The 56,542-nt window shown below is 73.6% G+C and carries 48 protein-coding genes, 1 tRNA gene and 1 pseudogene (2 of these 50 only partly in view); 25 read left to right on the top strand and 25 right to left on the bottom strand.

Translation table 11 applies throughout. The features are described from left to right. From cydB to AB0M28_RS01070, 3 genes are all read left to right on the top strand, one after another. Nucleotides 1-792, top strand: partial view of a cytochrome d ubiquinol oxidase subunit II gene (gene cydB, locus AB0M28_RS01080; protein ID WP_365395590.1) — the 3' portion only. Its footprint begins 228 nt before the window's first position; 792 of the gene's 1,020 nt are visible here — the last part of the coding sequence; its start codon lies off the left edge, out of view; the stop codon is at nucleotides 790-792. A gap of 2 nt (nucleotides 793-794) precedes the next feature. Beyond that, entirely contained in the window at nucleotides 795-4,817 is a 4,023-nt protein-coding gene (gene cydD / locus AB0M28_RS01075) for a thiol reductant ABC exporter subunit CydD (RefSeq protein ID WP_365395587.1), read from the top strand. Between the two features lie 70 nt (nucleotides 4,818-4,887). Next, nucleotides 4,888-6,504 carry a GAF domain-containing protein gene (locus AB0M28_RS01070; RefSeq protein WP_365395584.1) on the top strand — a complete coding sequence of 539 codons (1,617 nt, stop codon included), beginning with the start codon at nucleotides 4,888-4,890 and terminating at the stop codon, nucleotides 6,502-6,504. A 30-nt stretch (nucleotides 6,505-6,534) separates the two neighbouring features. Here AB0M28_RS01070 and AB0M28_RS01065 read toward each other — a convergent pair whose 3' ends face one another. Further along, complete coding sequence (locus tag AB0M28_RS01065) at nucleotides 6,535-7,416, bottom strand: Cof-type HAD-IIB family hydrolase (protein ID WP_365395581.1); 882 nt, start codon at nucleotides 7,414-7,416, stop codon at nucleotides 6,535-6,537. 186 nt (nucleotides 7,417-7,602) lie between these two features. Here AB0M28_RS01065 and AB0M28_RS01060 point away from each other — a divergent pair, with 186 nt between their 5' ends. Beyond that, entirely contained in the window at nucleotides 7,603-9,324 is a 1,722-nt protein-coding gene (locus AB0M28_RS01060) for an Ig-like domain repeat protein (protein ID WP_365395579.1), read from the top strand. A gap of 92 nt (nucleotides 9,325-9,416) precedes the next feature. Beyond that, nucleotides 9,417-10,310, top strand: coding sequence for an LLM class flavin-dependent oxidoreductase (locus AB0M28_RS01055; protein WP_365395576.1), 894 nt, complete (start codon nucleotides 9,417-9,419; stop codon nucleotides 10,308-10,310). 56 nt (nucleotides 10,311-10,366) lie between these two features. Here the strand turns inward: AB0M28_RS01055 and AB0M28_RS01050 are convergent, their stop codons facing one another. The 3 genes and pseudogenes from AB0M28_RS01050 to AB0M28_RS01040 all read right to left on the bottom strand — a co-directional run. Beyond that, entirely contained in the window at nucleotides 10,367-10,816 is a 450-nt protein-coding gene (locus AB0M28_RS01050) for a hypothetical protein (RefSeq protein ID WP_365395574.1), read from the bottom strand. A 208-nt stretch (nucleotides 10,817-11,024) separates the two neighbouring features. Next, a complete protein-coding gene (locus AB0M28_RS01045) occupies nucleotides 11,025-11,963 on the bottom strand; it encodes a MerR family transcriptional regulator (RefSeq protein ID WP_365395571.1) in 939 nt (312 codons plus the stop codon). 36 nt (nucleotides 11,964-11,999) lie between these two features. Next, nucleotides 12,000-12,890 (bottom strand): annotated as a pseudogene (locus AB0M28_RS01040) (alpha/beta fold hydrolase); the annotation flags it as partial. Between the two features lie 228 nt (nucleotides 12,891-13,118). Here AB0M28_RS01040 and AB0M28_RS01035 point away from each other — a divergent pair. The 4 genes from AB0M28_RS01035 to AB0M28_RS01020 are packed head-to-tail and all read left to right on the top strand — an operon-like array spanning nucleotide 13,119 to nucleotide 16,643. Beyond that, on the top strand, nucleotides 13,119-14,069 hold the full coding sequence (locus tag AB0M28_RS01035; protein ID WP_365395568.1) for an ABC transporter ATP-binding protein: 951 nt from the start codon (nucleotides 13,119-13,121) through the stop codon (nucleotides 14,067-14,069). A 16-nt stretch (nucleotides 14,070-14,085) separates the two neighbouring features. After that, entirely contained in the window at nucleotides 14,086-14,991 is a 906-nt protein-coding gene (locus AB0M28_RS01030) for an ABC transporter permease (protein WP_365395662.1), read from the top strand. Between the two features lie 5 nt (nucleotides 14,992-14,996). Then, nucleotides 14,997-15,914 carry an ABC transporter ATP-binding protein gene (locus AB0M28_RS01025; protein ID WP_365395565.1) on the top strand — a complete coding sequence of 306 codons (918 nt, stop codon included), beginning with the start codon at nucleotides 14,997-14,999 and terminating at the stop codon, nucleotides 15,912-15,914. A 9-nt stretch (nucleotides 15,915-15,923) separates the two neighbouring features. Continuing rightward, a complete protein-coding gene (locus AB0M28_RS01020; RefSeq protein WP_365395562.1) occupies nucleotides 15,924-16,643 on the top strand; it encodes an ABC transporter permease subunit in 720 nt (239 codons plus the stop codon). 49 nt (nucleotides 16,644-16,692) lie between these two features. Here the strand turns inward: AB0M28_RS01020 and AB0M28_RS01015 are convergent, their stop codons facing one another. The 10 genes from AB0M28_RS01015 to AB0M28_RS00970 form a co-directional block, all read right to left on the bottom strand. After that, nucleotides 16,693-17,421, bottom strand: coding sequence for a hypothetical protein (locus AB0M28_RS01015; RefSeq protein ID WP_365395559.1), 729 nt, complete (start codon nucleotides 17,419-17,421; stop codon nucleotides 16,693-16,695). Nucleotides 17,422-17,694: 273 nt separating this feature from the next. Further along, nucleotides 17,695-18,513, bottom strand: a complete 819-nt coding sequence (locus tag AB0M28_RS01010; protein ID WP_365395557.1) for an HAD family hydrolase — start codon at nucleotides 18,511-18,513, stop codon at nucleotides 17,695-17,697. Next, nucleotides 18,510-19,787, bottom strand: coding sequence for a serine--tRNA ligase (serS, locus tag AB0M28_RS01005; RefSeq protein ID WP_365395554.1), 1,278 nt, complete (start codon nucleotides 19,785-19,787; stop codon nucleotides 18,510-18,512). Before serS ends, AB0M28_RS01010 begins: the two co-directional genes overlap by 4 nt. A 585-nt stretch (nucleotides 19,788-20,372) precedes the next feature. Beyond that, nucleotides 20,373-21,308, bottom strand: coding sequence for a prephenate dehydratase (gene pheA, locus AB0M28_RS01000; RefSeq protein ID WP_365395551.1), 936 nt, complete (start codon nucleotides 21,306-21,308; stop codon nucleotides 20,373-20,375). Nucleotides 21,309-21,564: 256 nt separating this feature from the next. After that, on the bottom strand, nucleotides 21,565-22,866 hold the full coding sequence (gene efeB, locus AB0M28_RS00995; protein ID WP_365395549.1) for an iron uptake transporter deferrochelatase/peroxidase subunit: 1,302 nt from the start codon (nucleotides 22,864-22,866) through the stop codon (nucleotides 21,565-21,567). A gap of 12 nt (nucleotides 22,867-22,878) precedes the next feature. Beyond that, nucleotides 22,879-24,759 (bottom strand): copper resistance protein CopC, encoded by a 1,881-nt coding sequence (locus tag AB0M28_RS00990; protein ID WP_365395546.1) that lies wholly within the window; start codon nucleotides 24,757-24,759, stop codon nucleotides 22,879-22,881. Between the two features lie 5 nt (nucleotides 24,760-24,764). After that, on the bottom strand, nucleotides 24,765-25,202 hold the full coding sequence (locus AB0M28_RS00985) for a copper chaperone PCu(A)C (protein ID WP_365395543.1): 438 nt from the start codon (nucleotides 25,200-25,202) through the stop codon (nucleotides 24,765-24,767). Further along, the gene (locus AB0M28_RS00980) at nucleotides 25,199-25,849 is read right to left on the bottom strand and encodes an SCO family protein (protein ID WP_365395541.1); all 651 of its coding nucleotides are present in this window, start codon (nucleotides 25,847-25,849) and stop codon (nucleotides 25,199-25,201) included. The genes AB0M28_RS00985 and AB0M28_RS00980 overlap by 4 nt, the downstream gene beginning before the upstream one ends. Before the next feature lie 89 nt (nucleotides 25,850-25,938). Then, nucleotides 25,939-26,691: a YcnI family protein gene (locus AB0M28_RS00975; protein WP_365395538.1), complete on the bottom strand. Its 753-nt coding sequence runs from the start codon at nucleotides 26,689-26,691 to the stop codon at nucleotides 25,939-25,941. An 87-nt stretch (nucleotides 26,692-26,778) separates the two neighbouring features. Next, nucleotides 26,779-27,537, bottom strand: coding sequence for a hypothetical protein (locus AB0M28_RS00970; RefSeq protein WP_365395535.1), 759 nt, complete (start codon nucleotides 27,535-27,537; stop codon nucleotides 26,779-26,781). A gap of 271 nt (nucleotides 27,538-27,808) precedes the next feature. On the opposite strand from AB0M28_RS00970, the gene AB0M28_RS00965 reads away from it, so the two are divergent. The 3 genes from AB0M28_RS00965 to AB0M28_RS00955 all read left to right on the top strand — a co-directional run bounded on the left by AB0M28_RS00965 (nucleotide 27,809) and on the right by AB0M28_RS00955 (nucleotide 30,807). After that, a complete protein-coding gene (locus tag AB0M28_RS00965; protein WP_365395532.1) occupies nucleotides 27,809-28,252 on the top strand; it encodes an ATP-binding protein in 444 nt (147 codons plus the stop codon). A gap of 153 nt (nucleotides 28,253-28,405) precedes the next feature. Next, the gene (locus AB0M28_RS00960) at nucleotides 28,406-29,521 is read left to right on the top strand and encodes a MerR family transcriptional regulator (protein ID WP_365395529.1); all 1,116 of its coding nucleotides are present in this window, start codon (nucleotides 28,406-28,408) and stop codon (nucleotides 29,519-29,521) included. A 35-nt stretch (nucleotides 29,522-29,556) separates the two neighbouring features. After that, complete coding sequence (locus tag AB0M28_RS00955) at nucleotides 29,557-30,807, top strand: MFS transporter (RefSeq protein WP_365395527.1); 1,251 nt, start codon at nucleotides 29,557-29,559, stop codon at nucleotides 30,805-30,807. Here AB0M28_RS00955 and AB0M28_RS00950 read toward each other — a convergent pair. Then, nucleotides 30,792-31,394 carry a TetR/AcrR family transcriptional regulator gene (locus tag AB0M28_RS00950; RefSeq protein WP_365395524.1) on the bottom strand — a complete coding sequence of 201 codons (603 nt, stop codon included), beginning with the start codon at nucleotides 31,392-31,394 and terminating at the stop codon, nucleotides 30,792-30,794. The two genes, AB0M28_RS00955 and AB0M28_RS00950, sit on opposite strands and share 16 nt — an antisense overlap. 74 nt (nucleotides 31,395-31,468) lie before the next feature. On the opposite strand from AB0M28_RS00950, the gene AB0M28_RS00945 reads away from it, so the two are divergent. Continuing rightward, nucleotides 31,469-32,002 (top strand): SRPBCC family protein, encoded by a 534-nt coding sequence (locus AB0M28_RS00945; RefSeq protein ID WP_365395522.1) that lies wholly within the window; start codon nucleotides 31,469-31,471, stop codon nucleotides 32,000-32,002. A gap of 110 nt (nucleotides 32,003-32,112) precedes the next feature. Then, entirely contained in the window at nucleotides 32,113-32,739 is a 627-nt protein-coding gene (locus tag AB0M28_RS00940; protein ID WP_365395519.1) for a M23 family metallopeptidase, read from the top strand. 693 nt (nucleotides 32,740-33,432) lie between these two features. Here AB0M28_RS00940 and AB0M28_RS00935 read toward each other — a convergent pair. The 3 genes from AB0M28_RS00935 to AB0M28_RS00925 all read right to left on the bottom strand — a co-directional run bounded on the left by AB0M28_RS00935 (nucleotide 33,433) and on the right by AB0M28_RS00925 (nucleotide 36,599). Further along, nucleotides 33,433-34,335, bottom strand: a complete 903-nt coding sequence (locus tag AB0M28_RS00935) for an aminoglycoside phosphotransferase family protein (RefSeq protein ID WP_365395659.1) — start codon at nucleotides 34,333-34,335, stop codon at nucleotides 33,433-33,435. A gap of 122 nt (nucleotides 34,336-34,457) precedes the next feature. After that, nucleotides 34,458-35,771: an FtsX-like permease family protein gene (locus AB0M28_RS00930; RefSeq protein WP_365395516.1), complete on the bottom strand. Its 1,314-nt coding sequence runs from the start codon at nucleotides 35,769-35,771 to the stop codon at nucleotides 34,458-34,460. Between the two features lie 3 nt (nucleotides 35,772-35,774). Further along, nucleotides 35,775-36,599 carry an ABC transporter ATP-binding protein gene (locus tag AB0M28_RS00925; protein ID WP_365395513.1) on the bottom strand — a complete coding sequence of 275 codons (825 nt, stop codon included), beginning with the start codon at nucleotides 36,597-36,599 and terminating at the stop codon, nucleotides 35,775-35,777. 193 nt (nucleotides 36,600-36,792) lie between these two features. On the opposite strand from AB0M28_RS00925, the gene AB0M28_RS00920 reads away from it, so the two are divergent. Further along, nucleotides 36,793-38,031 (top strand): calcium:proton antiporter, encoded by a 1,239-nt coding sequence (locus AB0M28_RS00920; protein WP_365395511.1) that lies wholly within the window; start codon nucleotides 36,793-36,795, stop codon nucleotides 38,029-38,031. Here AB0M28_RS00920 and AB0M28_RS00915 read toward each other — a convergent pair. Then, nucleotides 38,021-41,137 (bottom strand): tetratricopeptide repeat protein, encoded by a 3,117-nt coding sequence (locus tag AB0M28_RS00915; protein WP_365395508.1) that lies wholly within the window; start codon nucleotides 41,135-41,137, stop codon nucleotides 38,021-38,023. The genes AB0M28_RS00920 and AB0M28_RS00915 overlap by 11 nt on opposite strands. Before the next feature lie 242 nt (nucleotides 41,138-41,379). Between AB0M28_RS00915 and AB0M28_RS00910 the strand changes: the two genes are divergently transcribed. Together AB0M28_RS00910 and AB0M28_RS00905 are read left to right on the top strand one after the other, a co-directional pair. Further along, the gene (locus AB0M28_RS00910; RefSeq protein WP_365395505.1) at nucleotides 41,380-42,207 is read left to right on the top strand and encodes a methyltransferase domain-containing protein; all 828 of its coding nucleotides are present in this window, start codon (nucleotides 41,380-41,382) and stop codon (nucleotides 42,205-42,207) included. 304 nt (nucleotides 42,208-42,511) lie between these two features. Further along, nucleotides 42,512-43,384 carry an MFS transporter gene (locus AB0M28_RS00905; RefSeq protein WP_365395656.1) on the top strand — a complete coding sequence of 291 codons (873 nt, stop codon included), beginning with the start codon at nucleotides 42,512-42,514 and terminating at the stop codon, nucleotides 43,382-43,384. 74 nt (nucleotides 43,385-43,458) lie between these two features. Here the strand turns inward: AB0M28_RS00905 and AB0M28_RS00900 are convergent, their stop codons facing one another. Beyond that, the gene (locus AB0M28_RS00900; RefSeq protein ID WP_365395653.1) at nucleotides 43,459-44,940 is read right to left on the bottom strand and encodes an aminopeptidase P family protein; all 1,482 of its coding nucleotides are present in this window, start codon (nucleotides 44,938-44,940) and stop codon (nucleotides 43,459-43,461) included. 174 nt (nucleotides 44,941-45,114) lie between these two features. Further along, nucleotides 45,115-46,491 (bottom strand): PP2C family protein-serine/threonine phosphatase, encoded by a 1,377-nt coding sequence (locus AB0M28_RS00895; protein ID WP_365395503.1) that lies wholly within the window; start codon nucleotides 46,489-46,491, stop codon nucleotides 45,115-45,117. Between the two features lie 585 nt (nucleotides 46,492-47,076). On the opposite strand from AB0M28_RS00895, the gene AB0M28_RS00890 reads away from it, so the two are divergent. Then, nucleotides 47,077-47,805: a bifunctional DNA primase/polymerase gene (locus AB0M28_RS00890; RefSeq protein ID WP_365395500.1), complete on the top strand. Its 729-nt coding sequence runs from the start codon at nucleotides 47,077-47,079 to the stop codon at nucleotides 47,803-47,805. Between the two features lie 196 nt (nucleotides 47,806-48,001). Here the strand turns inward: AB0M28_RS00890 and AB0M28_RS00885 are convergent, their stop codons facing one another. The 3 genes from AB0M28_RS00885 to AB0M28_RS00875 form a co-directional block, all read right to left on the bottom strand. Beyond that, nucleotides 48,002-48,976, bottom strand: coding sequence for a DUF5926 family protein (locus AB0M28_RS00885; RefSeq protein WP_365395497.1), 975 nt, complete (start codon nucleotides 48,974-48,976; stop codon nucleotides 48,002-48,004). A gap of 151 nt (nucleotides 48,977-49,127) precedes the next feature. Continuing rightward, nucleotides 49,128-49,529 carry an ATP-binding protein gene (locus AB0M28_RS00880; protein WP_365395494.1) on the bottom strand — a complete coding sequence of 134 codons (402 nt, stop codon included), beginning with the start codon at nucleotides 49,527-49,529 and terminating at the stop codon, nucleotides 49,128-49,130. A 292-nt stretch (nucleotides 49,530-49,821) separates the two neighbouring features. After that, on the bottom strand, nucleotides 49,822-50,619 hold the full coding sequence (locus AB0M28_RS00875; protein ID WP_365395491.1) for a glycerophosphodiester phosphodiesterase: 798 nt from the start codon (nucleotides 50,617-50,619) through the stop codon (nucleotides 49,822-49,824). Nucleotides 50,620-50,910: 291 nt separating this feature from the next. Between AB0M28_RS00875 and AB0M28_RS00870 the strand changes: the two genes are divergently transcribed. The 4 genes from AB0M28_RS00870 to AB0M28_RS00855 all read left to right on the top strand — a co-directional run bounded on the left by AB0M28_RS00870 (nucleotide 50,911) and on the right by AB0M28_RS00855 (nucleotide 54,402). Next, nucleotides 50,911-52,572 (top strand): trypsin-like peptidase domain-containing protein, encoded by a 1,662-nt coding sequence (locus AB0M28_RS00870; RefSeq protein ID WP_365395488.1) that lies wholly within the window; start codon nucleotides 50,911-50,913, stop codon nucleotides 52,570-52,572. 164 nt (nucleotides 52,573-52,736) lie between these two features. Continuing rightward, nucleotides 52,737-53,243 (top strand): pyridoxamine 5'-phosphate oxidase family protein, encoded by a 507-nt coding sequence (locus tag AB0M28_RS00865; RefSeq protein WP_365395485.1) that lies wholly within the window; start codon nucleotides 52,737-52,739, stop codon nucleotides 53,241-53,243. Between the two features lie 111 nt (nucleotides 53,244-53,354). After that, on the top strand, nucleotides 53,355-54,284 hold the full coding sequence (locus AB0M28_RS00860; RefSeq protein ID WP_365395483.1) for a YhjD/YihY/BrkB family envelope integrity protein: 930 nt from the start codon (nucleotides 53,355-53,357) through the stop codon (nucleotides 54,282-54,284). A gap of 31 nt (nucleotides 54,285-54,315) precedes the next feature. Beyond that, nucleotides 54,316-54,402: transfer RNA gene (locus AB0M28_RS00855), tRNA-Ser, on the top strand. 50 nt (nucleotides 54,403-54,452) lie between these two features. Here the strand turns inward: AB0M28_RS00855 and AB0M28_RS00850 are convergent. Beyond that, a complete protein-coding gene (locus AB0M28_RS00850) occupies nucleotides 54,453-54,743 on the bottom strand; it encodes a hypothetical protein (protein ID WP_365395480.1) in 291 nt (96 codons plus the stop codon). Between the two features lie 502 nt (nucleotides 54,744-55,245). Here AB0M28_RS00850 and AB0M28_RS00845 point away from each other — a divergent pair. The 3 genes from AB0M28_RS00845 to AB0M28_RS00835 all read left to right on the top strand — a co-directional run. Next, nucleotides 55,246-55,716 (top strand): DUF3883 domain-containing protein, encoded by a 471-nt coding sequence (locus tag AB0M28_RS00845; protein ID WP_365395477.1) that lies wholly within the window; start codon nucleotides 55,246-55,248, stop codon nucleotides 55,714-55,716. A 424-nt stretch (nucleotides 55,717-56,140) separates the two neighbouring features. Then, nucleotides 56,141-56,356: a hypothetical protein gene (locus AB0M28_RS00840; RefSeq protein WP_365395474.1), complete on the top strand. Its 216-nt coding sequence runs from the start codon at nucleotides 56,141-56,143 to the stop codon at nucleotides 56,354-56,356. A gap of 166 nt (nucleotides 56,357-56,522) precedes the next feature. Continuing rightward, nucleotides 56,523-56,542 carry the start of an FG-GAP repeat protein gene (locus tag AB0M28_RS00835; RefSeq protein ID WP_365395471.1) on the top strand. It continues 1,351 nt past the right edge of the window, so 20 of the gene's 1,371 nt are visible here — the first part of the coding sequence; it begins with the start codon at nucleotides 56,523-56,525; its stop codon lies off the right edge, out of view.

Genomic DNA, 56,542 nt, shown 5'->3' with positions numbered 1-56,542 from the left:
ACGCTGTTCTCCGGCTTCTACCTGCCGCTGCTGCTCATCCTGGTCTGCCTGATCATCCGGGGCGTCGCCTTCGAGTACCGGCACAAGCGCGACGAGGAGCGCTGGCAGGCCAACTGGGAGCACGCGATCTTCTGGACCTCGCTGCTGCCGGCCTTCCTGTGGGGCGTGGCCTTCGCGAACATCGTGCGCGGGGTGAAGATCGGGCCCGACAAGGAGTACGTCGGGAACTTCCTCGACCTGCTGAACCCCTACGCCCTGCTCGGCGGGTTCGTCACGCTGTTCCTCTTCACCTTCCACGGCGCGGTGTTCGTCTCGCTGAAGACCCTCGGGCCGGTGAAGGAGCGGGCGACGCTGCAGGCGACGTTCCTCGGGCTGGGTGCGGCGGTGCTGGCACTCGTGTTCCTGATCTGGACCCAGGCCGAATCCGGTGACGGCAAGTCGCTGGTCGCGCTGGTCGTCGCCGTGGTGGCGCTGCTCGGGGCGCTCGCGGCCAACTACGCGGGCCGCGACGGCTGGGCGTTCGCCCTGTCGGGGGTGACCATCGCGGCGGCCGTCGCGATGCTGTTCCTCTCGCTCTTCCCGGACGTCATGCCGTCCTCGCTCGACCCCGACTGGAGCCTGACGGTCGAGAACGCGTCGTCCACGCCGTACACCCTGCGGATCATGAGCTGGTGCGCGCTGCTGGCCACGCCCGTCGTGCTGATCTACCAGGGCTGGACGTACTGGGTGTTCCGCAAGCGCATCGGCACCCAGCACATCGCGGCCGACGAGGCGCCGGCGGCGGTGCGCTGACCATGAGGCCCGTCGACCCCCGGCTGCTGCGGTACGCCCGTGCCACCCGCGTCTTCCTCGCGGCGTCCGTGGCGCTGGGGCTGGCCGGGGCGGTGCTCGTCATCGCCCAGGCCGTCCTCATCGCGACGGTGGTCGTACGGGCCTTCGAGGACGGTGACCCGCTCGAGGCGCTGCGCACCCCGCTCCTCCTGCTGGCCCTCGTCGCCTGCGGCCGGGCGGCGGTGGCCTGGCTGACCGAGCTGGCCGCGCACCGGTGTGCGGCGGCGGTCAAGTCGGAGCTGCGGATACGGATGGTGGAGCAGGCCGCCGCGCTGGGCCCGGGTTGGCTGGCGGGGCAGCGGACGGGGGAGCTGGCGACGCTCGTCACGCGGGGCGTGGACGCGCTCGACGACTACTTCGCCAAGTATCTGCCGCAGTTGGGGCTGGCGGTCGTGGTCCCGGTGGCCGTGCTGGGCCGGATCGTCACGGACGACTGGGTCTCGGCGGCGGTCATCGCGGGGACCCTGCCCCTGATCCCCCTGTTCATGGTGCTCATCGGGTGGGCCACGGAGGCCGCGACGGGGCGTCAGTTCGCGCTGCTGTCACGGCTGTCGGGGCACTTTCTGGACGTGGTGGCGGGGCTGCCGACGCTGAAGGTGTTCGGGCGGGCGAAGGCGCAGGCGGACTCCATCCGCCGGATCACGGGGGAGTACCGGCGGGCCACGCTGCGCACCCTGCGGGTGGCGTTCCTGTCGTCCTTCGCCCTGGAGCTGCTGTCGACCATCTCCGTGGCGCTGGTCGCGGTCAGCATCGGCATGCGGCTGGTGCACGGGGAGCTGTCGCTCTACACCGGGCTGGTGGTGCTCATCCTCGCGCCCGAGGCGTATCTGCCGCTGCGGCAGGTGGGGGCGCACTATCACGCTGCCGCGGAGGGGGTGGCGGCCGCGTCGCGGGTGTTCGAGGTGCTGGAGGCGCCGGCCGCGCCGTCGTCCCTCGGGGCGCCGGCGGCCGGGGGCGCGCTGATCTCGGTCGACGGGGCCTCGGTCGCCTACCCCGGCCGGCCGTCGCTGCCGCTGCCGTCGTTCACGGTCGGGCCGGGGGAGATCGTGGCCCTCGCGGGGCCGTCGGGCGGGGGGAAGTCGACGGTGCTGGCGGCGGTGCTCGGGTTCGTGCCGGTGGCGTCGGGGTCGGTACGGGTGGCCGCGCCGGACCTCGCGGCGTGGCACCGGCAGGTGGCGTGGGTGCCGCAGCGACCGCATCTGTACGCGGGGACGGTGGCGGACAACGTCCGGCTCGCGGTGCCGGGGGCGTCGCCGTCCGCCGTACGGTCGGCGCTTGACGCCGCGGGGGCGGCGGACCTCGACCCGGCGCGGGTCGTCGGCGAGGGCGGTGCGGGGCTGTCCGCGGGCCAGCGGCAACGGGTCGCGCTGGCACGGGCGTTCCTGGCGGACCGGCCGGTGCTGCTGCTCGATGAGCCGACCGCCTCGCTCGACGGTGCGACGGAGGCGTCCGTCGTGGACGCCATGCGGCGCCTGGCGGCGGGCCGGTCCGTGCTCGTGGTGGCCCACCGGCCGTCGCTGCTGTCCCTCGCGACGCGGGTGGTCCCTTGCGGCGCCGCACCTTCGGCGCGGGGGGTTGCTCCCGTGGTGGCGCCTGGTCCGGTGGTTGCGCCTCGCGGGGCGGTGTCCCCTGCGGGGGGCTTGCCCGCGGCGGCGGGTGCGGCGCTCGGGTGCGGTCCCGCTGTCGGCTCCGCGCCTTCGGCGCGGGGGTTCGCCCCCACCCACCCACCCGTGCGGGGTGAGGACGTGTCCGGTGCGTTGGTCGCCTCTGGCGAGGGTGGGGGTGCGGAGCCCCAGGCCTGCGAGGAGGCGGTGACCGGGTCGGACGTGGCAGAGGCGGCGAGCTCGCAGCGTTCGACTCCGTGCGCTGCACCGACGCCGTCCACCCGCGCCCGGACAACGCTCCCCACGCCCACCACCGCCCACGACGAAACCGCACCCGCCGACGGAACGCCACCCGCTGCGGAGAGGGCCGAGCCCACGCAGACCAGCACCGGGCGGGCGGGCGGGGACACCCCCTCGCGCCGAAGGCGCGAGGACCACAGCGCGACCGCAGCCGCCGGCGCGGCGTCACCCGCTGCGGAGAGGGCCGAGCCCGTGCAGACCGGCGCCGGGCGGGCGGGTGGGGGCACCCCCTCGCGCCGGAGGCGCGAGGACCACAGCGTGACCGCAGCCGCCGGCGCGGCGTCACCCGCTGTGGAGGGGGCCGAGCCCGCGCGGACCGGTGGGGGCACCCCCTCTCGCCGGAGGCGCGCCAGCCTGACCGCAGACGTCGGCGCGGGTCCGACCGGGAGGTTCAGCGCGCGGCTCGGGCTCGCCGCCCTTCTGGGCGGCCTCGCGCTCGCGAGCGCGGTGGGGCTCATGGCCACCAGCGGGTGGCTCATCTCGCGCGCCTCCGAACAGCCTCCCGTCCTCTATCTGATGGTCGCCGTGACGGCGACAAGGGCGTTCGGCATCAGCAGGGCCGCCCTGAGGTACGCCGAGCGCCTCGTATCGCACGACGCCGTGCTGCGCCTGCTGGCGGACCTCCGCGCCGACGTCTACCGGCAGCTCGAACGCATCGCCCCCGCGGGGCTGAGGCAGACCCACCGCGGCGACCTCCTCGCCCGCCTCGTCGCCGACGTCGACGAACAGCAGGACCGCTACCTCCGCTGGCGGCTCCCCGCGATCCAGGCGGCGGCCGTCGCCACCGCGGCCACGGGGTTCACCGCCTGGCTCGACCCCGCCGCGGGCGCCGCCCTGGGCACCGGTCTCCTCGTGGCCGGAGTCGCCGCCCCGGCGATCAGCACCCGCGTCGCCCGCAGGGCCGCCGACCGCGTCGCCCCGCTGCGCGGCAGGCTCGCCGAGCAGACCGTCGACGTCCTCACCGGCACCGCCGAGCTCACCGTCGCCGGCGCCCTCCCGCGCCGTACCGCCGAACTCCGCGCCACCGACGCGGAGCTGCGCGCCACCGACGCCCGCAGCGCCGCCGCGCACGGTGTGGGGTCCGCGCTCACCGCCCTGGCCTGCGGGCTCACCGTGACGGCCGCCGCCGCGGCCGGCGTGGCCGCCGTGCACGCGGGCCGCATGGACGGCGTATGGCTCGCGGCCGTCGTCCTCGTACCGCTCGCCGCCTTCGAGGCCGTCGCCGGGATGCCGCAGGCACTGACGCACCGCGCCCGCGCCCGCCGCTCGGCGGCCCGGATCGCCGAGGTCGTCGAGGCACCGACGCCCGCCGCGCAGGGCAGCGGCCGGCCGCCGGCCGACCCGTTCCCGCTCACCCTGCGGGGGCTGAGCGCCCGCTACCCGGACAGCACCGCCCCTGCCCTCAAGGACGTGGACCTCACGCTCCCCCGCGGCCACCGGCTGGCCGTCGTCGGCCCCAGCGGCTCCGGGAAGACGACCCTCGCGAACGTCCTGCTGCGGTTCCTCGATGGGGACGGCGAAGGCGGCGACCCGACGCCGTACAGCCTCGCCCCCTACGACGCCGACGAAGTCCGCCGGATCGTCGGCCTCTGCGCCCAGGACGCCCACCTCTTCGACAGCAACCTCCGCGAGAACCTCCGCCTCGCCCGCCCCGACGCCACCGACGACGACCTGTGGCAGGCCCTCGCCGCCGCCCGGCTGGCGGACTGGGCCCGCGAGCTGCCCGACGGTCTCGACACCACGGTCGGCGAGGGCGCCGTACGCCTGAGCGGCGGGCAGCGGCAGCGCCTCGCGCTGGCCCGTGCGCTGCTCGCGGACTTCGGCGTGCTGGTGCTCGACGAGCCCGCCGAGCACCTCGACATGCCGACCGCCGACGCCCTGACCGCCGATCTGCTGGCCGCCACCGAGGGCCGTACGACCGTGCTGATCACGCACCGGCTGACCGGGCTGGACCAGGTGGACGAGATCGTCGTACTCGACGAGGGCCGGATCGTGCAGCGCGGCGACTGGGCGCGGCTGACCGCCGAGGACGGCCCCTTCCGCCGCACGCTGGAACGGGAGCGCGCGCTGCAGCCCGTATAGACCGCCGGGCCCCGCATCGTAAAGCCCGCTAATCCGGCTTTACGGACAAAACTCGCCCTAGGGTGGGGCCGTGACGCCCTCAAACGCGCCGGACGCCGCCATCGCCGCCTCCACCGCCACCCGCGGCCTGCAGGGCCTGCCCGCCGAGTTCGCCGAGCGGGTCTCCCAGCTGCTGCAGGCGATGCGCTCCATCGGCACCGGTCTCGACCTGCACAGCACCCTGGACAAGATCGCCGAGACCGCCGCCGAGCTGGCCGGCGCCCGTTACGCCTCGATCGTCGTCATCGACTCCTCGAGCGGCGACCTCTTCGACTTCGCGTCCTTCGGCGTGGACGAGGTGGACCGGGAGCTGATCGACGAGATCCCGGACGGCGAGGACGCCACGCTCACCGTCCCGATCGAGGTCGAGGGCGAGAACTTCGGCGACATCGTGCTGGCGCAGAAGGCGGGCGGCGGCCCGTTCACCGAGCAGGACCTGCAACTGGTGCGGGTCATCGCCACCGAGGCCGGGATCGCGATCGGCAACGCCCGGCTGTACGAGGAGAGCCGCCAGCGCGCCGACTGGATCGACGGCTCGAACGCGGTGACCACCGCCCTGCTGTCCATGGCCGACGCCAAGGACGCCCTGGAGGTCGTCGCCGAACAGGCCCGCACCCTGGCGAAGGCCGCCGCCGCGGTGGTGCTGCTGCCGCAGCGCGACGGCGACGGGCTGGAGATCGCCGCCGCGTCGGCGGCCGGGGACACCGAGGGCGTGGTGGGCACGGTGATCCCCTGGTACAGCCCGGTGGTGGCGAAACTGCAGGCCGGGGAAGCGGTGTTCGTCGAGGAGGCCGGGACCGACCCGCGGATGATCACCAACCTGGTGAAGGGGTTCGGTCCCAGCATGATGCTGCCGCTGCGCAGCGGGGGCCGGGTGCTGGGCAGCCTCGCCATCCCGCGCCGGGTCGGGGACCCGTCGTACACGGAGGCCGAGAAGACGCTGGCCACGCAGTTCGCCCGGCAGGCCGCGCTGGCGCTGGTGCTCTCCGAGGCGCAGCACGACCGCGAGCGCCTCGCGGTGTACGAGGACCGCGACCGGATCGCCCGCGATCTGCACGATCTGGTGATCCAGCGGCTGTTCGCCACCGGGATGATGCTGCAGGGCGCGCTGCAGATCGACGACATGGGCGAGGTGCGGGTGCGGATCGAGTCGACGGTGGAGCAGCTGGACCTGACGATCCAGGAGATCCGCTCCGCCATCTACTCCCTCCAGCAGCAGCCGCCCGACGCCCCGACCGCGCTGCGCGGACTGGTGCTGCGCGAGGTCGCCACGGCCGCCGCGACGCTCGGCTTCGAGCCGTCGGTGAGCTTCGTGGGCCGGGTGGACGCCGCCGCGGACGAGCTGACCTCCCGGCATCTGCTGGCCGCCCTGCGCGAGGCGCTGTCCAACGCCCAACGGCACGCCGAGGCCAGTCAGATCGGGGTGGTGGTCGACGCCACGGCCGAGCTGGCGGACGGCGCCCCGGCGCTGCGGCTGACGGTCGCGGACGACGGGGTGGGGCTGCCGGAGGAGTCGCGGCGCCGGGCTTCGGGCCTGCGCAACATCGCGGCGCGGGCGGAGGCGCTGGGCGGCTCCGCGTGGACGGAGGGCGGGCTGGGCGACGAGGGCTCGGGGACGTCGGTGGTGTGGCAGGTGCCGTCGCGGTGACCGAAGCCCGCGGCCCGCGCGGGGCCGTCCTCAGAGCCCGTGCAGCAGCTGCTCGATGACGACGGCCACGCCGTCCGCCTCGTTGGAGGCGGTACGCCCGGTGGTCGCGGCCAGCACCTCGGGATGCGCGTTGGCCATGGCGTACGACGTGCCGGCCCAGGCCAGCATCTCCATGTCGTTCGGCATATCGCCGAAGGCCACCACCTCCTCCGGGGAGATCTCCCGCGCCGCGCACCAGCGGGCCAGCGTGCTGGCCTTGCTGACGCCGAGCGCCGAGATCTCCAGCAGCGCGGACGGCGAGGAGCGGGTGAACTCCGCGCGCCGAGCCGCCCCGCGCCGGGCCAGGTCCAGGAACTCGTCGGGCGCCAGCCGGGTGTGGTGGGCGAGGAGCTTCAGCACGGGCTGGTCGGCGTGCTCCGCGTCCTCGGCGAGCAGCTTCTCGACGGGCGCCACGGTGGCCGCCGGGTCGAGGTGGAAGGGTGGGTAGTGCGGCTCGTAGTGGATGCCGCCGCTGCGCTCCACCGCGAACGACACCCCGGGCGCCAGCGCCCGCAGCGACTCCACGACCGCCAGCGCGTCCTCGTCCAGCAGCGGCCGTACCTCGACGATCGCGCCGCCGCGGCGCAGGTCGACGACGGAGGCGCCGTTGGCGCAGATGGCGAGGCCGTGGCCGTGGACGTGCTCGCTGACGACGTCCATCCAGCGGGCGGGACGCCCGGTGACGAAGCAGACCTGGATCCCGGCCTCCTCCGCCGCGGCGAGGGCGGCGACGGTGCGGTCGGAGACCGTCTTGTCGTTCCGCAGCAGGGTGCCGTCGAGATCGGTGGCGATGAGGCGGGGCCTCGGCAGCGCTGCTGGTGCTGGTGTGGTGGCTGTCAGTGCTTCGTCGCTCACCGGAGCATCATCCCCCATGCAGGCGCACGGTTGTGCAATGGGGCGCGCATTTGAGTGGTTCGCGCCCCCCAGGGGCCCTCCTACGGAACGGTGGCATGTCCGTCATCCCCACCAACTTGCGCATCTGACCGCACACCTGTTTCATATGCCCGCATTGCGCGCCCGAACGGAACGGGGCGCCAACTACGCCCATGGGGGGCAGACTTGAAGAGCAGGTATCGCCTGAGGCGGACCGTCTCGGCCGCCGCGGCGCTCGTCCTGGGGGGCGCGGGCCTCACCCTGGCGGCGGCGCCGGCCGCGCACGCGGCGACCGACGAGGTCGTGAAGCTGCCGATCGGCACCTTCTCCGCGATGGCCGTCGACTCGGCGCACCGCAAGGTGTTCATCGCGGACAGCACGCAGTACGACACCCCCGGCACCGTCGTCGTGTACGACTTCGACGGCCAGCGCCTGGCCACGCTGGCCGGGGCGTCGGCGGTCAACTCGCTGGCGCTCGGCGACGACGGCACCACGCTGTACGTCGCGGAGGCCCGGCGGATCGTCCGCTACGACACCGAGACCCTCGCCGAACTCGGCACCACGGCCACCAGCGAGGGCGTCTGCGGCGGTTCCATGGCGGCCTCGGGCGGACGCGTCTGGCACACCATGGCGTACAACTACGGCTGCGCCGCGGACGCCGTCTTCCGGCTGAACGGCGTGAGCGCCGACGGCTCGGCGTACACCACGACCGGATGGAGCGACACCGGGCTGCTGCGGCTCGCCGGGGGACCGGCCGGATCGGGCCGGCTCTATCTGGGGCAGTCGCCCAGCTACGGGATCGACGACCCCTATGTGACCGTGTTCGACACCAGCGGCGAGACCGTCGTACGCGGCCCGGTGCGGCGCTTCGCGAGCCCGACGTCGTACCGGCTGGACCTGCAGGACCTGGCCGCCTCCCCCGACGGGCGCTATGTCGCCGCCGCGGACTGGACGTCGCGCACCACCCGGCTCATGAACGCCGCCGACCTGTCGGACGCGGCGACCGGCTACCAGCCCTTCCCGGGCGAGTCGTACGGCACGGCGGTCGCCTTCAGTCCCGACGGCCGGTTCGTCGCGCGCGGCGCGTACGGCGTGGGCAGCAGCCCCGACCTGCTGGTGCAGGGCGCCGATCCGGAGAGCAGCCAGGAAGCGATCCAGTTCGCCTTCGCCGGCGCGCTCGACGGCGACTGGGTGGTCCCCGGGGGGCTGAGCTGGTCCGCCGACGGCACCCGGCTCTTCGCCGTCACCCGGGGCAACGGCCAGTACCTGCACATCCTGCAGCCCCCCGCCGCACAGTACGACTCCCGCTTCGCCGCCCCGCTCACCACCAGCCCCGGGCAGCCCGTGGCGTACGAGCCGCTCGCCCTGCGCGGCCGGCTGGAGCTGGACGGGCCCGCGCCCGTCGACCCGGCGAAGGTGCGGGCGGTGCGCACCGACGCCTCCGGCACGCACGAGCTGGCGGCGGCGACGGTCGCCGCGGACGGCACGTTCACCGTGCTCGACCAGCCGGTGCTCGTCGGCGAGGCGACGTACACCGTGTCCTACCTCGGCGACCTCACCCACCGCCCGGCGGCGGACGCGAGCCTGACGGTGCAGGTGGGCAAGGCCCCGACGGCGGTCGCGCTCACCGCCCCCGCCACGGGCACCCTGGACGGCGGCGTGGAGATCACCGGGAAGCTCACCGCGCAGGGCAAGTCGCTTCCCGCCGGGGTGACGCTGCGCGTGGAGCGCGCCGACCGGCTCGGCACGGGGACGCTGAGCTCCGTGGCGGTCGCGGCCGACGGCACGTTCCGGATCAACGACCTGCCGCGCACCCGCGGGGACGTCACGTACACCGTGACCTACCCGGGCGACGACCTGCACGAGGCGTCCACCGCCGCGGCGACGGTCTACGTCAGCAGGCACTGACCGGCCCGTCCGGCCCCCGCGTCGTACCGGACGGGGGCCGGACGGTCGTCCGTCAGGAGGGTCCGGGGATCGTCACCCCGTAGGGTTGTGCCATGCGACTGAGCACCGTGATCCTCCCGATCAAGCGCTGGCACGAGGGCGGGCGGGAGGACTGGCAGCGGGCCGAGGAGCTGGGCTTCCACACCGCCTACACCTACGACCACCTGTCGTGGCGGACCTTCCGCGACGGTCCGTGGTTCGGTGCCGTGCCGACGCTGACGGCCGCCGCCGCGGCCACCTCGCGGCTGCGCCTGGGCACCCTCGTCACCTCGCCGAACTTCCGGCACCCGGTGACGCTGGCGAAGGAACTCATCACGCTCGACGACGTGTCGAACGGCCGGATCACGCTCGGCATCGGCGCGGGCGGCTCCGGGTTCGACGCGACCGCGCTGGGGCAGACGCCGTGGACGCCGCGCGAGCGGGCGGACCGCTTCGGGGAGTTCGTACCGCTGCTGGACCGGCTGCTCACCCAGGACGTCGTGTCGTACCAGGGCGTGCACTACTCCGCCGACGAGGTGCGCAACATCCCCGGCTGCATGCAGCGCCCCCGGCTGCCGTTCGCGGTGGCGGCGACGGGCCCGCGCGGCATGCGCCTCGCGGTCATGCACGGCCAGGCGTGGGTCACCACGGGGGATCCGGCGCTGTACGAGACGGGCACCCCGCAGGAGTCGCTGGCCGCGGTGTACGGGCAGATCGGGCGGCTGACGGAGCTCGGGCACGCGGCGGGCCGCGACGTCCGGCCGATGGAGAAGATCATGCTCACCGGCTTCACCCCGGACCGCCCGCTGGAGTCCTTCGAAGCCTTCGTCGACTTCGCGGGCAGCCACGCGGAGGCGGGCATCACGGAGATCGTGATCCACTGGCCGGTCCCCGACACGTACTTCCACGCGGACCGGAAGATCTTCGAACGGATCGCCACGGAGGGCCTGGCCCAGCTGGGCGGCTGACGTCCGGGCCGGCCGTCCAGCCGGTGTTCCGAGGCAGCACCGGCTGCCTCCCGCGCTCAGTCATGGGGCTCACCCATCCGGTACGCCGTCGTCTCGCCCCGTTCCGCGACCGGTTCGAGGCAGCCCGCGCGGACCAGTGAGCGCAGGGCGGTCTCCGTCGCCTCCACGGTCAGGCCCGTGCGGCGGGCGATCAGCTCAGGCGGGGCGATGAGCGCGCCCTGTTCCAGCAGGCGGGGCAGGACGTACGAGGCGACCGTGCACGCCGCGTCGTCCAGGCGGTGCTCGCGGCGCCAGCGGTCGAGGACGCGCATGGTGGCGGGCAGCAGGGTGGGCCGGGGCGGGAGGCCCGGCAGCGGGGCGAGTCTGCGCAGGAGTTCGGTCATCCGTGCGGAGGTCTGGGCCAGCTCCGCGAGCGTCTCGGTCTGCCGCTCCTGGATGGCGGCGAGCATCGCCTGCGTCTCCACGGCCAGCAGCCCGTACGGATCGTGGTGGGGGATATCGGACATGGGGGAATGAAGACGCAGCCGGTGATCGCCGCGCAACCCGGCCAAGGCCGGTGCATGAACGTTTAGTTGGCTCCCGGAGCGGGTCCGCCCCGCCACCCGTCCCGCGAGCTTCCTTGCTGGTGGCGGTCCTGTTTTCGATTCCGTGCCGGGCCCGGGCGCCCGCGCGCCGCACACCCCGCGGCGGGCCTCAGGGGATCACCGGAACGAGCTACCGCCGGTCGTCAAAGCTTGACGCCGAATCCCCTCCAACCGGTGGCCGTGCGGCCGCCATCGCGTCCATCCGCCGCGCCTGAACCTCCCGTTCCGCCGCCGCCGCGACGAATCCGGCCACCCCGGACGCGCCCACCAACTCCTCCACCGCGCGCACCGTCTGCGCAGGCAGCACCACCCGGACGGGTTCCCGGGAGGGGCCCTCCGCGTGGCTGCCCGCGAGGTGCCGCCGCAACTGCCTGCCTGCCAAGGTACGCATGGCGCGGGCCAGTTCCGCGTCCACCGCCTGCCGCGCGAGCGGCCGCAGCCGCCGTACGAGCGCCGCCGCCCGAGCCGCCTCCGCGTCCGTCGGCGGACGGCCCAGCTGGAAGACGTGCCGGCTGGTGAAGTCGAGGAACCGGGCCGCGATCTCCTCCACCCGCCCGCGCAGCTCCAGCAGATGAGCGGATATCGCCGCCAGCGGCACCCCCGCCGCGTACAGCTCGGCCGCCACCCGCAGCTGCTGCGGGCTCGGCACCCGGAACAGGTCGTCGCGCTCCCCGACCCGCTCCAGCACCCCCAGCTCCAGGGCCTGCGCCACCGCCGCCTCGTCCCGCACCCCGCCGAACAGCTCCGCCAGCCCGTCCCGGGTGATCTGCCCCGACTCCTCGTCGGACCACGGCCCGTCCACCTCGGCGACCAGGCCCAGCACCCCGCCCAGGCCCCGCCCCGCGTCCCACGCCTCCAGCAGCTCCTTGATCGAGGCCAGCGTGTAGCCGCGGTCCAGCAGGTCCGCTATCTGCCGCAGCCGCGCCAGATGCGGGTCGCCGTACACGTTGGTGCGCCCGCGCCGCTCCGGCCGCGGCAGCAGGCCCCGGTCCTGATAGGCCCTTATCGTGCGCACCGTGGCGCCGCTGACCTGCGCCAGATCCTCTATCCGGTACTCGACGGCGGCCATCGCCCCTCCTTCGCCCAACCAGCCCTAACGCGGCGCCCCGTCCTCCCGCGCCCGTACGAACTCCCGTACCCATCCCGCCACCTGCTCCGGTCGCGTTCGCTGCACCCAGTGCCGGGCGTCCACCGTGCGGCGCACCAGCTCCGGCACCCACCGCTCCAGCCCGTCGTACAGGCCGGGGGCGATGAACGCGTCCCCGCTCGGCACGATCAGCTGCACCGGCACATGCGCGTGGGCGTCCGGGCGCGGACGCCGCAGCCGCGGGCGCACGTTGTCCCGGTACAGCCACACCCCGCGCGCGGCGTCCCCGGGAAGCGAGGCCGTCGGATAGTCCGTGGACGGGGTCCGCTCCAGCCGCTCGAGGATCCGCGGCCACCGCTTCCCCAGCGGCCCCCGCCACGCCAGCTCCGGCAGCCGCGGTACGAGCAGCGCGTACACGTGCAGGGCCCGCGCGGTCTGCCCCAGCAGCTGCGCCAGCCCCCGCGGCGTGGGCCGCCGCGTCCGCCCCGCAATCCAGTGGCCGAAGTGGTCGAGCGACGGCCCGGACATCGAGGTGAACGAGGCGATCCGCCCCCGCGTACGGTCCGCCGTGGCGAACTCCCAGCCCTGCACGGACCCCCAGTCGTGCCCCACGACGTGCACCGGCCGGTCCGGGCTCACCGCGTCCGCGACCGCCAGGAAGTCCGCCGTCAGCTTCTCCAGCGTGAAGCCGCCCTTCAGCGGCTCCGGGGCCGAGGAACCGCCGTGGCCGCGCACGTCGTACGCCACCACGTGCAGCTCGGGTGCCAGCCGGGCCGCGACCCCGTCCCACACCTCCTTGGTGTCGGGATAGCCGTGGATCAGGACGACCGTCGGCCCTGTGGCATCCCCCTGCGATGTCACACAGACAACGACCCCGTCCGCACCCCCGACCCGGAACTCCCGCACCACGACACCCCCTCCCGCGCCTCGCCGGGCCCCCGCCCGTCCGCGAAACTGACACCGACGACTGTGACAACACCGGATGACTCAGTCAATAGCCGCGCACACAGCCTGTGGATACCGCCGGTAACAGCGACTGAAGTAGCCCTCCCCGTCCACCTCAGGTACCGAAATCAGGGGCATCTCAGGGACTCCCGGCTGACGCGCGAAACCGCAGGCCCCGATAGCGTCGTCTCCGTGACTGTGATCGCCACCGAAAGCCTCAGCAAACGGTTCCCCCGGGTGACCGCACTCGACAGCCTGACCATGGGCATCGAGCCGGGCGTGACGGGGCTGGTCGGCGCGAACGGGGCGGGGAAGTCCACCCTGATCAAGATCCTTCTGGGCCTCTCCCCGGCCACCGAAGGCAACGCCGCCGTCCTCGGCCTCGACGTACGCACCAAGGGCCCCGCCATCCGCGAACGCGTCGGCTACATGCCCGAACACGACTGCCTGCCCCCCGACGTCTCGGCCACCGAGTTCGTCGTCCACATGGCACGCATGTCGGGCCTGCCGCCCACCGCCGCCCGCGAACGCACCGCGGACACCCTGCGCCACGTCGGCCTGTACGAGGAGCGCTACCGCCCCATCGGCGGCTACTCCACGGGCATGAAGCAGCGCGTCAAACTCGCCCAGGCGCTCGTCCACGACCCCCAGCTGGTCTTCCTCGACGAGCCCACCAACGGCCTCGACCCCGTCGGCCGCGACGACATGCTCGGCCTGATCCGCCGCGTGTGGACCGAGTTCGGCATCTCGGTGCTGGTCACCTCCCACCTCCTCGGCGAACTCGAGCGCACCTCCGACCACGTCGTCGTCATCGACGGCGGCCGCCTCCTGCGCTCCAGCTCCACCCAGGACTTCACCCAGTCCACGACCACCGTCGCGGTCGAGGTCACCGACTCGGAGACCCACCCCGACGGCACGGCCGCCCTGCACACCGCGCTCACCGAGTCCGGCCTCACCCTGCACACCGAGGGCCATCTGCTGTACGTCGAGGCCGCCGACACCGACGACTGGAAGGCGTACGACACCATCCGCGACGCCGTCGCCGGCCTCGGACTCGGCCTCGTACGCATGGAGCAGCGCCGTCACCGCATCGCCGAGATCTTCAGCACCGACACCCCCGGGGGCAGCAGTGACGCAGCCTGACACGACCGCGGCCGGCATCCCGCCGCGCCCCGGCCCGCAGACCAACGGCACCGACGTCATCCACGACATCGGCTACCGCCACTACGACGGCCCCCGCCTCGGCCGCGGCTACGCCCGCCGCTCCCTGTACGTGCAGTCCCTGCGCGGCGCCTACGGACTCGGCCGCTCCGCCAAGTCCAAGGTCCTGCCGATGATCCTGTACGGGCTGATGTGCCTGGTCGCACTGATCATCGCGGCCGTGGCGATCTACTCGGGGACGATGAAGAAGCTCCCCATCGAGTACACCGACTACGCGCAGATCATGACCCTGGTGGTCTACCTCTACCTCGGCTCCCAGGCGCCCCAGTCCGTCTCCCGGGACCTGCGCTTCAAGTCCGTACCGCTGTACTTCTCGCGCCCCATCGAGCGCGTCGACTACGTGTCGGCGAAGTACGCGGCCCTGTCCACGGCCATGTTCATCTTCACCGCCAGCCCGCTGCTGCTGCTCTACCTCGGCTCGCTGCTCGCCAAGTTCGACTTCGCCGACAACACCAAGTGGTTCCTGCAGGCCCTCGTCGGCGCCGCCCTGATGTCGCTGCTGTTCTCCGCCCTCGCCCTGCTCATCGCCGCGCTCACCCCGCGGCGCGGCTTCGGCGTCGCCGCCGTCATCGCCGTCTTCTTCGTCACCTACGGCGCCGCCGGCGCGATCATGGGCATCAGCTACGACCAGGGCGAGTACGACGTGATCGGCTGGGCCGCACTCGGCTCCCCGACCTGGCTCGTCGACAGCATCCAGGCCACCTTCCTGGGCGCCCAGGCCAACACGCCCGAGAACATCGAACCCTCCACGGCCGCCGGCATCGCCGCGCTCGCCGTCTGCTTCGCCGTCATCGCCGGCTGCTTCGCCCTGCTGCTGCGCCGCTACCGAAAGGCAGGGCTGTAACAGACATGACCACCATCAGCATCGACCGCGTCTCCCGCTGGTTCGGCAACGTCGTCGCCGTCAACGACGTCACCATGACCATCGGCCCCGGCATCACCGGCCTCCTCGGCCCCAACGGCGCCGGGAAGTCCACCCTGATCAACATGATGGCGGGTTTCCTCGCCCCCTCGGGCGGCGCCGTCACCCTCGACGGCACCACCATCTGGCGCAACCAGGACGTCTACCGCGCCATCGGCCTCGTCCCCGAGCGCGAGGCAATGTACGACTACCTCACCGGCTGGGAGTTCGTGCTCGCCAACGCCGAGCTGCACGGCCTGCCGAACCCGCGCGAGGCCGCCAAGAAGGCCCTGGCCACGGTGGAGATGGAGTACGCGCAGAACCGCAAGATCTCGACGTACAGCAAGGGCATGCGCCAGCGGGTCAAGATGGCCTCCGCCCTCGTCCACGAGCCGTCCGTGCTGCTCCTCGACGAGCCGTTCAACGGCATGGACCCGCGCCAGCGCATGCATCTGATGGACCTGCTGCGGCAGATGGGCGCCGAGGGCCGCACCGTCCTGTTCTCCTCCCACATCCTGGAGGAGGTCGAACAGCTCGCCGCCCATATCGAGGTCATCGTCGCCGGCCGGCACGCCGCGTCCGGCGACTTCCGCAAGATCCGCCGGCTGATGACCGACCGGCCGCACCGCTACCTCGTACGCTCCAGCGACGACCGGGCCCTGGCGTCCGCCCTCATCGCCGACGCCTCCACGGCCGGCATCCAGCTCGACTACACCGAGCGGGCGCTGGCCGTCCAGGCCATCGACTTCAACCGCTTCACCGAGCTGCTCCCCCGCGTCGCCCGCGACGCCGGCATCCGGCTCTACACGGTCTCGCCCTCCGACGAGTCCCTGGAATCGGTCTTCTCCTACCTCGTCGCCAGTTAAGGAGCCGTTGTGTATCACCCCACGGTCGCCCGGCTCACCTACCGGGCGCTGCTCGGCCGCAAGCGCGCGCTCATCATGTTCGCGCTGCCGGCCCTGCTCCTCGTCATCGCGATCCTCGTACGGGCCCTCGTCGGCGCCGACGACGAGGTCGCCAACAGCATCCTCGGCGGCTTCGCCGTCGCCACGATGGTGCCGCTCATCGGCGTCATCGCCGGCACGGGCGCCATCGGCCCGGAGATCGACGACTCGTCGATCGTCTACCTCCTTGCCAAGCCCGTGCCCCGGCACACGATCATCCTCACCAAGCTGGTCGTCGCCATCGGCGTCACGATGGCCTTCTCCGCCATCCCCACCCTGCTCGCCGGCTACATCCTCAACGCCAACAGCCAGCAGCTCGCGGTGGCGTACGCCCTCTCCGCGGCGATCGCCTCCGTCGCCTACGCCGCGCTGTTCCTCTTCCTCGGCACGATCACCAAGCACGCCGTGCTCATCGGCCTCATCTACGCCCTCATCTGGGAGTCCCTCTTCGGCTCCCTCGTCGAGGGCGCCCGCACCCTGTCCATCCAGCAGTGGGCCCTGGCCATCGGCGAACGCCTCGGCGAGGGCGGCTACCTCCTGTCGGACGTGGCCCTCCCCACGGCGATCGTCCTGCTGGTCGTCGTCACCGCCGCGGCGACGTGGTCCGCGGGACAGCGACTGCGGTCGCTGACGCTGGCGGGGGAGGACTGAGGGGGTGCCGGTGGAGGGACGTCCTGCCCCTCCACCGGCACCCTTCGGCCTACTGCCGCCGCTTACGCCGCCTGGCCGGCGGCAGGTGCGGCCGCTGGACGCCGGGCAGCGGCGTCGGCCACGCGTCTTCCAGCAGCTCCATCCGCGCGTCGAGGCGCAGCACGTCCTGCCGTGTGGCACACAGCTCGACGTTGATCGCGTTCACGACGTGCTGCGTCTGTGTCACCTTCCGGTCGACGGAATCGAGCCGGGTCGACATACCGTGCAGCACGGTGCCGATGTGGTGCAGGGCGTCGCCGATGTCCGTCCCACCGGGCTCGTACTCCCGCTCCCACGGCTCGGGCTCCGGCTCGGGGCGGGTCGCCCTGCGGGACGCCTCCTCGACGTCGAGGAGATACGTCCGCACGCGCCGGGCGACGGCGCTGTCGCGCAGCAGCATCGCGACGTTGAGGATGGCGCGGCGGGGCCACAGAGCCAGGCTGTTGCGGCGCTGTGGATAACTTTCCGATGAGACCGACATGCTGTCGGTCTCATATTCCCGCAGCTCAGCGCCACGCATGATGTGGAAGCCACTCTCATCGAGCTCGTTCCGGTGTCGCTCCAGGAGCTTCTGGAGCGTCTTCAGGTCGACCTCGAAGTAGTCGGCGACCATCCTGGTGGTGACATGCAGCCCATCCGGCAGCATCACCAACGCCTTCACCTTGTCCAGGACGTGCGTACGCCCCGCGAAGCTGTCCCGCATCGCGCGGGACTCCAGTAGTGCGTTTTCGGGCAGCATCAAGCAGCCCCTCCCTTGGGGGGATTGATCGAGTCGGTTGAGGGGACGCCCGTACCCAGGGCCCACAGGGGTGGAGGCTGCAGGGTTTCGTAGCTACTCGCGTTATCACCGGCTGCTCGTCGAGAGCTTCGACAGCGCCGGCACCCACAGCGTCATGCGTTACGTATCAACTCGCGTCAGGTAGTTGCCTCCACGCACAAGAGACAACGACCGGAAAATCGTAAGGTTACGCACCGAGGTGCCTCGGTACCACTAGGTACACAGCCGCGGCGGTCAGCCCGCCGGCAGCAGTCGCTCCAGCACCAGCGCGATTCCGTCGTCCTCGTTCGACGACGTGACCTCGTCCGCCACCGCCAGTACCTCCGCGTGGGCGTTGCCCATGGCGACGCCGTGGCCCGACCAGTGGAACATCGGGATGTCGTTCGGCATGTCGCCGAAGGCGATCGCCGACGAGCCCGGGAGTCCGAGGCGGCGGGCCGCCAGGCGCAGGCCTGTGGCCTTCGACAGGCCCTGGGGGAGGAGTTCGATCGTGTCGTGGCCCGCCAGGACCACCGACAGCAGCGAGCCGACCGCCTGGGTCGCGACCGCCGTCAGCTCGTCGTCCGACAGCGTCGGGTGCTGGATGTACAGACGGCCCAGCGGGGCCGACCAGAGCTCCGCGCGGTTGTCGATGTACTCGACGCCCAGACCGTCCGCCGGCGTGCGGAACGCGCGCTCGAAGAGGACCGCGCCCTGCAGACCGTCCAGGCTCGCGGCCACCGCGAGCGGGCCCGTCTCCGCCTCGATCTTCTCCAGCGCCGTCCGCGCCACCATCCGGTCCAGCGTCACGGAGGTCAGCAGCCGGTGCGTGCCCGCGTCGTACAGCTGCGCCCCCTGGCCGCACACGGCCAGCCCCTCGTAGCCGAGGTCGTCCAGGATCGGGCGCACCCACGGCACCGCGCGCCCCGTGACGACGATGTGCGCCGCCCCCGCCGCGCAGGCGTCCACCAGCGCGGCGCGCGTACGCGGCGAGATCGTGCCGTCCCGGCGCAGCAGCGTCCCGTCGAGGTCCGTGGCGATCAGGTCGTACGGGAACGCGGGCGCGGGACTCATCGGGCGATGGGCTCCAGCACCTCACGGCCGCCGAGATAGGGACGCAGCACCTCGGGCACCCGCACGGAGCCGTCGGCCTGCTGGTGGTTCTCCAGGATCGCCACGATCGTCCGCGGTACGGCGCACAGCGTGCCGTTCAGCGTGGCCAGCGGGCGCACCTTGCCCTCCTCGCGCATCCGGACCGACAGGCGCCGCGCCTGGAACTCGTCGCAGTTGGAGGTGGACGTCAGCTCGCGGTACTTGCCCTGCGTGGGGATCCACGCCTCGCAGTCGTACTTGCGGGACGCCGACAGACCGAGGTCGCCGCTCGCCACGTCGATCACCTGGAACGGCAGCTCCAGCGACGTCAGCCACTGCTTCTCCCAGTCCAGCAGCCGCTTGTGCTCCGCCGCGGCGTCCTCCGGGGCGACGAACGAGAACATCTCCACCTTGTCGAACTGGTGGACCCGGATGATCCCCCGGGTGTCCTTGCCGTGCGAGCCGGCCTCGCGCCGGAAGCAGGGCGAGAAGCCCGCGTACCGCAGCGGCAGCTGGGCGGCGTCGAGGATCTCGTCCATGTGGTACGCCGCGAGCGTGACCTCCGACGTACCGACCAGATAGCGGTCGTCCTTGTCGAGGTAGTACACGTCCTCGGCCGCCTGGCCGAGGAAGCCCGTGCCCTCCATCGCGCGCGGCTTGACCAGCGCCGGGGTGAGCATCGGGGTGAAGCCGGCCGCGGTGGCCTGGGCGATGGCCGCGTTGACCAGCGCCAGCTCCAGCAGGGCGCCGACGCCCGTCAGGTAGTAGAAGCGCGAGCCGGAGACCTTCGCCGCCCGCTCGGTGTCGATGGCGCCGAGCAGGGCGCCCAGCTCCAGATGGTCCTTCGGCTCGAAGCCCTCCGCGGCGAAGTCGCGGGGCGAGCCGACGGTCTCCAGCACGGCGAAGTCGTCCTCGCCGCCGACCGGGACCTCGGGGTTGACGAGGTTGGCGATGCGCAGCAGCAGGGCCTGGGCCTCCTCGGCCGCCGCGTCCTGCTCCGCGTTCGCGGCCTTGACCGCGTCCGAGAGCTCCTTCGTCTTCTTCAGCAGCTCGGTCTTGTCGTCGCCCTTGGCCTGGGCGACCTGCTTGCCCAGCTGCTTCTGCTGGGCGCGGAGCTCGTCGAAGCGGACGCCGGAGGACCGACGGCGCTCGTCGGCGGAGAGCAGTTCGTCGACGAGGGCGACGTCCTCTCCACGGGCGCGCTGGGAGGCGCGGACTCGGTCGGGGTCCTCACGGAGCAGACGAAGGTCAATCACGGGCCCAAGGCTACCGGGGCGGGGGGCGGGCGCTCGACCCACAATTCCAGTGTGTTGGTTTTTGTCCGTTTTGAGAGTTAAATTGTGTCTTGTCGTTCGGCTGGAAATGAACGGGTCAAGGCTGATTCCCGGGAATGCCCGACAGGTGACAAAACGGGCGGAGCGTTGACGTCCGCCGGGTCCCCCCAAGGGGACCGGGTGCTTCCTTTTCCACAAGGGATCAGGCGGCCCACGGAATTATCCACAGGTTACCGGGGCGTCCTGTGGATGTCGGAGATGATCCTTCCGTTCCCGGCCCGAGCAGCGCAGGATTCCCGGTTTAAACATCAACTACACCCCCTTTAGGGCGGGAATGCGTACCCCCAAAGAGTGGATCAGGGGAATTCTGCTGACGGATCCCTATCCGTCCCCCTGTGGATCAATCTGGGGTCAGTAGACAGACTTGTCGACAATGTCCGATGCGTGTGTCGACTTGTTCACAGGTCGAGTCGGCAGCCTGTGGATAACTTTCGCTTCCTGTGCACAACGCCGACCGGTCAGACGAAACGCCTGCTCACCCAGGCCCCGCGGACCGGTGGGGCGCGCCTAGGCCCGACCGTCAAGGCAGCGGTTCAGCCAGTCCGACGCCGTCACGAAGTCGGGGTCCGACGTCCCGGGCCGCAGCGGCTTCACCTGGGCGGGGCCCACCCCGGCCCGCGGATACGAACCGAGGAAGCGGACCTGCGGGCAGATCCGCTTCAGGCCCATCAGCGCCTCGCCGACCCGGCGGTCGGTGATGTGGCCCTCGGCGTCCACCGAGAAGCAGTAGCGCCCGATGCCCTCGCCGGTCGGCCGCGACTCGATGCGCAGCAGGTTCACGCCGCGTACGGCGTACTCCTGGAGCAGCTCCATCAGCGCGCCCGGGTGGTCGTCGCCCAGCCAGATGACGACGGACGTCTTGTCCGCGCCGGTGGGCGCGGCGGGGCGGGCGGGGCGGCCGACCAGGACGAAGCGGGTCTCGGCGTTCTGGGCGTCGTGGATGTCGGTGAACAGCGGCTCCAGCCCGTACACGGAGGCCGCGAACTCGCCGGCGAAGGCGCCGTCCACATGGCCCTCCTGCACCCGGCGGGCGCCGTCGGCGTTGGAGGCGGAGGACTCCCACTCGGCGTCGGGGAGGTTGGCCGCCAGCCACTTGCGCACCTGCGGCTGGGCGACGGGGTGGCCGGTGACGGTCTTGATGTCGGCGAGCGTCGTGCCGGGGCGTACCAGCAGCGCGAAGGCGATGGGCAGCAGCACCTCGCGGTAGATCATCAGCGGTGCGCCGAGGGCGAGTTCGTCGAGCGTCGCCGTCACGCCGCCCTCGACGGAGTTCTCGATCGGGACGAACGCGCCGGCCGCCTCACCGGTGCGGACCGCGTCGAGGACGGCCGGTACGGAGACCATCGGCACCAGCTCGCGCGTGGCGGCCTCGGGCAGGGTGCGCAGTGCGGCCTCGGTGAAGGTCCCTTCGGGGCCGAGGTAGGTGTAGCGGCTCGAGCTCATGCGGCAGGCTCCCGGTCCGGTCGGCGAGAACGTCACGATACCCACCGGCGTGCGCCGGTTTCCCCGCTGTCCGCCGACTGGACGGGGCGGACGGGCCCCCGCTGTCCGCCGACTGCACGGGGCGACCGGCCCCCGACGTCCGCCGACTGGACGGGCCGACCGGCCCCCCGCTGTCCGCCGACTGCACGGGGCGACCGGCCCCCGACGTCCGCCGACTGGACGGGGCGGCGGGGGTCCGCCTGGCGTGACCCCGACCTCACCCCTCCAGCAGCCGCTGCCCCACGTACTCCCCCTCCGCCGCCCCGCCCGGGACCGCCCACAGGGCGCTGGCCTCGTGGCTGAGGAAGCGGGAGAGGCCGTCGCCGCGGTCCAGCTTGCGCTGGACGGGGACGAAGCCCTTCAGCGGATCCGCCTGCCAGGCGACGAACAGCAGCCCCGCGTCCGGGGCGCCGTCGTCACGCAGCCCGTCGTCGTACGAGAAGGGGCGGCGGAGCATCGCGGCGCCGCCGTTGGACTCGGGGGCGGCGACGCGGACATGGGCGTCGCCGGCGATGGCGAGCGCGCCGTCCGCGCCCATCTTCGCCAGGTCGACGGGTGTGCGCTCGCCGCCGCCGGACAGGGGCGCGCCGTCGGACTTGCGGCGGCCGATGACCTTCTCCTGGCGGGCGAGGCCGAGCTGCTCCCAGCGGTCGAGGAGCATGCGGATCCGGCGGAAGACGGCGTAGGAGCCGTCCGCCATCCACTCGGGCGACCCGGACGCGGGGACGAAGACGCGGGCGGCGAAGTCGTCGTCGGAGGGCCGGGGGTTGTTGGTGCCGTCGACCTGGCCCATGAGGTTGCGGGCGGTCATCGGGGAGGCCGTGGCGCCGGGGGTGCGGTTGAAGCCGCGCGCCTGCCAGCGTACGGAGGCGGTGTCCGCGGCGTCGCGGACCAGGGCGCGCAGGGCGTGGTAGGCGACGAGGGCGTCGTCGGCGCCGATCTGGATCCACAGGTCGCCGTCGCCGCGCCGCGGGTCGAGGGCGTCGGCGGAGAACGCCGGCAGGGGCGCGAGCGCTTCGGGCCGCCGGGTGGTGAGGCCGGTGCGGTCGAAGAACGTGCGCCCGAAGCCGAAGGTGACCGTCAGGGACGACGGGCCCGCGTCCAGGGCGATGCCGGTGTCGCCGTCGGTGGCCGGTTCGCCCGCGGTGAGCCGGGCGGCGGTGCGCGACCAGCGCCGCATGAGGGCGGCGGCCTCCGCGCGCCCGGCACCGGCCGCGAGGTCGAAGGCGGCGAGGTGGCCGGCTGCCTGCAGCGGGGTGGTGATGCCGGCCTGGTGCGTGCCGTGGAACGGCACCCGGGTGGCGCCGACGGTGGTGAGCGCGGCGGGTTCGTCCCGCAGCGCCGCGCCCGTGGCGGCGCCCCCGGCCGCGCCGGCGACGAGGCCCGCCGCCCCCGCGGCGCCCGCGGTGCCGAGGAGCCGGCGCCGGGAGAGGCCGCCGTCGGGTGTCTCGGGCGCCCGGGTGGCGGGGACGGCGGCCGCGGGCCGCTTCGTACGACTGCTGTTGCCCTGTGCTGTCATCGCGGTGTTCCGTCAGCCGATCTTGATCTTGGTTTCTTCGGTGACCTGGTCGACGTCCGAGGTCCGTACGGTGAGGGCCACCGTCCAGTCCCCCGCCGCGGGCAGCTGGACGCCGGTGGCGGACCAGTGGCCGGTGTCGACCTTCTCCGGCACGGTCCGCAGCGGGCCGATCTTCTTGTCCGCCAGGGTGAACGCCAGCCGCAGCTCGGGGACGTCCAGGAGTTCGCCGTTGGCGTTGGTGACGTACACGTGCAGGGTGTTGTCGCCGGTACGGGCCGGGTCGAGGGTGAGTTCGGCGGTGCCGCTGCCGCCGCGCCCGCCGGTGTCGAAGGGGATCTCGACGGAGACGGGGCCGGCGTTCTGCACGGCGCCTGACGCGGCGGTGCTCTGCTCGGCCTCCGCGCGGCCCGGCTGGGTGCCGGTGAGGACGGTGGTGACGGAGAGCAGGACCATCGCGATCGCCGTCTCCGCGAGGACGGTCCGGCGCAGTCCGAAGCGCGCCGGGTCGGCGGTCAGCGCCCGCCGGTCGCGGGTGCGGTCGCGGGCGGCCTGCTGCAGCGCGAGCTGGCGCGCGCGGTCGGGGTCGGCGGGGACCGCCTCCGACGGGACCGCTCCCTCCGCCCCTGCCGTTACGGCGACGGGCTGGACCTCCTCGACGGCCGCCGGAGCGGTATCGCCGAGCCGCGCCACCCACCGCCGCGATATCCACGCCGTACCGACGAGGACGGCGACCAGCCCGAGCTTCACCAGCAGCAGCTGGCCGTACCCGGTCGAGGTGAGCGCGTCCCAGGAGCCGACCCCGCGCCACGCCTGGTAGGTCCCGGTGACGACGAGCACCGTGACGGAGCCCAGCGCCAGCGTGGAGAAGCGCCGTACGACGGCCCGCTCCACCGGCGGCCCGCCGCGCAGCGACACCGCCAGCGCGACGAGCCCGCCGAGCCAGACGGCGACGGCGAGCAGGTGCAGGGCGGTGACGGGCATCGCGAGCCACGGCTGGATGCCGGCCGAGGCGTGCTCGGCCATCGCCCAGGTCGCGGCGAGCCCGGCGGCGACGACGGTGCCGCCTATGCCCAGCCCGACGGCGAGGTCCCGGCGCTCCTTCTCCGTACGGCCGTCGGGGGAGTCTTCGTCGGAGCCGGGAGAACCGGAGCCTCCGTCCGCCCGGAACGTACCGAACAGCACCGCCAGGAACACCGCCGCCGCCCCGAGCAGCAGCAGCCGCGACAGCAGCGCCGCGCCCGGCTTGGTGGCGAGCACCTCCCGTACGGAGTCCAGCCCGAAGTCCTCCCCGGTGTACGGCCCGCGCAGCAGGAGCAGCGCGACGGTGGCGCCGAACAGCAGCGCCCAGCCGGCACTCGCCAGCCGGCGCAGCCGCGGGTTGCGGCCGCCGCACCAGCCGGCGAAGACGGCCGTGCCGGTCATCACCACGAAGCCGGCGTACGCGAGATAGCGCCCGGCGTCGTAGAACGTCTCGGCCCAGCCGCCGCCGCTGGGCAGTGCGACGGTGGTCTCTGAGGGCTGTCCGATGGAGAAGGTGAACGCCCCGGCCACCGGGTGGCTGTCCTCGGAGACGGCCTTCCACACCACGGTGAACGTGCCCTCCGGCAGCCCGCTCTGCAGCGCGACGGCGGCGGTGGCGGACCTGCCGCCGACGTGGCGCGCCTCGCCCTTCGCGGCGTCCTTGCCCTGCGGGTCCAGGACCCGCAGGGAGTCGTCGGAGAGCTGCACGCCCTCGGAGAAGGTGAGCGTGACCTGGGCGGGCGGCTCCTTCAGTACGGCGCCGTCCTTCGGGTCGGTGCCGGTCAGCGCGGCGTGCGCGGCGGCCGGGGAGGCGCCGAGGAAGAGCAGTCCGACGACGGCGGCGAGAAGGGCGCCGAGAAGCCGGCGGGCCATGCGGGTCACTCCCCTTCGGGCCGGTAGGAGGTCGGCTCCACCGGCACCTGGATCTCGATGGGCTCGGACTTGGCGAAGTGCAGGGTGAGAGTCACCTTCTCACCGACCCGCGGCTTGCGGTCCAGCTTCTCCAGCATCAGATGGTTGCCCCCGCGGGCGAGTTCCAGCAGTCCGCCCGCCGGTACGTCGAGGCGGTCGACCTGCTTCATCCGGGTGCCGTCGGTGGTGTGCAGGGTGACCCGGGCCGCCAGCGAGGTCGTGACGGAGGTCAGCGCGTCGTCGGCGTCGCCGTCGTTCCTGACGGTGAGATAGCCGGCGGCCATGTCGGCGAGCGCCGGCTGCGGGACGAAGCCGGCGGCGGCGCTGAGCTGCGGGCTGTGCGCGCCGCCGCAGCCGGCGAGCAGCAGCGCGCAGGCGGCGACCCCGAGGGCGGTGCGCCTCACGGCGTACCGCCCTGGACGAGCACCGGCAGGTCCTTGGCGTAGTCGTCGGCGGTGGTGCCGGCGGTGTAGATGACGTGCGCCTTGTCGTCCTTGGGGGAGAAGGCGAGGACCTGGGCGCCGTGGTCGGCGGTGATGGTGCCGTCCTTGTCGACGGTGGCCTTCTCCACCATCACGCCGAGGCTCTGCCCGGCGGCCTGGATGGCGGCGAAGTCGCCGGTGAGGCCGATGAAGTCCTTGTCCTGGGACGCGAGCCACTCGCCGAGGCGCTGCGGGGTGTCGTGCTCGGGGTCGGTGGTGACGAAGACGACGCGCAGCCTGTCCTGGTCGGCCTTCGGCAGCTTGGCCTTGGCGATGGCGAGGTCGCTCATCGTGGTGGGGCAGACGTCGGGGCAGTGGGTGTAGCCGAAGAACACCAGCGTGGGCCGGCCGGCGGTCTCCTTGACCAGGTCGTACTTCCGGCCCTTGGTGTCGGTGAGGACGAGCGCGGGCTTGGCCTTGGGGTCGTCCAGGACGGTGCCGGGCTTGGTCTGGCCGCCGGAGATCTCCACGGCGGGGGTGGCCTCGGGCTCGCCGGAGCCGCAGGCGGCGAGGCCGGCGGTGAGCAGCGCGGCGGTGGCGAGGGCGAGGGCGGTGCGGGGGATGCGCATGGGTGGGACTTCCTTCGTACGTCGTGGGGCTCCGCCTGCGGGCCGGGGGCGCGGCGGCGCGCCCGCCCGGCCCGCGGACGGCGCGGCCGTCAGGCGCTCTTGCGCCGGGAGAGGATGCCGAAGGCCAGGCCGGCGGCGCCGATCACGATGCCCGCCACACCGAGCGTACGGGCGAGGGTGTCGCTGCCGTCGCCGCCGGAGGACGCGGCGGCGGTGTCGTCGTGCCCGGCGTCGGACTTGGCGTCGGAGCCGGTCGCGGCGGCCGGGCTGCCGGTGGTGCCGCCGTGGTGGCCGTCGCCCTCGGCGGGGGACAGGGCCAGCACCGGCGCCGGGTTCTCGGGCTCCTCGGCGCCCTCCTGCTGGACCTCGATCCAGCGGACGACCTCGTTGTCGTCGTAGGTCTGGACGGCCTTGAAGACCAGTTCGTCGGTGTCCTCGGGCAGGGCGCCCAGCGAGACGGGGAACTGCTGGAAGGTGCCCGGCTCGATCTTCCCGCCGGACCACGTGATCCTGCTCGGCGCCTCGGTGATCTTGTTGCCGTGGACCTCGAGGGGCTTGGCGAGCTTCGCCTTCTCGACCTTCACGTCCCAGCCCGGCACGGGCTGCGGCATGGCGGAGGAGAGCGGGTGGTCGGCGGGCAGGGTGACCTCGAGCTTGATGGTCGAGGAGTCGTCCCGCTCGTTGGGGACCTTGAAGTTGACCGTGGCGTAGCCGCCCTGCTGGGCGGTGCCCTCGGGGCTCACGGAGACGTGGGCGAGGGCGGGCGGGGCGAGCAGCAGGACGCCGCCGGCGGCGAGCCCGGCGGTCAGGGCCGCGCGGCCGCGCGAAAGGTGAAGACGCATGACTGAAGTCACTCCGTTACGTGGAGAGGTGAGGTTCCGGCACGTGGCTGGGCCCACGCACCGGACCTCTCCCGGATCGCGGGAGTGTCAGGCGGCGAGCCCGTACGCGGGCGGCCCGCGCCGGCTCAGGCTGTGCGCCGGTACGACGGAGGTGTCCGGTTCGTCCCGCTCGTCGGGGCGGGGCCGGGGGGCGGGGGCGGCGCCGAGGGCGCACTGCAGTCCGTCCCGTAGCGCGGTGGCGAGGCGCAGCGCGCCGCGCAGCGAGTGCGCGGGCGCGGCGAGCGCCACCAGCCGGAACAGCGCGGCCTCGCCCCGGCGCAGCAGCCAGCCGGCGGCGACCGCGGCGAGGAGGTGGCCCAGCAGCATGGGCAGCGAGTACGCGGCCGAGTGGCCGACGGTCTCGTGCGCGGCGTGCCCCGCGTGGCCGGCCACGCCCGTGACCGGCGCGAGCCGGTCGGGGTCGACGCCCGCGTCGGCGACGATGCGGCGGGCGCCGCCCTCGGTGAGCGTCAGCCCGCTGTGGTCGCACACCAGCCGCAGGGCGAGGTCCATGGCGCCGCTGGTCCGCGGACCGGCGCCGTGCTGGCCGAGGGCGAACAGGCAGTGCAGGCCCAGCTGTCCCACTCCGAGCAGGGCGGCGATGGCGGGCAGGGAGCGTTCGCGGCCGGCGGCGGCGAAGGCGACCGAAAGGACGAGCACCGCGGCCGCCCCCAGCGACCACAGCGGCACCGTCCCGCCCGAGGCCAGGACGTGCCCGCCGACGGACAGCGCGACGCACACCGCGGCGAAGACGGCGGCGCGCAGCAGTCGCAGATCGGCGCCGGCGCGCCGGACGGGGGCAGTCATGGCGGCGCCATCATCTCACTGTGCCCGCACCCGTCACAGGGGAGGGCTGCCGATCGGCCGCACCGCACCGCCCGCGGGTGGCCGGAACACGACCGCCGCCACCGCCCCGGCCTGCGGGGACGAATACGCCCCGGACCCCCCATACCCCACCGGTGGAATAAACGCATCCACTAAATGAGTGTCCTCACCCGCCGAACACGATTGTCCCGCCCGGTAGCCGGTTATACGTACCTTACGTCCAGCGGCAGTCCAGCCAGGAGGCTGAAGCGCGATGAGCATCTGGTGGTCCCTGCACCTGCGTCGCGAGGCCGCGAGCGTCCCCCTCGCCCGAAGACTGCTCCTCGGCGCCATGGAGACGGCCGGTGTGGACCCCGACATCTCCTTCGACCTGGCGCTCGCCCTCACCGAGGCGTGCGCCAACGCGGTGGAGTACGGCGGGGACACGACGACCGACGACTACCGGGTGACGGCGTTCATCGACGGCGACCAGTGCCGGATCGAGGTCATCGACTCCGGCCCCGGCTTCAGGGGAAACCTCGACAGCCGGCAGCGCGGCCCCCACGCCCCCTTGCGGGCGGAAGGGGGCCGCGGTCTCTTCCTGATCGAGTCCCTCGCCGACCACGTCGACATCCACAACCGGGAGGGCCGGGGGGCGGTGGTGTCCTTCGGCAAGATCCTCAAGTGGCGCGAAGGGGCACTGCTCGCGGCGTCGTAGCACCCTGCCGCCCGCGACCCGCGCCCGCGACCTGCGACCCGCCGCCCGCGACCCGCGCCGTGAGACGGTGTTGACCCTCCCCGGACGGGCCGTCGGCCCCGGGGGCGTTGACCTTCCCCCTGGGGGAAGCCGCAGCATCGTCCGCACCGGCCGATGGGGCCGGGACGAGGAGGAGCGGTGCTGCTGACCATCGGGGCGTTCGCGCGGGCCGCGGGGCTGTCGCCGAAGGCGCTGCGGCTGTACGACGAGCTGGGCCTGTTGCCGCCGGCGGCCGTGGGCGGGGAGTCCGGGTACCGGTACTACGACCCGGCCCAGCTGGAGCGGGCCCGGCTGATCGCGTGGCTGCGCCGGCTCGGCATGCCGCTGGAGCGCATCCGGCGCGTGTGCGACCTGCCGGCGGACGCGGCGGCCGGGGAGATCGCCGGCTACTGGGAGCAGGTGCGGGCCGAGACGGAGGCCCGCGGCCGGCTGGCCACCTTCCTCGTCGACTATCTGACGGGAAGGGGCAGCTCGGTGGACGAGGACACCACGGCGCTGGGCATCAGATACGCGGCGCGCTCGGAGTCGGGCCTGGTGCGCACCAGCAACCAGGACACCGCGTACGCCGGTCCCCGGCTGCTGGCGGTGGCGGACGGGGCGGCGGGCGCGGGCGAGCGGGCGAGCGCCGCCGCGGTGGACGCCCTGAAGCCCCTGCAGACGCTGGCCGTTCCGGCCGGTGAGCTGCTGGGCGCGCTCGCCGACGCGGTCGGCGCGGCGGACCGCGCGGTCGGGGAGGTCGCCGCCGCGGCACCGGACGGCGAGGCGGGCACGACGCTGACCGCGCTGCTGTGGTCGGGCGCGGGGCTGGCGCTGGCGCACATCGGGGACAGCCGGGCGTACCGGGTGCGCGGCGGGGAGCTGTCGCGGATCACCCACGACCACACCTATGTGCAGTCGCTCGTCGACGAGGGCCGGCTCACCCCGGAGGAGGCCGCCTCGCATCCGCAGCGCGCGCTCCTCGTACAGGCGCTGACGGGGACGGGCACGGCCCGCCCGGACCTGTCGCTGCATCGGGCCGAGGCAGGCGACCGCTATCTGCTGTGCTCCGACGGGCTGTCGGCCGTGGTGGCGGAGGAGCCGCTGCGTGCGGTGCTGTGCGGTCCGGGCGGCCCGCAGGAGCTGCTCGAGGGGCTGCTGGCCTTGGCGTACGGGGCCGGGGCGCCGGACAACGTCGCCTGCGTGGTCGCCGAGGTGGTCGCGCTGGACGCCGTCGCCGGGCCGGGGCGGTGACGCGGACCGTACGCCGCCCGCGGGGTGCCTGGACGGTGGATCGCCGTCCCCTGGCGGTCGTCGCGTACCGCCGGCTGTGGGCGGCGTCGGCGGTGGCGGCGGTGGGCGGGTCGTTCAGCGTGGTCGCGGTGCCGGCGCAGCTGTTCACCGTGACCGGCTCGTCGGCGGCCGTGGGGGCCGCGGCGGCGGTCTCCCTCGTGGCGCTGGTCGTCTCCGCGCTGTGGACGGGGGCGCTGGCGGATCTGCGCGACCGGCGCGGGGTGCTGCTGGCCGCGCACTGCGGGCTGGCGCTGGCGTACACCGGTCTGTGGATCCAGTCGCTGGCGGGCGGCCGTTCGGTGCCCGTGCTGCTGGTGCTGGTGGCCTGCCAGGGAGTGGCGTACGGGGCGATCATGACGGCGATGGGCGCGGTGGTGCCGCGCCTGGTGCCCGCCGAGCTGCTGCCGGCCGCCAACAGCCTGAGTTCCCTGGTCCGTTACGCCGGGGCGGTGCTGGGCCCGGTGCTCGCCGGGGTGCTGATCCCGCTGACGGGGCTCGGCACGCTGTACCTGCTGGACGCCCTGGCGCTGCTGGCCGTCATCCGGGCGGTGGCGAAGCTGCCGCCCCTTTTGCCGGCCGGCCGGCGGGAGGGCTCGGCTCTGCGCCAGGTGCCGGCCGGACGGCGGGAGGGCTCCGCCCTGCGCCAGGTGCCGGCCGGCTTCCGGTTCCTGGCCCGGTCGCGGCTGCTGGTGGCGGTGCTGGCCGTCGACCTCGCGGCGATGGTGTTCGGGATGCCGGTGGCGCTGTTCCCGGAGCTGGCCGAGCAGGTCTACGGCGGTCCGGCGGGCGGCGGCCCGGAGCTGGGGCTGCTGTACGCGGCGTATCCGGCGGGGGTGTTCGCGGCGGGGCTGGTGTCGGGGACGTTCACGCGCGCGGCCCGGCACGGGGTGATGATGGCGGGGGCCGCGGCGGCGTGGGGCGTCACGGTGGTGGCGCTGGGGCTGGCGGACGGCCTGTGGACGGCGCTGGCCGCCCTCGTGCTGGGCGGGGCGGTGAACTTCGTGCTGAGCGCCTTCCGCAACGCGATCACCCAGGCGGCCACGGACGACGCCCTGCGGGGGCGCGTCCAGGGCTCGCTCACTGTCGTCCTCATCGGCGGACCCCAGCTGGCGAACGCCCTCCACGGCGCCGCCGCCTCCGTCCTCGGCGCGCGGACGGCGGTGTGCGCGGGCGGCGTGCTGACGACGGTGACGGTGGCCGCGGTCGTGTGGGCGGTGCCGGAGCTGCGGCGCTACCGGGGGGCGTGAACCACGGGCGCGAGCAGCGCCCGCGCGCACTCCTCCGCCATGTCGGCCTTCGCGGCCGGGACGGTCTCCCGCTCCCGCAGATGCGTCTGCACCAGCCCGTACGGAACCTCGACGATCGCCGCGACGACCCGCGCCCGTCCCTTGGCGCCGGTCGCGCCGAGGCGGGCGGCGAGGGCGTGGATGGCGCCCATCACCCGCTCGTTCGCGGCCTTCAGCTGCTCCCGCGCCGCCGCCGGCCACTCGTCCTGCCCGAAGGCGTCCGCCCCGTGCCGCAGTACGCGCGCCTCCGACGGGTGCTCGCGGCACCAGCCGACCAGGTGCCGCGACGCGTCCAGCGCGATCCGCTCCGGGGTGCCGTCGCCGGCGAGGACGTCGAGGTAGCCGGCGTGGAAGCGCTCCAGGGTGCGCAGCCACAGCGCGGCGAGCAGATCGGCGCGGCCGGGGAAGCGGTGGTACAGCGAACCGCTGGGGACGCCCGCCTCCTTGGCCACCGCCGTCATCGTCACGGCGGTCGGCCCGCCCGTGTCGGCGAGGGCGAGGGCGGCGTCCAGCAGCTGGCCGGTGGTGTAGCGCGATGGACGGGGCACGGTTATGGAGAGTACTCTCTATTTGAATTGGAGGACGCTCTCTAATACGTCTCCAGTACCGGGAGGACCCTGACATGGCCGTCTTCAACGTGCACGAACGACTCCTGCCCGTCCCGCCCGAGCGCCTCGCGCCGTTCATCGACCGGCTCGGCACGCCGGACGACGGGCTGTGGCCGGCCGACTCCGGCCACTGGCCCGCGATGGTGCTCGACCGCGCGCCCGCCGTGGGCGCCCGCGGCGGGCACTGGGTGATCCGCTACACCGTGACCGGCCACGCGCCCGGCCAGTGGGTGCGCTTCCGGTTCGACGCCCCGCGCGGCCTCACCGGCTTCCACGACTTCGCCCTGCACCCGCTGCCGGACGGCACCGGGACCGTGCTGCGCCACACGATGGCCGTCCGGCTGCGCGGGCCGTTCGTCCTGCTGTGGCCGCTGGCCGTCCGGTGGCTGCACGACGCCCTCCTCGAGGACGCCCTCGACCGCGCGGAACGCGCCGTCACCGGCACGGTCGCCCGGCCGAACCGGTGGAGCCCGTACGTACGCCTGCTGCGGTCCCTCGCCGCGCGGCGTCCGCGCGGCGAGGGCCGCGAGGTGCCCGCGCGGGCGTAGCAGGCGGGTGGCTTTCGCCCGGGGCGCGCGTGGCGGGGTGCGGGCGCGGGGGACCGCGTGCCTACGGTGGCCGCTGTCGTGATGAGCCCACCGCGCCCCCGGAGGTCTCCATGGTGCGTGCGCTGCCCGCCGCCGTGCTGCCGCTGCTTCTCGCCGCCGCCCTCCCCGCCCCCGTGGCGATGGCGGCCGATCCGGGACCCGGGGAGGGAGCGGGCAGCAGCGCGGGCCGGCACGCGGGCGACTGGGCCCCGGGTACCGCCGACGACCGGCAGCCCGGCCTGCGCGCCCCCGCCGCCCCTGACGCGCTGCGCGGCCCCCGCCCCGTGGTCGGCTGGGCGACCCCGCTGCTGCGCGGCGCGCGGATCTCCGCCGCGTACGGCATTCCCGGCAAGCTCTGGGCGGCCGGCCACCACACCGGCGTCGACCTGGCCGTGCCCTCGGGCACGCGGGTGCGGTCCGTGGGGCCGGGCCGGGTGATCGAGGCCGGCTGGCACAACGCGTACGGCAACTACGCCAAGATCCGCATGGACGACGGCCACTACGTCCTGTACGGCCACCTCAGCCGGCTGCGCACGGTTGACGGCGAGCGCGTGTACGGCGGCGAACTCATCGGCCTCTCCGGCGCCACGGGCAACGCCACGGGCCCCCACCTGCACTTCGAGGTCCGCCGCGGCCGGGTCTACGGCACGGACGTAGACCCGATCCGCTACCTCGCCCGCTACCGCGTACGTCTATAACGCCCGGCCGCTCGACGCCCCTTCACGCGCGTCCGCGGCGGGCCCTCCGGGGGGTGGGGTCCGGTGCCGTGCTCCCCAGGAGGGTGCTGGGTGGGGTCCGGTTCCGTGCTCCCCCCAGAGGGGTGCGGAGTGGGGTCCGGTGCCGCGATCGCCTCGGGGAGGCGGTGCCGAATGCCTCAGGGGGCGAGGTACCGGTGCCGGGCCCCAGGGGTAGGGGTGGGGACCGGTTTCGCGCTCCCCCCGGGGAGGAGGGGTCCGGATTCGCGCTTCCCTGAGGAGTGCCAGGGGCCAGTGTCGGCGTTCGCCCCCCGCAGGCCGCTTGGGACGGGGCCCGTTTCGCACTTACCCTCCCACCGGGTGCCGGGTGCCGGGTGCCGGCGTCCCCTAACGCGCTCACCTCCCGGGGGCGGAGCCCCGGTCCGCCGTTGCGCGTTGGCGCGGAGTGGTCCGTCGCGGTCGGTGCCGGTCCGCGCGGTGCCGCCCACGCGGCCATCGCCTTCCCCCGGGGGCCAGGGGCGCGGCCCCTGAGCGCGTCCGGCGCCGTCCCGTGCCGGGTCTGCACCGTACTGCTCACTCAGCCACCCCCCGACGGGGTCCGGGGGCGAAGCCCCCGGAGGCCGGATGCCGTCGTGCTCACCCGGCCGCCCCCTCCCCGCCGACGGGGGTCTGAGGGCGGAGCCCCCGGGAAGTCGCTCAGCCGGGCGTGTCGCCCGAGGCGCTCAGGACCGCGCCGATCACGTGGCGCGCGTGGCGGGCCATGACCGGGTTCGTCGTGCGGTAGTACGGGAGCGCGATCAGCGCCTGCGAGAGTGTGCGGCCCTTGCCGCGCAGCCACGTGGCGTCGTCCGTGTCCACCGCGGCGCGGAAGACCGAACGGGCTTCGGCGGGCAGCAGGTTCCACGCGGGGAACAGGTCGCACGCCGGGTCCCCCGTCCCCGTACAGCCGAAGTCGATGACCGCGCTCAGCCTGCCGTCGCCGTCGACGAGGAGGTTCCCCGGGGTGAGGTCCGCGTGCAGCCAGACCGGCGGGCCGTCCCACGCGGGGGCGTCGAGCGCCTCCTCCCAGACGGCGAGCGCGGCGTCGCAGTCCACGCCCTCCTCCGGAATCGACCGCAGCGCGGCGATCGCGGAGCGGGTCTCCGCGTCCAGCGCGGTGAGCGGCCCGCCGCGGTGCGCGGTCGGCGCGTCCGGGAGGGTGACCCGCCACATCGCAGAGACGAACTCCGCCAGGTCCTTCGCCAGCAGCAGGGGTTCGGTCAGCTCGCCCGGTTCGGGGTTGGCGCCGCCCAGCCAGCCGTACACCGACCACGGCCAGGGGAAGCCCGCGCCGGGCCCGCCCGCGCCCAGCACCCCGGGGAGGGCGGCCGGCAGCAGGGGCGCCAGGCGCGGCAGCCACCGCTGCTCCATCGCCACGTCCTTCGCGCCGCCCTTCACCAGCGGCAGCCGTACGACCATCGCGTCACCCAGCCGGTACATGGCGTTGACGGTCCCCCCGGAGGGGAACCGCTCGACCGCCAGGCCCGCCCACTGCGGGAACTGGGCGGCCACCAGGGCGCGTACGAGGCCGTCGTCGATGGGGTGCTCGTCGGGGTGCATCGTCACGGGCGCCATCCGACCGGCGCGGGGCGGGGGTGTCAAACGGATAAGCGCGCGAACACCGCGGCAGGGGCACCCCCGTGAGGAGGTGCCCCTGCCGCGCCGCGGCATCCGCACAAGCGTCACGCCGCCAGTTCCACCGCCTCCACCGCCGGCGTCCGCAGCGCCCGCCGGGTCGTGGCGAGGGTCGTGCCCAGCGTGGCCGCGGCGCCGGTGCCCGCGATCGCCAGCCAGATCCCGAGCCCCTGACCCGGCAGCACCGAGTCGGTACGGGCGACCGTGAACGGGATGATCCCCGCCAGCGCCGCCAGCGTGCCGAACGCCACCCCGGTCAGCGTCAGCAGCGCGGACTCCAGGCCCACCGTGCGCAGCACCTGCCCGGGCGTCGCCCCGGCGAGGCGCTGCCGGCCGAACTCGCCCGCCCGATACGAGGTCGCCGCGTACAGGGTGTTGACCAGCATCACGCAGGCGAAGACCGCGATGATGCCGACGACCACGAAGTTGAGCGTCTCGAGGTTCTTGTCGTCCACCGTCTTCGTCACGCCGGTCCGGTCGTTCTCCACGGCCTGCATGTACAGCGTGGCCGTCGAGATGCCGACGAACAGGATCAGCGGCATCAGCACACCGGTCAGCCGGCCGGCCCGCTCCCGCAGCCCGTGCAGCGCCAGCCAGCCGGAGCCGGAGCCGGACAGCGGGCCGGCCAGCGCCCGCAGCATGCCCGTCAGCAGCGCCGGGGAGAACACCGCGAACCCCACCGACAGCAGGATCGCGCCGTACGCCGGGGGCGCCATGGCCTCGGGTCCCGCGTCGCCCATGGCGAACGTCGACGCCGCGAGCAGCGTGCCCAGCCCGAGGGCCGCCCAGCCGCCCCACGTCCTCAGCCGCCGCCTGCCGGCCGCCTGGGTCCGGGTGGCCCGCCGTACCGCGAGGAACGCGGCGCCGACCGAGGCCAGCAGCGTGGTGTCGACGCCGGACATCAGCGCGATCGGCCCGAAGGAGTACTCCACCGAGTCGGCGACCTGGCCGCTGTCCTGGAACAGCTCCACCAGCAGCCGCCCGCCGAGCATTGCCGGCACAATCGCCAGCGCCGCGCCCACCAGGGCGACGACCGCCGCCTCGCCGACGACCATCCGCTTGAGCTGCGCCGGGGTGGCCCCGGTGCGGCGCAGCAGCTCCATCTCCGCGGAGCGCTGCCGGACGGCGACCGTGAGGGTGGACGCCACGGCGAAGAACACCAGCAGGGTGCCGTAACCGCCGACCACCATCGCCGCGGTGGACAGCGACTCGGCGCTCACGTCGTCCACGCCGGGGGCGGAGGCCGTGTCGTACAGCGAGTTGAACGTCATGATGATCGCGGCGCCCAGGAACGCGGACAGCAGGGTCGCGGTGAAGCGGCCGGGCCGCTGCCGGATCGAGCGCAAGGCCAGAGCGAACACGGCTCACACCCCGTTCGGCTGGTAGGGGCGGGACTCCTGGACGCCGGACTCGTACACGTCCCCCAGATGCGCCAGCCGCTCGGCGACCGCGTCGACCCCCGGCGCGTCCATCTGCCCCACGATCCGCCCGTCGGCCAGGAACAGCACCTGGTCGGCGTGGGAGGCGGCGACCGGGTCGTGCGTCACCATGACGACCGTCTGCCCGTGCGTCCGTACCGCCTCCCCCAGCAGCCCGAGCACCTCGCGGGCGCTGCGCGTGTCGAGCGCGCCGGTCGGCTCGTCGGCGAACACCACCGCCGGCCGCGCGACCAGCGCCCGGGCGATGGCGACGCGCTGGCGCTGGCCGCCGGACAGCTCGTCCGGGCGCCGCTCCAGCTTCCCGCCGAGGCCGACGCGGGTGAGGATCTCCCGGGTGTACGCCCGGTCGATCCGCCGGCCCGCCAGCTTCAGCGGCAGCACGGTGTTCTGCTCGACGGTGAGCGTCGGCAGCAGGTTGTACTGCTGGAACACGAACCCCACGCGCCGGCGCCGGAACTTCGCCAGCTCCGCCTCGCCGCGCGCGGTGACCTCCGCGCCGGCGACCCGCACGATGCCGCCGTCGGCCCGGTCCAGCCCCGCCGCCACGTGCAGCAGCGTCGACTTGCCGGAGCCGGAGGGCCCCATCACGGCCGTGAACGTGCCGTGGCGCAGGCCCAGCGTCACGTCGTCGAGCGCGGTGACGGCGCTGTCGCCCTGCCCGTACACCTTGGTCACCTTGACCAGGCGCAGCGCCTCGCCGTCCTGGTGCGCCGTGCTCCCACCGCCCTTGCTCCCCTTGCGTGCGAACATCGTCCCCATCTCCTTCAGCGGGTCTCTCCCTATGCCTTCGAAGCTACGGAGGGTGAGCGCGCCGGACACGGGGCGTACACACCCGGTACGGGGTGGAGTTACGTACACCCCCGGCCGGGGGACGGCCGCACCCCGGCCACCGAACGGCCCGTCCCCGCGTGCGTATCCGCACGTCGGCGGCGAGGGTCGGGGCATGGCGAAGGACTCGGGTGACGATGCCGCGGACGGCGGACCGGGCGGCGTCGCCGAGGCCGTGCGGCGGCTGTGGCCGCTGGTGGTGCCCGTGGTGGCGCTGGCGGGGATGGCCGCGGGCTGGGGCCGCGATCTGCCCGGCTGGGGGCTCACCCTCGTCGGTCTGTGCCTGGCGGGCGCCGTGCTGAGCGCCGTGCACCACGCCGAGACGGTCGCGCACCGGGTGGGGGAGCCGTTCGGCACGCTGGTGCTGGCCGTGGCGGTGACCCTGATCGAGGTGGGCCTGATCATCACGATGATGGTCTCCGGCGGCAGCGACGCCGACTCCCTCGCCCGCGACACCGTCTTCGCCGCCGTGATGATCACCTGCAACGGGGTGGTGGGCGCGGCCCTCCTCGTCGGCTCGCTGCGCTACCGCACGGCCGTGTTCAACCCCGAGGGCGCGGGCGCCCTGCTCGCCACCGTCCTCACCCTGGCCACGCTGAGCCTGGTGCTGCCGCGCTACACCTCCAGCCAGCCCGGCCCGGAGTTCAGCGGACCGCAGCTGGCCTTCGCCGCGATCACCTCGCTCGTGCTGTACGCCGTGTTCGTGGTGGTGCAGACCGTGCGCCACCGCGAGCAGTTCGTGCCGGTACGGCGGTACGGCGGCGGGCTGCCCGGCTTCTGGGAGGTCGCGGAGGAGCCCGCCGCCGAGCCGCCCCGGGACCGCACCGCGGAACCGCCCCGCGACCGCCAGCCGCTGCCCGGCGACTACGAGCCGCAGGACCACGGCCCCCGGCCCACCGCGCGCGCCGCCCGGACGGGCCTGGCGATGCTGCTGGTGTCCCTGGTCGCCGTCGTGGGCCTGGCGAAGCTGGTGTCGCCGTCGCTGAAGTCGGGCGTGGCGTCCCTGGGCCTGCCGGCGGCGGTGGTCGGCGTCGTGATCGCCCTGCTGGTGCTGGCCCCCGAGACGATCACCGCGGTCCGGGCGGCGCGCCGCGACGAGGTGCAGACCAGCCTCAACCTGGCGTACGGCTCGGCGGTGGCGAGCATCGGGCTGACGATCCCGGTGATCGCGCTGGCCTCGGTCTGGATCGACGGCAAGCTGCTGCTGGGCCTGAACGCCACCCATACGGTGCTGCTGGTCCTGACGGCGGCGGTGGGCACGCTCACGGTGTTCACCGGCCGGGCGACGCTGCTGCAGGCGGGCGTGCACCTGGTGCTGTTCACCTCGTTCGTGTTCCTGGCGTTCAATCCATGAGCGGTTCCTCCGTGGGTTGTTCCTCCGTGGGTTGTTCCTTTACAGGCCGCTCCTTTACAGGCCACTCCTCCTCCGAGAGCCGGGCTTCCACCGCCGCCGCCTGTGGGGCCCGCAGCCCGCGGAACAGGCCCAGCGCCTGCCGCCAGTGGCCCACCGCCCGTTCGCGCTCGCCGCGCCCGTCGTGGCAGCGGCCGAGCCCCGCGTGCGCGCGGGCCTGCTCGTACGCGGCGCCCCGCCCGGCCGCGACGGCGAGCGCCGCGGTGTGGCAGCGGACGGCCTCGGCCGTCTCACCGACCGCCGCGTGATCGGTGGCCAGCTCGTTCAGCACGGACATCTCCAGTCCGGTGTTGTAGGTGGCGCGTGCGATGGCCAGCGCCTCCGTGTGCCGGCGGCGGGCGCTGTCGTGGTCGCCGAGCCGCTGGTGGACACTGCCGAGCCGGGCCAGTGCGAAGCCCTCGGTGAACGGGAAACTGCCCGTGCGGGCGGCGGCCACCGCCCGCCGGGCGTGGGCGAGAGCCTCGTCGTACCGGCCGGTGTCCCGGTACACCGCTGCCAGACCGCACAGCGCGTGCGCCTGGCCCGGCGGCTGGCCGCACTCCTGCGCGATGTCCAGCGCCTCCCGCAGCGCCTCCTCGGCCTCCTCGGGCCGCCCCTGGCGCCGCAGCAGCAGCCCCAGATGCATGGCCGGCCGGTGCAGCAGGTCCCGCCGGGAACCGAGTTCGCGGTACAGCTCGGCCGACCGGCGCAGCCGGCGGATCGCCTCCTCGGTGCGACCGAGATAGCCGAGGACGGAGCCCAGGCTGCCCGCCGAGGCCGCTTCCAGCAGCGGGTCGCCCGCCCGTATGTGCAGGTCGAGCGCCCGCTCCAGCAGCGGGACGGCGTCCTGGAGCCGGTCCTGCCGGAAGCCGACCAGGCCGAGCGCCCGCAGCGCGGTGCCCTCGGCGGCGAGGTCACCCCGCTCGCGGGCCGCCTCCAGGGCCCGTCCGTGCAGCCGCTGGGCGTCGTCGAGGTGCAGCCCGAGATCGAGGTACCACAGCAGCACCGTGGAGAAGCCGCCGGTACGGTCGGCCAGTTGCTGATCGGCTGCCGCCGTGGCGGTGCGGACCAGATTGGCGCGCTCGGTGTCCAGCCAGGCGAGCGCGTCCTGGTAGTCGGCCGGCGGCCGCGGGGCGGGCGTGCCGTCCGTGGCCGGCGGCAGCCGCAGCTCGTGCGGGGCGATGATGTCCGCGGCCCGCGCGGCGGTGCGCAGATAGTGGTCGCACAGCCGGGCCAGAGCGGCCGTGCGGTCGGCCGGGGCGTCCTCGGCGGCGGCCAGCTCGGCGGCGTAGCTGCGCAGCAGGTCGTGCGGGCGGTAGCGGCCCGGGGTCACCTCGTCGACGAGACTGGCCCGCACCAGCCGGTCCAGGCCGCGACGGGTTTCGCGCAGCCGGGTGTCCCCGGCGAGCGCCGCCAGCGCGTACACGTCGGTGTCCTGCCCCGGGTGCACCCCCAGCAGCCGGAACAGCCGTGCCTCGGCGGGCCCCAGATGACGGTACGAGGCAAAGAACGCGGCGCGGACCGACGCGTGCGGATCGCCGGCGTCGAGCAGATCGAGCCGGTCCTGCTCGTCCGCGAGCTCCGCCACGAGGTCGGCGACGGTCCGGTGCGGGGACTCCCGGACGCGCTCCGCGGCGATACGCAGCGCCAGCGGCAGCCGGGCGCAGAGCTCCACGAGCCGGGCGGTCGCCGCGGGCTCCGCGGCGCAGCGCCCGTCCAGCAGCCCCGACAGCAGCCGCCGCGCCTCGTCGCCGGTCAGCCGGTCCAGGTCGATGCGGTGCGCGCCGTCCCTGGCGGCCAGCCCCGCGAGGGTGTCGCGGCTGGTGACCAGCACGAAGCAGCCCTTGGCACCGGGCAGCAGCGGGCGGACCTGCTCGGCGCTGCGCGCGTTGTCCAGCACCACGAGCACCCTCTTGCGGGCGATGAGCGAGCGGTACAGCGCGGCGCGCTCCGCCGCGTCCCGCGGGACCACCGTGCCGTCGGCGCCGAGGGCGCGCAGGAACACCGCCAGCACGTCGCCCGGTTCGGCCGGCCTACCCGGCCCGTAACCGCGCAGGTCCACATACGGCTGGCCGTCGGGGAAGCCGCCACGGGCCCGATGCGCCCACTGCACCGCCAGCGCTGTCTTGCCCACGCCGGCCGTGCCGGCCACCGCCGAGATCAGCACCGTCCCGCCGCCGGCCAGCAGCCGGTCCAGCTCACCGAGTTCGCCGTCGCGGCCGGTGAACCCGGGGACTCGGTGCGGGAGCTGCTGCGGCACCACGCGGACCGGGGGCGGATGCGCGCCGCCGGCACCGCCGTCGGGTCCCGCCGGCACTCCGCCCTCGGGCCCGATCGGCTCGCCGGCGAGGATCCGCTGTTCCAAGTCGCGCAACTCCGGCCCCGGTTCGAGCCCGAGCTCGGCGACGACCGTCTGCCGGGCCCTGCGGTAGGCGGCGAGCGCGTCGGCCTGTCTCCCGCTGCGGTACAGCGCCGTGACCAGCAACCCGTGCAGCCGCTCCCGCAGTGGATGGGAGCGCGTCAGCTCGGCCAGTTCGGCGGCGGCCCGCGCCTCTTGGCCCGACCGCAGCTCCGCACCGTACAGCTCCTCCAGGGCCAGCAGTCGCCGCTCGCACAGCCGTTGCACCTCTCCGGCGAGCGCGGGCAGCTCCACCCCGGCGTAAGGAGTCGTGCCCTGCCACAGCCCGAGGGCCTCACGGATCAGCTCCGCGCCGCCCCGTGGATCGGCGCCGGCCCTGCGCCCCGCCTGGGCCAGCAGCGCGCCGAACCGCTCCGCGTCGAGTTCGCCGGGCCGCACCCGCAGCCGGTAGCCGCCCGGCCCGAACTCCAGCCGCTCCGGCGCGTCCAGCAGTCGCCGCAGCCGGTGCACCTGCAGCTGAAGCCGCCGCTCCCGCCGGGGCTCCGGCCGCTCACCCCATAACGCGTCGAGGAGCACCTCCGCCGGCACCGGCTCGTCCGCCCGTGCCAGCAGCAGCGACAGCAGCCCCCGCCGCAGCGCCCCGGACACCTCCTGTGGACTTCCACCGCCGCGGCCGGTCATCCGCGGCGGTCCGAGAACCGCGAACTGCATGGATCATCACCCAAGTCCCCCGGCTCGGCCTGATCGACGAATGCGATGTCCGCAGTCTAGGGCGGGCCCGGCGGCCCCGGGCCGGCCTGTGGACGACTCCCTTGGTGGGGACAAGCCCGTCACCGCCGCGGGTGAAAGTGCGGAGAAAGCGCCTCCCTCCACCATGACGGCGGGCCACCGGGGGGAGCCCACTGCCCTCCCGTGTGCCCCGAGAAGCCGACTCACCACGGGAGGGCACCCGCATGTCCCCGCACGACGACGTCCGCACGCCGGCCGGGAAGAGCCCGGACTACCTCTTCGACTCCGCGACCGAACTGGGCCGGGAGCAACTCGCGCTGCTGGAGCAGATGCTCGACGAGCAGACCGTCCACTGCCTGGCCGAGGCATGCGTCCGCCCCGGCGACCGCTGCCTCGACCTGGGTGCCGGCGGCGGCTCCGTCACCCGCTGGCTGGCCGACCGCACGCAGCCGGGCGGCAGCGTCACCGCCGTCGATCTGACGACGGAGCACCTCGTCGTACGTCCCGGCGTCACCGTGTACCGCCATGACATCCACGACGGGCTGCCGGACGACGGCCCGTACGACCTCATCCACGCCCGCCTGCTCCTGCTGCACCTGCCGCGCAGGGCGGAGATCCTCCGGACGCTCGCCGACGGGCTGGCACCCGGCGGCCGGCTGGTGCTCGGCGAGTTCGGCGCCCGCCCGAACCTGGTGCTGGCGGCGCCTGCCGACGGCGACGCCGAACTGTTCCGGCGCGTCCAGTACCTGGGCCACGAAGTCGTCTCGCGCGGCCGCGGCGTCTCCTGGGAGTGGGCGCACGAGGTCGCCGCGCACATGGCGGACGCGGGGCTGTGCGGCATCCGGGCCCGCGAGTCCTCATGGACGACGACGGGCGGCACCCCGGGCTGTCTGCTGCACCGCAACTACGCCCGGCAGGCGGCGGCGATGCTGTACGCCGAGGGTCTGACACAGGAGGAGTTCGACAGGTACTGCGAGCTGATGCTCGACCCCTGCTTCTCGGCGTGGTTCTACCAGTTCGTCTGCACCAGCGGAGAGAAGCCCCCCGCATGACGACCGCGCCACCTCGGACGGCTCGCCCGCGCAGCCGTCCCGTGGCCCGTCTCTTCGCCGCCGCGCACCTGGGCCGGCTGCCGTGCGGCATGACACCTCTGGCGTTGCTGCTGGCGGTCGGCGCGGACGGCGGTGACCTGGCCCGCGGCGGCCAGCTGGCCACCGTCTACGGTCTCGCCGCCGCCGCGGGCCAGCCGTTGCTGGGGCGACTGGCCGACCGGCATGGCCAGCGCGGACCGCTGGTCGGTGGCGCCGCTGTGGCCGCCGTCGCCCTGGCGGCGCTCGCGTTCGCCGACACGACCAGCTGGGCCGGGCCGCTGCTCGCCGCCGCCGCGGGTGCGGCGAGCCCGCCGCTGGAGGCCTGTCTGCGGTGCTGCTGCGCGCCACGCTGCCGGAGTCCCGGCTGGGGCCGGCCTACGCCCTGGACGCCTCCCTGCAGGAGATCGTGTACGCGGCGGGCCCGGGGCTCGTCTATCTGTCCGCCGCCCTGCTCGTCCCGCAGGCCGCTCTGGTGTCGGCCGCCGTGCTGGGCCTGGCCGGTGCGGTGTGGCTGGCGGGTTCGCGGCCGTCGCGCCGCTGGCGCCCCGCCCCCCGCCGTCCGGACGCCGGGGGCCGGCGGGACAGCCCGCTGCGTTCCGCGGGGATGCGCCGGCTGCTGCTGGCCCTGCTCGGCGTCGGCGCTGCCCTGGGCGCGCTGAACGTCGCCGCCCTCGCCGCCGCCGAGCGGCACCGGGCCGGATGGCTGGCGGCCGCCCTGCCGATGGCGCTGTCCGCGGCGGGGATCGCCGGCGGCGCGGTGTACCACCGGTGGTACCGGCCGGGCGGCGATCCCTGGCGCCGACTGACGTGGCTGACCGCGGCGTTCGCGGCCTGCTGGCTGCCGCTGCTGGTGTTCGATCCGCCTCCCGCGGTCGCGGTCGTGCTCGTGGCGCCCGTGGGGATCTGCTTCATCCCCCTGCTCACCATCGCCTGCCGGCTCGTGGACCTGCTCGCGCCGCCGGGCCGGGGAACCGAGGCGAACACCTGGCTCGTGGCCGCCTTCGGGGCGTCGGTGGCGCTGGGGCATCTGGCGGGCGAGGCCGGCGGCAGCTACGCCGTCCCGGCGTGCACGGCCACCGCAGCGGTGGCCGTCCTGCTCACCGCGGGCCGCCGGCCAGGCGTGCCGCGGGAGGGATGAGGGAGGGCCGCGTCAACGGCGGAAGGGCCGGCACCCGTGCAGGGTGCCGGCCCTTCCCGGCCGTACGACGGGTGTCAGCCCTTCAGCCGCGCCATCCACGCCTCGACCTCGTCCGCCCGGCGGGGCAGCTGGTCGGACAGGTTCACGTTGCCGTCCTCGGTGACGAGGATGTCGTCCTCGATCCGCACGCCGATGCCGCGGTACTCCTCCGGCACCGTCAGGTCGTCGGCCTGGAAGTACAGGCCCGGCTCGACGGTGAGGACCACGCCCGGCTCGAGGTCGCCCGCGACGTAGTTCTCGGTGCGCGCGGCGGCGCAGTCGTGTACGTCCAGGCCCAGCATGTGGCCGGTGCCGTGCAGGGTCCAGCGGCGCTGCAGGCCCAGCTCCAGGACCTTCTCCACGTCCAGGTCGCCCAGCAGGCCCCAGGCGACGAGCCGCTCGGCGAGCACGCGCTGCGCGGCGTCGTGGAACGCGCGGTACGGGGCGCCCGGCGTGACGGCCGCGATACCGGCCTCCTGCGCGTCGTACACGGCGTCGTAGATCTTCCGCTGCAGCGGCGTGAACGTGCCGTTCACCGGCAGCGTCCGGGTGACGTCCGCGGTGTAGTACGTGCGGGTCTCCACGCCGGCGTCGAGCAGCAGCAGGTCGCCGGAGCGGACCGCGCCGTCGTTGCGTACCCAGTGCAGGGTGGTGGCGTGCGGGCCGGAGGCGCAGATGGAGCCGTAGCCGACGTCGTTGCCCTCGACGCGGGCGCGCAGGAAGAACGTTCCCTCGATGTAGCGCTCGGACGTGGCCTCCGCCTTGTCCAGGACGCGGACGACGTCCTCGAAGCCGCGCGCGGTCGCCTCGCAGGCGAAGCGCAGCTGCTCGATCTCCCACGCGTCCTTCACCCGGCGCAGCTCGGAGAGGAAGACGCGGAACTCCTCGTCGCGCTCGGCGGTCACCTTGTCGGTGAGCGCCGCCTCGAGGCCGGCGTCGTAGCCGCGCAGCACGCGGACCGGGCCGGTGGCCTCCTTCAGGGCGTCGGCGAGTTCGCGGACGTCCTTGACGGCCACGCCGAGGAGCTTCTCGTTCTCGGTGAGGCTGTTGCGCCGGCCGACCCACAGCTCGCCCTGGCCGGAGAGCCAGAACTCGCCGTTCTCCCGGTCGGAGCGCGGCAGCAGGTACGCGGTGACCTCGTGGCCGCCGTCCCCGTCGGGCTCGAACACCAGGACGCCGTCCTCGGTGTCGTCGCCGGTCAGGTAGACGTAGTCGGAGGAGGGGCGGAACGGGTAGTCCGTGTCGTTCGCGCGCACCTTCAGATTCCCGGCGGGAACGACGAGGCGCTCCCCGGGGAAGGCGGCGGAGACCGCGGCGCGGCGCTCCGCGGTGAACCGGGCCTGCGGGACCGGCTGCAGATCGTGGCGCTCGGTGTCGGCCCAGCCCTGCTTCATGTTCTCGGCGAGCTCGTCGGTCACGCCCGGGTACAGGCCGTTCTTCCGCTGCTTTATCGCCTCGGTCTGCTCGCCCTCGGTGTTCTCCGGGGCTTCAAGATCCTCGACCTGGTCGGTCTGGATCTCGGTCGTCCGCTCCGTCACGGCTGCCTCCTGAATCGAATACGGCCGCCTACCATCGTATGGCCGGATCGCGGCACGTCAGGCCCTCCTGTGTTGTGAGCTGTACGACGAGGGCCCGGGGTGCGCCCCTTACACGGGGCGCGCGTGGCGCCTGGGCCGCGAGGTGACGACCGGCTACGCCGTCAGCTGCACCGCCAGCAGGATCACGTCCTCCGGATGGTCCGTGTCGTCCGCCGCCCCGTCCGGCAGCATCGTCCGCAGCACGTGGTCGGCCAGCAGCTGCGGATCGTCCCGGGCGGCGACGGGCGCGCAGGACGCCGCCTGGTGCAGCCGCGCCAGCGCCCGCTCCATGGGCTCGCCGGTGCGGTGCAGCAGGCCGTCGGTGTACAGCAGCACCGTCTCCCCGGGCGCCGGCTCGATGTCGACGCTGGGCGCCTCCCAGCACGACAGCATCCCGAGCGGGGCGGACAGCGTGGTCTCGGCGTACTCCGTGCGGTACTCCCCGGTGATCAGCGGCGGGCAGTGGCCGGCGCCGGCCAGCACCAGCCGCCGGCTGCCCGGCTCGACGTGCGCGAACAGCGCCGTCGCGGTGCGCCGCCCCTCCGTCTGCCGCATCAGCAGCTCCAGATCGGACAGGACCGCCACCGGGTCCTCGCCCTCCATCACCGCGTACGCCCGCAGACTGGCCCGCAGCCGCCCCATCGCGGCCACCGCCGCCGCCCCGTGGCCGGTCACCGACCCGAGGGCCAGCCCCAGCGCCCCCTCGGGCAGCGGCAGTACGTCGTACCAGTCGCCGCCGCCGCGCGGCCCCGTGCGGTGCCGCACCGCCAGCCGCGCGCCCGGCACCTGCGGCAGGCGCGGCGGCAGCAGGCCCTCGCGCAGCACCAGCAACGCCTGCCGGGCGCGCTGCAGCTCCACCCGCCGGGCCAGCGCCTCGGCGGCGTGGGCGAGGTACAGGGTGAGCAACTGGCGCCGCGTGTCCGGCGGGGTGGTGGGCTCGTCGTACATCCACACCGCGGCGCCGAGCAGCGGCCCCGCCTGGGTGATCAGCGGCACCGCGTAGCTCGCGGCGCAGCCCAGGCGCGCGGCGACCTCGCGGTGGCGCGGGTCCAGCCCGGCCTCACGGGCCAGATCGGCGTGCAGGATCTCGGCCGCCGGCCGGCCGGGCGCGTCGATCAGCTGTCCGTACGACGAGGAATGGCGCGGAATCGTCTCGATGGCGCCCAGGTCCGCCCGGCTCAGCCCGAGCCCGACGTGCGCCATCGGGCCCAGCCCGTCGGCGGGGTGCAGCACGAGGAGCCCGCGCCGGGCGCCCAGGAGCAGTGCGCCGGCGCGCAGGATCTCGTGCAGGGTGTCGTCGAGTCCACTGGTACGGGAGAGGTGGACGGTGAGTTCGTGCAGGGTGGTCAGAGCGGAGATCCAGGCGGCCGATCCCTCACCGTCGGCGCCCTGCCGTGCGGCGTCCGCGGGCTCGGAGTTCTCCCGCGAGGGCGCGGCGGGCGCTCGCGGCAGTTCAATTCCGGCCACATTCGGCAGCGGTGGGGTGCTCAAGTCGGCCGACCTTCGGCGCAGGGGACCGCGGTCCCGTACATCCGGTGCCCAGTGCTCAACGGCATCACTACCTACCCCCGTGCCTGGAGAAGAGTGCAGCAAGCTGCCTCGCTGGCAATGCGTCCACATTTACACGTACTGGTGATGCGATGTCCAGCGTTGTCGACCGGCGTCCGGCTGCGTCTGGGGCAGCCCTCTGTGAATGATGAGATTGGCCGAAAATCGCCCTGTGGCCGAGGTGATTGCTGTGTGCTGGGCATGAGGGTGCTGTGTTTTTCGGGTTTTCCGGGCTGCGACACCAGCGGCTGGCGCCGCGGGCTCCGGGACCTCGGCCCGTTCGGAACCTACGGGCACTGCGGAGCGTCATACTCGAAGAATGGTGAGACCCCTGTTCCGCTCCTCCGGGGGGAGGGCGACAGGGCGTCCCGAGCGCCATCCGCGCGCGCCACCCCCGCGCCAGGCAGCACATGCAGCATGCTCGTGAGTCAGGCACGTTGAGCAAGTCCAGGCCGGCAGTCCATGCAAGTGCACGGCGGCACCGCCTGTAGTCAAGTTTCGCGGGAACTATCGAGGAGGCGAGCGCTGATGCGCGAAACCCCCGGAAAGCGAATGCGGCGCAGGCTCCGGCTACCACGGAGTGCGCAGGCCCCGCTTCCAGCGGCGGCCCTCGGCTACGCCACGGGCTACGGGTGGCCGGTTCTGCCCGGCGCGGGGCTCGCCCCGGACCGGGAGACCCGTCCCGCCGCGCCGGTGGTCATGCACCGGCCCGGGCGGGCCCGGCGCTGCGGCTGCCCCGCCGCGGACTGCGCCCAGCCGGGGGCCCACCCCTTCGAACCGCCCCTGCTCGCCGCCACGTCCGACGCCCGGATGGTGGCCTGGTGGTGGGAGCGGCGCCCCGACGCGCCGGTCATCCTCGCCACCGGCGGCCGCGGGCCGAGCGCCGTCAGCCTGCCCGCCGTCGCGGGGGCGCGGGCGCTGCGCGCGCTGGACCGACTCGGCGTACGGACCGGTCCGGTGCTGGCCACCCCCGACCGGTGGGCGCTGCTGGTGCGTCCGTACAGCCTGGCCGACCTCGGTGAACTCCTCAGCGAACTGGACTGGGTGCCCGCCACCCTGCGCTTCCACGGCGACGGCGGCTATCTCGCCCTGCCGCCCGCGGCGACCGGCCCGGGGCGGGTGCGCTGGGAGCGGGAGCCCGGGACGCCGGAGCCGGGCACGGGGGCGCCGTGGCTGCCGGAGATCGGCACGGTGATCGGTGAACTCGTCGAGGCCGGCGTGGCCATGAGTACGTCGTCGGGGCCGGGCGGGCGCTGAGGCCCCGCCTGCCGGGCTCTCCCCGGACATGGAAGAACCCGGTCGCTGGCGACGGGGGATGCACCAGCGACCGGGCTACAAGCGAAGGTAACAAGGAATCGGCGATACGCAAATCCGATCGCGCGATTCCGGACCGGGTTTTCCGGTCTGAGTGACGAACGCCATACCGACCGGTATGCGGTCCGTACCCGCGGGGTCAGCTCAGAGTGATCTGCCGGTTGGTCAACCCGCCGCGCGCGCCCCGCTCTTCGGCGGTCAGCGGCGCGTCGGAGGCCAGCGCCCCGGCGAGCCGCTCGGCGAACGCCGCCGCCGGCTTCTCGCAGTCCTCCGCGCTCATCGACGACGGCAGGTCCCACACCGGCACGACCAGCCCGTGCGCCCGGAACGAGCCCACCAGCCGGGTGCCTTCGCCGAGCGAGGACGTACCGGCCGCGTGCAGCCGGGCCAGCGCGTCGAGGAGCTTCTCCTCCTCGTGCGGCATCACCCAGCGCAGATGGTTCTTCTCCGGCGTCTCGCACCAGTACGCCGACTCCACCCCGGTCAGCCGTACGGTCGGCAGCGCGGCGGCGTTGGCCCGCTCCAGCGAGGCGGCGACCTCGCCCGTCGCCTGCTCGGCGCCCTCGATCCAGAACTCGAACCCGGTGTGCACCACCGGCTCGAACGGCGCGTCCGTGTCGAGCAGGTCCTGCAGCCGCGGCCCGTCCGGCGCGCCGGCGACACCCTCGACGGGCGTACCCGGCTTCACGGTGAGCGCCTTGGCGAGGACGGCCGCCAGATCGCGGCTGATGTCACCGGTGGCGGTGTCGTTCTGCAGGCCCAGCAGCACCGCACCGCTGTCGCGGCGCAGCGCCGGCCACGCCATCGGCAGCACGGTCGCCAGGGTGACGGAGGGGACGCCCTCGGGCAGGCCGTCCTTCAGGGTGAGTTCGACGGTCCCGGCGGGGACGAGCTCGCGCAGGGCGACCCAGTCGCACTCCCCGGGCAGGCCCTCGAACGGGCGGCGGACCAGCTCGGTCGCGGCGGTCTGGGCCGCCCGGCCGTGGCAGGCCTTGTAGCGGCGGCCGGAGCCGCACGGGCAGGGCTCGCGGGCACCGACGACGGGGATCTCCCCGCCGGTGGTCTGCGGCCGGTGGCCGGCTCCCTTGGTCTGCGGGCGGCGCTTCTTGGCCATGGCTGTGCGGTCTCCCGGGTCGTGCGCAGGGCGGTGGCCGTGCGTGCGGCGGCTCGTACGCGCGCGAGCCTAGCCGTTTCCGGGGGGTCGGGGTGTGCGCGTGCCTGGGACGCGTCTCCGTACAGGACGCTTCGCCGTACGAGACGCTCGCTCAGGACGCGTCCCCGTACGAGACGTGGAAGTCCTGGTCGTGCCGTACGGAGGAGTGCCGGGGGAGCGTGGCCCAGACGGTGACCTCGCCGCCGTGGTCGCTGACCCCCCACTCCTTGGACAGCCGCCGGATGATCGCCAGACCCCGGCCGCCGTGCGCGGTGACCGAAGGAGTGGCCGGAAGCGGCCGGGTCGGCCCGCCGCCGTCCGTCACCGCCACGGTGATCAGCCCGCGCGAGTCGATGGTCCACGAGGCCCGTACCTCGTCCGGTTCCGTCTCCGTCCCGGTCCCCGCGAGCGGCCGGGCATGCCGGCAGGAGTTGCTGAGCAGCTCCGAGAGAATGAGTACCGCGTCGTCGACCGCCGCCTCGGGCGCTCCCGCCGACGCGAGCTCCTGCCGCATCCGACGCCGGGCGCTTCCCACACCGGCGGGGCCGTGGGGCACGGCCACTGTCGAGGACGCGGGCACAAGCTGTGCCATCACGAACGTCACCACCCCCGAGACCTCCCTCTGCCCCACGCCACGGGAGAGATGCCCTCCCCCGTTGGATCGGAAACCGGCCAGGTGTGATCCCTTGACGCACTCGTTACGAACGATTACGCACCGAATGCGCTGGTGTGCGGTACGTAGTGTTTACGGGACCCGTCCTTCCGTTTACACGCGGAATGATCGCTTCAAACCTCTTATCCCGCATTTATCCACGCAGCTGGTCCAGTACCTGGCGCGGCCGGTTGGTGATAACCGCCTCCACCCCCAGCCGCGCGCACAGCTCGACGTCGTCCGGCTCGTCCACGGTCCACACGTGCACCCGGTGCCCCGCCCGGTGCACCCGCGCCACGTACTCGGGGTTGTTGCGTACGATCCGCAGGCTCGGCCCCGCGATGCCGACCCCCGTCGGCAGCGAGCCGTCGCGGTAGCGCGGCCGTACGAACTGCATGAGGTACACGGTCGGCACCTCCGGCAGCTCGGCCTGCACCCGGTGCAGGGACCGCGCCGAGAAGCTCATCACCCGTACCGCCGAGGTCTGGCCGGCGGGCGGCCGGTCCAGGTCGTACCGCCGCAGCAGCTCCACCAGCCGCTCCTCGACCTGACCCGCCCAGCGGGACGGGTGCTTGGTCTCGATGGCCAGCTCCACCCGCCGCGGCGCCTCGGCCACCAGCTCGACCAGCCGCTCCAGGGTGAGCACCGAGGTGCGCTCCCACTCGGGGGCCTCGTCGTCGGCGGCGCCCTGCTTCCACGAACCGAAGTCCAGGGCGGCCAGCTCCGCCAGCTCCAGCCGGGAAACCGCGCCGCGGCCGTTGGACGTGCGGTTCACCCGCCAGTCGTGGACGCAGACGAGATGGCCGTCCGCGGTCATCCGTACATCGCACTCCAGTGCGTCCGCGCCGGAGGCGATGGCGGTACGGTAGGCGGCCAGCGTGTGCTCCGGGGCCTCCTGGGAGGCCCCGCGGTGGGCGACGACGGCAGGGGGCTTGGGCCGGATGGGTTCCACCGGGTCATGGTGCCATCCGGCGGGCGCGGGCGGGACGGGACCGCTCGTTCGCCTGCCAGCGGATGCGCCGGGAATGTCCGGGGTAAAGGATGGCCCTTCCCGGGGTGTATGCGCTTTACAGTCCCCTGACGTCGCGTGAGACACCCTGGGGGGTGGGGTACTCAGCCCACGGAGCGCCACTGCGGGTGCGCCTTCCGTGCGGATGACGTGTCCCCGACGCATTGACATGGGTCCTGGACGGTCCGGGTCGGACCGGGCCGGACCGGGTCCGAGCTGGAGGAGACGAGAGACGTGAGCACCGAGAACGGCGGAACGCCCGCGCGTCCGGACTTCCCGCCGCCGACGGGCGCGCCCGCGGGCGCCCCGGGCGGCGCGGCGGCCGCCGCAGGGGGTGGCCAGGCTCCGGAGCACACTCAGGCAGCGCCTCTGCCGGCGCCGGAGTCGTCGGTGGAGCGCACGGAGGTGCTGCCCGCGGTGGGGCTCTCGGGGGGTGCCGGGCCTTCGAACGGGGTCGGGCCCTCGGGTGGTGTCGGGCCCTCGGGTGGTGCCGGTTTTACGAACGGGGCCGGACCCGCGCCTTCTTCGAACGGGACGGCCCCCGTGCCGCCCGCGACCCTGTCCCACGCCGGTCCGCCGACGGCGGCCGTCGCCACCGCGGACGGCGCCACACCGCCCCCGCACCCCGACGACCGGCAGTGGGGCCACACCCCCGCCGAGCCCCCCACGCCCCCGGAGCACCCCTCCTGGGGCGCTCCGCCGCCCGGCGGCGGCGGTGCCGGCGGTGGCGGTGGCTGGGGCTCCCACCAGCCCGTACCGGCCGCGGCGCCGCGCAAGCGCGGCATGGGCCCGATCGTCGCGACCGCCCTGCTCGCCGCGCTGGTCGCGGGCGGCATCGGCGGCGGCGTCGGCTACTGGGCGGCCGAGAACAACGACGAGGGCTCGACCACGTCGACGACCGTCTCCGCCCCCGACAGCACCGAGAAGATCGAGAACCCGCCGGGCTCGGTGGCGGGCATCGCCGACAAGGCCCTGAAGTCCGTCGTCACGATCGAGGCGCGCGGCGCCTCCGAGGACGAGGGCGGCACGGGCACGGGCTTCGTGTACGACAAGGAGGGCCACATCCTCACGAACAACCACGTGGTGGCCTCCGCGGCGAACGGCGGCAAGCTGACGGCGACCTTCTCCGACGGCAGGACGTTCGACGCCGAGGTCGTCGGCAAGGCCCAGGGCTACGACGTGGCCGTCATCAAGCTGACCAACGCCTCCGGTGCCAGGCTCTCCCCGCTGCCGCTGGGCAACTCGGACAACATCGACGTGGGCGACGAGGCGATCGCGATCGGCGCCCCGTTCGGCCTGTCCGGCACGGTGACGACGGGCATCATCAGCGCCAAGAACCGCCCCGTGGCCTCCGGCGACGGCCAGTCGGACCAGAACTCGTACATGAACGCGCTCCAGACGGACGCGTCCATCAACCCGGGCAACTCCGGCGGCCCGCTGCTCGACTCCAAGGGCCGGGTCGTGGGCATCAACTCCGCGATCCAGACGACCAGCCAGGGCGAGTACGGCGGCCAGGGCGGCTCCATCGGACTGGGCTTCGCGATCCCGATCAACCAGGCCAAGTGGGTCGCCGACACGCTGATCAAGACCGGCGAGCCGGTGTACGCGGTGATCGGCGTCCAGGTGGACATGTCGTACCAGGGCCAGGGCGCGCGGGTCACCGAGGACAGCGGCTCCGCCAAGGCGGTCACCCCCGGCGGCCCGGCGGACGAGGCCGGCCTGCGGTCGGGTGACGTGATCACGAAGGTCGACGACACGGTCATCGACAGCGGCCCGACGCTGATCGGCCAGCTCTGGACGCACAAGCCGGGCGACGAGGTGAAGGTCACCTATGAGCGCGGCGGCAAGGAGCACACGGTGACGGTGACGCTCGGGGAGTTCAAGGGAGACCGCTGACCCGTCGCCGACCCGCCGCTGACCCCCGCTGTCAGCCGCGACACGCGGCTGACACGCCGCTTCGCGCGATGAGTTCCACGTCCTTCCGTGGTCTGGCCTTAATGGTGGTCTGCCCTTGACGGCGGTCTGCCTTGATGGGAGCAGCCCACGGAAGGACGACGTTCATGACCCACGCCCCGAGCACCACGGAACTGGACGCCCGCTACAGCGACGACGGCATGGCCGCCACGCCCTGGCCGGAGGCGGCCGACGCCTTCGCCAGGGCGGAGCTGTACTGGCTCACCACCGTCCGCGCCGACGGCAGCCCGCACGTCACACCCCTGATCGGTGTCTGGCAGGGCGGCACGCTGCACTTCTGCACGGGCCCCGCGGAACAGAAGGCGAAGAACCTCCGCGACAACCCCCACGTCACGATGACGACGGGCACGAACACCCTCGGCAAGGGCCTGGACCTGGTCCTGAACGGCACCGCGGCCCGCGTCACGGACGCCGCGCGGCTGGGCCTGCTGGCGGCGGCGTGGGAGTCGAAGTACGGCCCGGACTGGCACTTCGGCATCGAGGACGGGGCGTTCATCCACTCGGGCGGCCGGGCCTGGGTCTACGAGGTGGTCCCGGCCACGGCGTACGCCTTCGCGAAGGGCCCGTACGGGCACACGCGCTACGGCTTCTGAGCCCGGCGCGCCCGCACCCGTTCAGCCCACCCGCGTGTCCGGCGCCGGCGCCGGCCCCGAGACTGGAGGCCGGGGCCTGACGCCGCGGGGACGTGTACGAGGAGGGCGAGGGTGAGCGACGAGGCGACCGGCACCCGGCGCGCGGCGGGGATCCGGGACAGGGCCCGCCGCGTCACGGCCTCCTCCCGCGAACTGATGCACACCCGCTTCCCGGTCGCGCGGCGCATCGCCCACGAGTTCCGTACGGTACGGATCTTCGACACGGCGATCACGGCCGCGGCCCAGGCGTTCCTGACGGCGGTGCCGGCGCTGTTCGTGGTGGCGGCGTTCAGCCCCGAGGGCGTACGGAACGAGGTGCTGCAGTCCCTCCAGACGATCTTCGGCCTGCGGGGCCAGATCCTGGACCAGTTCCAGGAGGTCTACGGGGCGGACAGCGAATCCGTCAGACAGACCTTCGGGATCCTCGGCATCGCGGTCACGCTGCTGTCGGCCACGGCCCTGAGCCGGGCCCTGCAACGCCTGTGCGAACGGGCCTGGCAGGTGCCCCACACGACGGCACGGGTGGCGACGTGGCGCTGGCTGGCGTGGCTGGCGGGCTGGCTGGCGGCCCTGGCCACGCTGGGCACGGTGCGCGGCGGCTTCGGCGCGGGCCCGATCCTGGGCGTACCGCTGACCCTGCTGGCGGTGGTGGCGCTGTGGTGGTGGACGCAGCGCCTCCTGCTGGCCCGCCAGGTCCCCTGGCTCCCCCTGCTCCCGGGCGCGGTCCTGACGGCCCTGGCGATGGCGCTGCTGGCGTGGGTCTCCCCGATCTACATGCCCCGGGCCCTGAACGAGAGCATCGACCAATTCGGCCCCCTGGGCTCGGTCTTCACCCTGCTCTCGTGGCTGATCGTGATCTTCGCGTCGATCACGGTGAGCATCGCCCTGGGCCACATCATCGCCACGGAACCCCCGCTGAACCGCTACCTGACCCGACACCCCCCACCCACCCCCTCCCCCCACCCCGTCCCGGAACACCAGGGACCCCCCGACACCGACTAGGCTGTACCCGCCCTGTCCCACCACAGGGCAGGGTGGGTTGCCCGAGCGGCCTAAGGGAACGGTCTTGAAAACCGTCGTGGCAGCAATGTCACCGTGGGTTCAAATCCCACACCCACCGCCGTACATGGAGCCTCCGACCGGTATCAACGGTCGGAGGCTCCGGTCTGGTCAGCGCCCCGGCATGGACTTGTCGAGCACCCCGCCCACGGCGCCGTAGAGGCAGCAGCGGGTGGAATGCCCCACCTTGCGGCGTCGGAGGAATCCCCACAGCACGAAAAGTGCAAAGCTCCCGGCCAGGGCAATTGCCACAGGCTGATAGACGGAGTAGGCGAAGCGCATGGTGCTGAGCCAGACCACGATCGGCAGCAGAGACGCATGTACGAGGGTCCGCAACTGAATCCGTGTCCCACCCGGTGGCAGCACGCGGTGATTCCACACCTCGATGTGGTCGCGCGTCACGCAGTTCTCTACTCGCACCCCGCTATCAGATCAGCCGCCCCACCTTGATCAACATAGTGCTGGGTAAGGATCGCCTAACGGTTTAGTCGTTGCTCGGTCTCCTCGCCGCGCGGGATTCCCATCAAGGGTGCCGATGTCACGATGCGGCACGGGGCAACGTCGCTCCGCGCGGCGAGATCGCGCAGAGATTTCGGTACGCGCGGTTCGGACAGTTGGGTCATCCCTCACGCGCTGCCCAGACTGCACGCTCTCTCGTCTGATTCGACCCACATGCCATGGAGCGGCCGTGGTCCGCTGATGGACGGGGGACATGTGCCGTTTGCTGTCGAGGGCCTCAGCGGACCGACCCAGACAGATGGGTTCCCAACTGAGCCATGAACTGAAGGAAGGTGTGAGGCCGCCCCTCTCTGGAGCCGTGTGCCTACCGAGCATCTGCAGGACCACCGGGCCATTGAGCCCGATGGGCATCGCGTGGACGATGGACGGAGTGGGAGGGGACGCGATGGGCAACAGGGAGATCGAGGACGCGGCGATCGAGTACGTGATCGCGTTGGAGGCGGCACACGGTCGCGAGGCTGTGGATGCTCGGGCTGCGGGGGCGCCGTACGACGTCAAGAGTCCGCCTCGGAAGATCGAGGTGAAGGCGTTCAGTGGCTCTGCGCGGACTCAGCCGCTTCCGTTGGAGGGGCGGCAGGTGGCAGCCGCCCAGGCCGATCCCGAGCACTACTACGTCTACGTCGTTGACAATCTGGGCCAGAGCGACGGAGCGGCAGTGAGCGTCCGCATCGTGCACGGTGACCTGCTGCTGGCGATGATCGAGCGGTCGCGGCCCCACGTCACCTACTGGCCCAGCTTCAAGGCAGCCGAGTACGACCAGGCCGAGCTTCTGCGGTTGCCGGTCGCAGTACAGGAGGAAACTGCAGTGGCGCCGGCAGCCGAGGGCGACCCGCAGAATCCCGCAGCGACGATCTGACCGGCCCACGAAGCCTGCACGACCGCCCCGTATGACGGCCCGATTTTCGGTGCTGCGGACCGAGCTTGTCCAACACCTCATCTCTCAGACGCTCAACGACGGGCTTCACCCGGCCAGCGGGAACAACAGCGGCCCGCTCACCCGGATCAGCGGCGAGCTTGCCGCCATTCGCCGTGGCGCCGCCGGCGCTGTACGCGCGCGCACCGCCGTATCTGGCCGGTCGGACGACGCCGGTGGTGTCCGTATCTCATCGATGGCCGGATGGGACCGTCCTCCGCGAGCCGGCATCGATCGTGGAGATCTTTTTGTAACAATTGTCTGAATTCCTTGACAACGTGCGGTCATCCTAGAAGGGTTGATCTTGATACATGCGACAGTCCGGATTGCTCTGCCGCACCAGCGGGAACTCCGGAGGCGGGGCCTTATGGCCAACATCACGATGAAGAGGGTCGGAGCGGCGGCAGCCGCGACGGCCGCAGCGCTCGCCCTGGGTGTCGGAGGCGCCACCAGCGCGGTTGCCAAGATCGAGCCGGTGTGTCACAACAACGGCGGTCAGGAACCCCAGGGCAACTGCAACGGTGGCGGGCTCTCGACAACGAACGAGAACCCTGCGGGCCACGCGCCACCTGGACAGAACTGATACCCCATCCCCCCATCAAGGAAAGCCCCCTACCCGCGGAACTCGCAGGAAGGGGGTTCAGATACGTAAGGGGCTTTCTCGCCCCGGGTGTCGTCGTACAACCCTTCGGTCCGTCCGACGGTCTGGTAGCTGATCCGCCGGACTGGTCGCCGCCGAAGGGCTGTTGATGCGTACGCGTGTTGCCGC

This window comes from Streptomyces sp. NPDC051940, from assembly GCF_040680895.1.
In the GTDB taxonomy this organism is placed as follows: Bacteria; Actinomycetota; Actinomycetes; order Streptomycetales; family Streptomycetaceae; genus Streptomyces.
Note: the sequence above shows the minus strand (reverse complement) of the source record. Positions and strands in the feature narration are given on the sequence as shown.

What these genes read in the sequence shown, in the direction of transcription:
- AB0M28_RS00845 (WP_365395477.1), top strand. Translation starts at nt 55,246, where the DNA reads ATGGGCAACAGGGAGATCGAGGACGCGGCGATCGAGTACGTGATCGCG.
- efeB (WP_365395549.1), bottom strand. Translation starts at nt 22,866, where the DNA reads ATGACAGCACAGGGCAACAGCAGTCGTACGAAGCGGCCCGCGGCCGCC.
- AB0M28_RS00915 (WP_365395508.1), bottom strand. Translation starts at nt 41,137, where the DNA reads ATGCAGTTCGCGGTTCTCGGACCGCCGCGGATGACCGGCCGCGGCGGT.
- AB0M28_RS00975 (WP_365395538.1), bottom strand. Translation starts at nt 26,691, where the DNA reads ATGCGTCTTCACCTTTCGCGCGGCCGCGCGGCCCTGACCGCCGGGCTC.
- AB0M28_RS01050 (WP_365395574.1), bottom strand. Translation starts at nt 10,816, where the DNA reads ATGTCCGATATCCCCCACCACGATCCGTACGGGCTGCTGGCCGTGGAG.
- AB0M28_RS01065 (WP_365395581.1), bottom strand. Translation starts at nt 7,416, where the DNA reads ATGGGGGATGATGCTCCGGTGAGCGACGAAGCACTGACAGCCACCACA.
- AB0M28_RS00840 (WP_365395474.1), top strand. Translation starts at nt 56,141, where the DNA reads ATGGCCAACATCACGATGAAGAGGGTCGGAGCGGCGGCAGCCGCGACG.
- AB0M28_RS00960 (WP_365395529.1), top strand. Translation starts at nt 28,406, where the DNA reads ATGGGGCCGGGACGAGGAGGAGCGGTGCTGCTGACCATCGGGGCGTTC.
- AB0M28_RS00880 (WP_365395494.1), bottom strand. Translation starts at nt 49,529, where the DNA reads ATGCGGCAGGAGCTCGCGTCGGCGGGAGCGCCCGAGGCGGCGGTCGAC.
- AB0M28_RS00970 (WP_365395535.1), bottom strand. Translation starts at nt 27,537, where the DNA reads ATGACTGCCCCCGTCCGGCGCGCCGGCGCCGATCTGCGACTGCTGCGC.
- AB0M28_RS00890 (WP_365395500.1), top strand. Translation starts at nt 47,077, where the DNA reads ATGCGCGAAACCCCCGGAAAGCGAATGCGGCGCAGGCTCCGGCTACCA.
- AB0M28_RS00865 (WP_365395485.1), top strand. Translation starts at nt 52,737, where the DNA reads ATGACCCACGCCCCGAGCACCACGGAACTGGACGCCCGCTACAGCGAC.
- cydD (WP_365395587.1), top strand. Translation starts at nt 795, where the DNA reads ATGAGGCCCGTCGACCCCCGGCTGCTGCGGTACGCCCGTGCCACCCGC.
- AB0M28_RS01015 (WP_365395559.1), bottom strand. Translation starts at nt 17,421, where the DNA reads ATGCTGCCCGAAAACGCACTACTGGAGTCCCGCGCGATGCGGGACAGC.
- AB0M28_RS01055 (WP_365395576.1), top strand. Translation starts at nt 9,417, where the DNA reads ATGCGACTGAGCACCGTGATCCTCCCGATCAAGCGCTGGCACGAGGGC.
- AB0M28_RS00965 (WP_365395532.1), top strand. Translation starts at nt 27,809, where the DNA reads ATGAGCATCTGGTGGTCCCTGCACCTGCGTCGCGAGGCCGCGAGCGTC.
- AB0M28_RS00935 (WP_365395659.1), bottom strand. Translation starts at nt 34,335, where the DNA reads ATGCACCCCGACGAGCACCCCATCGACGACGGCCTCGTACGCGCCCTG.
- AB0M28_RS01045 (WP_365395571.1), bottom strand. Translation starts at nt 11,963, where the DNA reads ATGGCCGCCGTCGAGTACCGGATAGAGGATCTGGCGCAGGTCAGCGGC.
- AB0M28_RS00925 (WP_365395513.1), bottom strand. Translation starts at nt 36,599, where the DNA reads ATGTTCGCACGCAAGGGGAGCAAGGGCGGTGGGAGCACGGCGCACCAG.
- AB0M28_RS00940 (WP_365395519.1), top strand. Translation starts at nt 32,113, where the DNA reads ATGGTGCGTGCGCTGCCCGCCGCCGTGCTGCCGCTGCTTCTCGCCGCC.
- pheA (WP_365395551.1), bottom strand. Translation starts at nt 21,308, where the DNA reads ATGAGCTCGAGCCGCTACACCTACCTCGGCCCCGAAGGGACCTTCACC.
- AB0M28_RS00885 (WP_365395497.1), bottom strand. Translation starts at nt 48,976, where the DNA reads ATGGCCAAGAAGCGCCGCCCGCAGACCAAGGGAGCCGGCCACCGGCCG.
- AB0M28_RS00990 (WP_365395546.1), bottom strand. Translation starts at nt 24,759, where the DNA reads ATGGCCCGCCGGCTTCTCGGCGCCCTTCTCGCCGCCGTCGTCGGACTG.
- AB0M28_RS01025 (WP_365395565.1), top strand. Translation starts at nt 14,997, where the DNA reads ATGACCACCATCAGCATCGACCGCGTCTCCCGCTGGTTCGGCAACGTC.
- AB0M28_RS00945 (WP_365395522.1), top strand. Translation starts at nt 31,469, where the DNA reads ATGGCCGTCTTCAACGTGCACGAACGACTCCTGCCCGTCCCGCCCGAG.
- AB0M28_RS00920 (WP_365395511.1), top strand. Translation starts at nt 36,793, where the DNA reads ATGGCGAAGGACTCGGGTGACGATGCCGCGGACGGCGGACCGGGCGGC.
- AB0M28_RS01010 (WP_365395557.1), bottom strand. Translation starts at nt 18,513, where the DNA reads ATGAGTCCCGCGCCCGCGTTCCCGTACGACCTGATCGCCACGGACCTC.
- AB0M28_RS00980 (WP_365395541.1), bottom strand. Translation starts at nt 25,849, where the DNA reads ATGCGCATCCCCCGCACCGCCCTCGCCCTCGCCACCGCCGCGCTGCTC.
- AB0M28_RS00910 (WP_365395505.1), top strand. Translation starts at nt 41,380, where the DNA reads ATGTCCCCGCACGACGACGTCCGCACGCCGGCCGGGAAGAGCCCGGAC.